Here is a 57,671-nt window from a genome sequence, read left to right as displayed (position 1 = left end):
CGGATTCGCAGATTTACATACGCATACCACGGCATCCGACGGCCTTCACGCTCCAGAAGAGAACGTGCGCATGGCGGCCCAGGCGGGGCTTTCCGCGATCGCCATCACCGACCACGACACGGTGGCTGGATTGGAGGCGGCCTTGGCTGAGGGGGAACGGCTCGGCATTCAGGTCGTGCCCGGTGTCGAAATCAGCACCGTGGCGGGCGGGCAAGACATTCATGTGCTAGGCTATTATATGGATTACAAGGATGACCGGTTCCGGAAGCGGCTGGAAGAGCTTCGCTCCGTTCGAGAGCGGCGCAATGAGATGATGATTGCCCGTTTCAACGAGCTGGGCCTTCCCATTACCCTAGGGGAAGTGGCGGAGATCAAGGCGCGGCGCGGCGGCAAGCCGGAAGAAAACATCGGACGCCCGCACTTTGCCGATTGGCTGATCGAGCATGGTCACGCGGAGTCCCTCAAGGATGCGTTTGATCGGTACCTTGGCAAAGGGGGACAAGCTTACGTCAACCCGCCGAGGATTCACCCTTCCACCGCCATCGAGTGGATCCACGAAGCAGGCGGAAGCGCCGTGCTGGCCCATCCAGGCTTGTACGGGGATGAAGCGCTCGTGGACGAGCTGATTCAAGCGGGCTTGGATGGTATCGAGGCCATGCATTCGGACCACAGCCCCGAAGAAGAGGCTTTGTACCGCCGAAAGGCGGAGGACGCACATCTCCTGATCACAGCAGGTTCCGACTTCCATGGAGAGCGCCTGGGAGAGACGTTTCACGGACCGATCGGCCACCGTCGGATCGGCATCGAAGTTCTGGAGCCATTACAGGAGAGAGGGAGAGGAAGTCGATCATGAAAATTCGCAAAGCCATTATCCCGGCTGCCGGTCTGGGAACCCGGTTCCTGCCGGCAACCAAGGCGCAGCCGAAGGAAATGCTGCCCATCGTGGACAAGCCCGCTATCCAATACATCGTGGAGGAGGCGGTAGCTTCGGGCATCGAGGACGTCATTATCGTCACCGGCCGCAACAAGCGGGCCATTGAGGATCATTTTGACAAGTCCATTGAACTGGAGCGGGTGCTGGAAGCCAAGCCTTCGTATGAGTTGCTCCGTGTGGTTCAAGAGGTCTCCAACCTGGTGGATGTCTACTATGTCCGTCAGAAGGAACCGCTTGGCCTCGGACACGCGGTCTATACGGCACGCAAGTTTATCGGCGACGAGCCTTTTGCGCTCCTGCTCGGCGATGATATCATCCAATCGGATCCCCCCTGCCTGAAGCGCATGATCGAGATCTACGAGCAAAAGGAAGCGTCCGTAATCGGGGTGCAAGAGGTTCCGTGGTCGGATGTGGACAAGTACGGGATCGTCTCGCTCGGAAGTGACGGCTACATCGAAGACCTCGTGGAAAAGCCCGAGCTCGGAACGGCTCCCTCGAACCTGGCGGTGATTGGACGGTATATCATCGAACCGCAAATCTTTGATATTTTGGAAAGGCAAGAACCGGGCCGCGGCGGCGAAATCCAGCTGACAGACGCGCTGCGCGTGTTGAACCGCGAGCGTCCGATGACCACCTACAAGCAGGAAGGACGCCGCTTCGACGTGGGAGACAAGCTCGGCTATATCGAAGCGACCATTGAAATGGCGCTGGCCCGCCCGGATCTCGGACCCGCAGTCCGCGAGTACATCCGTGACCTTGCTTCCAAGCTGTAAGCTGGAAACCATGTAACGCATAGAGTTGAAAAAAGGTGTGCCTGAAGCCATGAATGGCTTTCGGCACACCTTTTCTTTTTTAAGCTTGAACGCTCTTCAGGCTGTTCACCAGGCTTTCGTCTGTGGTGGCATAGAGGGTTTTTTGTTTGTCGTAGATCACGAAGCCGGGCTTCGCGCCGTTCGGCTTGCGGACATACCGGATGAGGGTGTAGTCCACCGGAACCGAGCTGGAGCCGCGGGCTTGGCTAAAGTAAGCAGCGAGCTGAGCCGCTTCCAGGAGCGTGTCCTCGCCATAGGAATCGCTGCGAATCACAACGTGCGAGCCAGGTATGTCCTTCGTGTGCAGCCAGGTGTCGCCAGGCTTGGCGAGGCGGTTGGTCAGATACTCGTTCTGCAGGTTGTTTTTGCCAACATAGATTGGCAGACCTTCGCTGGAGGTGTAGCAAGAGAGGGCGGGCCTGTCTTTTTTCTTCTTCTTCGCTTGTTTGCCGCGATTCCGAAGATACCCTTGCTCCACCAGCTCCTCGCGAATTTCCTCGACATCCGGGAGACTTGCGACGGCAAGCTGGGCAAGCAGGTTGTCCAGGTAGGCGATCTCTTCATGCGTCAGGGTAAGCTGCTCTTCAACGGCAAGCATGCTGTTCTTCGCCTTGTTGTATTTTTTGAAAAAGCGCTGGGCGTTCTCCGAAGGCGAAAGCAGGGGATCGAGCGGGATGAGGAGGGTTGGCTGCTCTTCCTCGTAGTAATTGATGGCCTCCACCAGCTTGTCGCCCTTCTTGATGAGATGCAGGGAACCGGTGACAAGCTCGCCTAAAATCCGGAAGCGGTCGGCATCCTTCGCCTCCTCCAGCGTATCGGCAAGCTTCTCCAGTTTCTTTTCGTTCTTGCTTTTCTCGTTGGCAAGCAGCCGCTGCAGGTCCGAGGTGCGCTGCTTGACCGTATCCCGCTCGGCCTTCTCGCTGTAGAAACGGTCCAGGCAAGCGCTCACCGAGGAGAATTCCTCCGTTTCTCCCGCGATATGGGTTAACCGGATCACCGAGAAGGCCAGCTTGCCGCTCTTTTCCGCTCGGACGATTCCAGGCCGGTATTGATGCTGCCGCATGTCCTCCATAATCTGCGAGAAGGCCTGCCATAGCTGGCCGAGCTCGGGGATCGGAGAACGGGCCTGGTGAGAATCGGCAGCCCCCTCAAGAGCCGCAACATTGCCTATCCGTGGGTCGTTCGCACCGAGCTGCGAGGCTCGGTAGACGATCTCTCGCGCCACCAGAGGGCTGACGCCGCTGAAGCGGGCGACGAGGGCTTTCTCCATCGTGGCCGCATCGGTGCCGGCCAGCAGCGCTTCCGCCTCCTGCTGAAAGACCTCTTGCGTGGTTTCCCAGGGTGTGCGTTTCTCCTGTTCCGGAGGCGGGGTATACGCGAAGCCGGGCATCACCACGCGGTAGCTGCTCAGGGCAGGCGTGACATGATGGATGCCGTCTACGATCGTGTTTGTCCTGGGATCAAGCAGGATGATGTTGCTGTGGCGGCCCATGATCTCGACAAGCAGCACCTTTGAGCTGATATCGCCCAGCTCGTCGCGCTGGCGAATGCGAATGGAGAGAACACGCTCCGCACCGGTCTGCTCGATCGCTTCGATCACGCCGCCCTCGCAGTGCTTACGAAGCAGCATGCAGAACATGGGGGGCTCCGTCGGATTCGGCATGCTCTTGTCCGTCAGGTGGACCCGGGGATAGGTTAAATTGGCTGATAGCAGCAGCCGGGCGTTGCCCGAAGCGCTTCTCAGCTGCAGGATGATATCGTGAGGCGTCGGCTGATGGATTTTACTAATTCTTCCGCCGACCAGCTTTTGCAATTCATGAACGATCGCACGTACGACCAGTCCGTCCAGTGCCATTTTTCCATACACTCCATTCTATATTGACCACCACTCGGGCTTCGTAAGCAAGCCCGCTGCAGGCGCCGTCCTTGTTGCTCTTCCTATCATGCCATAACTTTGCACCGATGTTAAAGTGCACAAACGGTTGCCAGTGATTTTCCCCGAGCGTCGATGAGCAGAGAGCAGCAGGTTTCTATGGGGCTGTCCTCTTCGTAAAGGGAAGAAACCTGCGGTGCTAAGCGAAGGCCTGTCTGAATAAAGTGATAGAGAAGCTGTCCCATCTTCGGCTCGTTCCCGTTTCTTCCGAACGTTCGCAGAATGAGGACAGACCCGGGGGAACCCACCGGGACAGGCAGCAAACTCGTGGGAGGGAATGCATGTGACGCAGAAAAATTGGTACCACCTGACGACGGAGGAAGCCCTCCGGGAGCAGGGCACCGATCCGGCAGCGGGCCTCGTACCGGAGGAGGCGGACCGCAGGGGAGGTGTATTCGGCTGGAATGTGCTGGCGGAGGGGGAGGGAATCTCTCCGATCACCCTTTTCCTTAACCAGTTCAAAGACTTCATGGTTCTCGTCCTCATGGGAGCCACCCTCATCTCGGGCCTCTTGGGGGAATACCTCGATGCCATTACGATTCTCGCGATCATCCTGCTGAACGGGGTGCTCGGCTTTTTGCAGGAGTTTCGGGCGGAGCGCTCGCTGAAAGCTTTGAAGGAGCTGTCGGCTCCTCATGCGAGAGTAGTCCGGGGAGGGACGGTGCAGTCCATCCCGGCAAAAGACCTCGTCCCCGGAGACCTCGTTCTCCTCGAAAGCGGAGATCGCATTCCGGCGGACATTCGGTTTCTGGAATCCAATGGTCTCTATGCGGAGGAATCGGCCCTCACCGGGGAATCGATTCCGGTATCCAAGCATGCCGATGAGCTGCCGCCGGGAGAACCTCCGCTTGGCGATCAGCGCAACCTGGGCTTCATGGGCACGATGATTACCCGCGGAACGGGGAAAGGACTCGTCATTCGTACGGGCATGCAGACGGAGATGGGCAAGATCGCCAGCCTGATTCAGGGGACGGAGGAGATGGACACTCCGCTTCAGCATCGGTTGGAGCAGCTGGGCAAAATCCTAATATTGCTCTCCATCGGCTTAACCGTTGCCGTCGTGCTCGCGGGCATCCTGCACGGGCAGGAAATGTACCCGATGTTCCTTGCAGGTGTAAGTCTTGCGGTTGCGGCGATTCCGGAAGGGCTTCCGGCCATCGTCACCATCGCGCTTGCCCTGGGGGTCCAACGGATGATCAAGCGCAATGCCATCGTGCGGAAGCTGCCCTCTGTGGAAACACTCGGCTGCGCCTCGGTCATCTGCTCGGATAAAACGGGGACTCTCACGCAGAACAAGATGACGGTCACCCACCTGTGGACCGGAGGCCAACTTCTCGAGGTTACGGGCGACGGATATACTCCTTACGGGGAGATTCTCGCGGACGGTCACCCGCTCGACATTCGCAAGGACCAGACGCTGCGACGCTTCGTGCAGGTGGCCGTACTCTGCAACAACGCCCATCTTCGGGAAGTCGAAGTCGAGCCGAGAGGGAAAGGAAAGGACCCCGTCAAGACGGAATGGAAGGTGGAGGGGGACCCCACTGAGGGAGCTCTGGCTGTGCTCGGGGCCAAGGTGGGGGTAACGGCCTCCTCTCAAGAGGGACTGTACCAGCGCCTGAAGGAATTCCCGTTCGACTCCACCCGCAAGCGGATGTCGGTGTTGGTGGGTCATCAAGGGGGCCGGCTTGTCCTGGCAAAGGGTGCGCCTGACGTCCTGCTGGAGCAGTGCTCTTATCTGCTCTGGGAGAACAAAATCCTCCCGCTGACCGGAACCCTGCGCCAGAAGATCGCTTCCGCCAACGAGGGGATGGCGAAATCGGCGCTCCGCGTGCTCGCTCTCGCTTACCGCGAGGTCAAGGCGGGGGACAAGTGCGAGGATGAGGAGGCGGCAGAAAGCGGGCTTGTGTTCATCGGCCTCGCTGGAATGATGGACCCACCGCGCGCAGAGGTGAGGGATGCGATCGTCCAGTGCAAACGGGCGGGGATCCGAACGGTCATGATCACCGGGGACCATCAAACCACGGCGGAGGCCATTGCTCGCCAGCTCGGCATGATCCCGAACGGCGGCATTACCCTGAATGGCATCCAACTGGAAGCCCTCACGGATGACCAATTGGATGCCAAAGTGAATGACATCTATGTGTATGCCCGCGTCTCTCCGGAGCATAAGCTTCGCATCGTCAAGTCGCTTCAGCGCAAGGGGCATACCGTCGCCATGACCGGGGACGGCGTCAATGACGCTCCCGCGATCAAGGCAGCCGATATCGGCATCTCCATGGGGATGAACGGAACCGATGTCGCGAAGGAAGCCTCGGCGCTCGTCCTGGGAGACGATAACTTCTCGACCATCGTTGCCGCCATTGAGGAAGGGCGCGGAATATACGAGAACATTCGCAAGTTTATCCGCTACCTGCTCGCCTCCAACGTGGGTGAGATTCTCACGATGTTCCTCGCGATGATGCTCGGCTTGCCGCTTCCTCTCCTGCCCATCCAGATTCTCTGGGTCAACCTGGTCACGGACGGCCTGCCCGCGATGGCGCTCGGGGTGGATCAGTCGGAGAAGGACCTCATGCAGCACAAGCCTCGCCACTCTCGGGAGAATATCTTTGCGCGGCGGCTCGGCTGGAAGATCGTCAGCCGGGGCTTGCTGATCGGGGTCTGCACGCTGGCTGCTTTCTGGCTGACTCTGTTGCCCGCTCCCGGGGATCCTGCTCAGCTGCTTCACGCACAGACCGTCGCGTTCGCTACGCTGGTCATGGCCCAACTGATTCATGTATTTGACTGCCGCAGCTCCCGCTCGATCTTCCACCGCAACCCGCTGCAAAACAAATACCTGGTTGCGGCGGTCCTCTCTTCGGTCGGGCTCATGCTGGGCGTGCTCTACCTGCCGGCCTTGCAGCCCATCTTCAAGACGGTGAGCCTGGGGCTCAGTGATTGGCTGCTCGTGACCGTAGCTGCGGCCATTCCCACGTTCCTCCTGGGCTTTGGAAGTGTCTTTTCGAAACCGAAGGCTAAGCCGCTTTCCTACGGCTTGTCGGGCAGCAAACGGATCTGATTTCCATGTGACAATAAAATGAACGGACAGGGTGCAAAACGACTTGCATTCTGTCCGGTTTCCGTTAGAATATGCAGAAAGCACCGGTTCGGAGGCGAGCCGGTCGCGACTTGGATACAAGCGGAAGATGGCCTACGGAGGGAAGACGATCATGGATTTTGTCAAAATGCACGGGTTGGGCAACGATTTTATCATTCTGTACGGCGAGCAGGAGCTTCCTCAAGATGCGGCCGAGCAAGCCATTCGATTGTGCGACCGCCACTTTGGGATTGGCGCGGACGGCCTCGTCTATCTGCTGCCCTCCGACAAAGCGGATGCCCGGATGCGCATCATCAATTCTGACGGCTCGGAACCGGAGCAGTGCGGAAACGCCATTCGCTGTGCAGCGAAATATTTGTTCGACCGCGGAATTGTTCCCCGCACCTCCCTGACGATTGAGACCATCGGAGCGGGGGTTCAACCCGTTGACATTCGCGAAGTAAACGGCCGTGCTGTTGCGATTCGCGTGGACATGGGACGTCCGATCCTCCAGGCGGACCAGATTCCCACCACGCTTGAGGGAGAATCGGTGATCGATCAGGAATTGACGGTGAATGGAGAGACGTTCCGGTTTACGGCCGTTTCGATGGGGAACCCGCACTGTGTGATTTTTACGGAAGAGGCGAAGCACATTTCCCTCGCGGAATGGGGACCGGCGCTGGAGCGCCACCCGCTGTTCCCGAACAAGACGAATGTAGAGTTCGTATCGGTTCGCTCTCCGGAGCATCTGGTCATGCGCGTCTGGGAGCGCGGTGCCGGGCCAACCCTGGCTTGCGGAACGGGAGCATGCGCCACGCTGGTTGCCGCCGTGCTGAACGGCCACTCGCCGCGCGTCGCGACGGTGTCGCTCGCGGGTGGCGATCTTCAGATCGAATGGAAGGAAGAAGACGGGCATGTTTATATGACAGGCCCTTCCATAGAAGTGTTTCAAGGCCAATTTACCGAGTAGAATGGATCAAACAACGGGCAGTCGAGAGAACAACAAGGGATCGACAGAATGAGCAGAGGAGAGCATCGAATGAAACCGGACTTGCGTACCGCTTTGCTGGAAGGAGCTCTCGTCGGCGACGGAGCAATGGGCACCTATCTCTATCAGATGGGGTTCCCGGTCGGCATTGCTTTTGAGGAATTCAATCTGATTCGCCCCGATGTCATTCGGGACATTCATCGGCAGTATTACGAAGCGGGTGCGCGGGTAATCGAGACGAACACGTTCTCAGCCAACCGTGAGAAGCTGGCGAAATTCGGATTGGAGGACGAGACGGACGCCATTAATCGAGCGGGTGTCCGATTAGCCCGCGAGGCAGTCGGAGCGGATGCCTACGTCGTTGGGGCCGTCGGCTCCCTTCGCGGGGGAAGGCGGCGTCGCATCGGCGAAGAGACCGCGAGCCGCGTGTTCACGGAGCAGATCGACGCTCTTCTCGCGGAGGGCGTTGACGGCATCCTTCTTGAGACGTTCTATGAGCTGGCCGAGCTCTTGCTCGCGACGAAAATCGTTCGCAGCCGCGGCGATGTGACGATCATCTGCCAATTCGCTACCGACGGCAGCGGCACGACCCAGGACGGGGTGACCTATGCGGAAGCCTTCCGTCAGCTGCTGGAAGCGGGGGCCGATCTGATCGGCTTTAACTGCCACAGCGGCCCCGATGGGATCGGCCGCGCCTTGGACAAGCTTGCCGGTCCGCACTCCACGCCGCTCACCGTATACCCCAATGCCGGGCTTCCCGGCATTGAAGAGGGCCGCGTGACCTACCGGGCGGAGCCGGATTACTTCGCCGAGAAGGTGCCCGGCTTCCTGGAGCGCGGCGTCCGCTTGATCGGGGGCTGCTGCGGCACGACGCCGGCCCACGTGTCGGCCATCGCGGACGCGCTGCACCGCTGCCAGGACGAGGGGCTCGGCATCGGGCCGTTTCCTGCGGAAGCGGGAGCCGCCCCTGCCGCCCCGCCATCCGCTGAGAGCAAGCCGCGCCGCGTGGTCCTGCCTCGCGCTGCGGCTCCGGTCGCCCCGCTCGAACCCTCGCTTGTCGATCTGGTCAAGCGGCGCCACACGGTCATCGTGGAGCTGGATTCGCCGCGCGACTTGTCCATCGACAAGTACATGGCCGCTTCGGCGGAGCTGCGCGCAGCCGGAGTGGACGCGCTCACCATGGCCGATAACTCGCTTGCGATGACGCGCATCAGCAACCTGTCCATCGGCCATCTGGTGAAGGAGCGGCTCGGTGTGCGGCCCTTGCTCCACGTAGCCTGCCGCGACCGGAATGCCATCGGCACGCAGTCTCATCTCATGGGCATGCATGCGATGGGCATCCGCCATGTGCTGGCGGTGACGGGCGACCCGGCGCGGGTCGGCGATCTTCCCGACGCCAGCTCGGTCTTTGACATGAACTCGCTGGACCTCATCCGCATGATGCGGCAGCTCAATGAAGGCGTCGCTTATTCGGGAAAGCCTCTGAAAGAGAAAGCCAACTTCATCATCGGTGCAGCGCTAGACCCCAATGTGAAATACTTGGAGAAGGCGGTCCAGCGGGTGGAGAAGAAGATCGAGGCGGGGGCTCACTTTTTTATGACCCAGCCGGTATACGACCCGGCGAAAATAGAAAAGCTGTATGAAGCTACCCGGCATCTGGATGCGCCGATCTTTATCGGCATCATGCCGCTCATGAGCGAACGCAACGCGGAATTCCTCCACCACGAGGTGCCGGGCATTCGCATTCCCGAAGAGACCCGCCTCCGCATGAGAGGAAAGTCCGGGGAGGAAGGCCGGCTGGAGGGAGTCGCCATTGCCAAGGAGATGGCTGAGGCAGCGGTTCGCTATTTCAAAGGAATCTATCTCATGACTCCGATGCTCTTTTCCGGCATGACAGCCGAGATCACCCGATATATCCAAGCAGAAGTGGCAAAGCTTCATTCTCGATGATCCTGGCTTTTGTCAACCTGCGATAGACGGAAAGAACAGGCGCAAATCCGCGATAATCCGGCAAATATGCGGCAAAAAGATAGAGGTTGCGGGAATCTTACCGATAATCTAAAATAGGGTATCGGAAGTGATGCTATGATTCGCAGTATGACAGGATTCGGCCAAGCCGAACACACAGCGGGCGGTTACACCGTCCGTGCAGAGATTCGCACGGTCAATCACCGGTACAGCGAGATTTCGCTGCGCTTGCCTCGAGAGCTTTCTTTTTTGGAAGAATCGCTGAAGCAAGAGATCAAGCGGCACGTCAAGAGAGGGCGGACGGATGCGTCCGTATTCCTTGAGCGAGAGGAACGAATATCCTCCGAAGTCGAGCTCAATTGGCCAGCGATTGACCGCTATTTAGCAGCCGCAAACGAGCTGAGCCGGCGATATGGGCTGGCAGCGGACCTCACGGTCCGCGAATTGCTGGAGCTTCCTGATCTCTGGCAGAGATCAGAGAGCGATGAAGCGAGCTCGGAGGGGTTGGAACAGCTCGTGCAAGAAGCCTTTGCGGACGCTGCCCAGCGGCTGATCGCCATGCGAGAGGCGGAAGGCAGCAATCTGCTTGCCGATCTGGCCGAGCGGCTGGGGACCCTTCGTGACCATCACGGGGAGTTGGTGCAGCGAGCACCCGACGTGGTGAACGGCTATCGGGATCGGCTGACACAGAGGCTGCGAGAGCTGAAAGAAGCGATTGCGCTTGATGAACAGCGCATGGCAACGGAAGCGGCGATCTTTGCCGAACGCTGCAATGTCGATGAGGAATTGACTCGACTTGCCAGTCATTTCGGCCAGTTTGCCGAGCTGCTCACGTCTGAAGAACCCTCTGGACGCCGGCTTGATTTCCTCATTCAGGAGATGAACCGTGAGGTGAACACCATCGGTTCGAAGGCGTCGGATGCCGCCATGTCGGCCATCGTGGTTGAGATGAAGGCGGAGCTTGAGAAAATCCGCGAACAGGTACAAAATATCGAGTGACGGGTAAGGCCCGCGCCCACGAACCGCCACGCGCGCCGGGGCACCTTCACAGGAGGAACCTAATGGCCATCAAACTGATTAATATCGGATTCGGCAACATCGTATCGGCAAACCGGATTATCTCCATTGTCAGTCCGGAATCAGCCCCGATCAAACGGATCATTCAGGAAGCGCGCGATCGTCACATGCTGATTGACGCGACGTATGGAAGACGGACGCGGGCCGTAATCATCACGGACAGCGACCATGTCATCCTCTCCGCCGTGCAGCCCGAGACCGTCGCACACCGACTTTCGAATAAGGACGACGACCATGACGAATAACAACACGCTTACCCAAACCAAAGAACGGGGCATCCTGATCGTGCTCTCCGGCCCTTCGGGTGTCGGCAAGGGGACGGTTTGTTCCGCTTTGCGGGGACGTACCGAGGACCTCATCTATTCCGTATCCGCGACCACCCGTACCCCACGCGAAGGGGAGCGGGAGGGCGTCAATTATTTCTACCGATCCAAAGAACAGTTTCTCTCCATGATTGAGAAGGATGAGCTGCTCGAATGGGCGGAGTACGTTGGGAATTACTACGGCACACCCAAAGAATTTGTGGTGAAGACCCTTGACGAAGGCAAGGACATCATCCTCGAGATCGATGTTCAAGGGGCGCTGACTGTGAAGCAAAAGTTTCCGGAGGGTGTCTTTCTGTTCCTGCTTCCCCCCTCGTTTGACGAGCTGGAATCCCGAATTATCGGACGGGGGACTGAATCCGAAGACGTGATTGCGGATCGGATGAAGGCGGCCCGCTATGAAATGGAGCTCGTCAAGCATTATGACTATGCGATTGTGAATGATCAGGTGGATCTGGCATGCGGCCGCATCCAGGCGATCTTGACCGCCGAGCATTGCAAGCGGGAGCGCTTCATGCCCGCAATCCAAAAATGGTTAGAAGAGGTGTATTGACTTGTTATACCCGTCGATCGACAAGCTTTTGGAAAAAGTAGACAGCAAGTATTCGCTCGTTGTTGCCGCGTCCAAACGGGCGCGCATGCTGAGAGAGGGCGCTCCTCAAGAGATCGTCGCCCCGAAGGCACACAAGATGGTTGGGGTGGCATTAGAAGAGCTGTACGGGGACCAAATCCGCTACGAGAAAGTGCAAGTCAAAGAAACGAACAAATAAGAATGCAAGCACCGAAAGATAACAACCGCAGGGTTGTTATTTTTTTCCGAAATTCGGTTCTTCGAGCTTCAGGATCCGGCTTAAGCGGCCGGTATAACGGGAGGGGACACGGATGAAAGGCAAGACGGTTATTCTCGGGGTGTGCGGAGGAATTGCCGCTTACAAGGCAGCGGCGCTATGCAGCAAGCTGACGCAGGCGGGGGTTAAGGTGCATGTGGTCATGACGGAGTCGGCGACAAAGCTTGTCGGACCGGTGACGTTTCAGGCGCTATCGCATGAAGCGGTCCGCATTGATACGTTCGATGAACTGGATCCGGGCGTCATCTCGCATATCGATCTGGCCGACCGGGCTGATGCGGTAGTGGTCGCTCCGGCTACGGCCAACATGCTCGCCAAATTGGCGCATGGGATCGCCGACGACATGCTCAGCACCATTCTGCTTGCAACGACCGCGCCAATTCTGGTTGCGCCGGCGATGAATGTCCATATGTATTCGAATCCGGCAACTCAGGCGAACATGGAACTGCTGCGCGAGCGGGGCGTTCAATTCATCGAGCCTGGCATCGGTCAGCTTGCGTGCGGGTACTTAGGCAAAGGACGGATGGAGGAGCCAGAGGCGATCGTGGAGTATGTTCGCGCTCATTTTGCTGCACAGGAAGCTCCGAAGCCGCTTGCCGGTAAAAAGGTCCTCATCACGGCCGGCGGTACGGTGGAGCGGCTGGACCCCGTCCGCTATTTCACCAACGACTCATCGGGCAAAATGGGCTTTGCTCTCGCAGAAGCCGCGAGGGACAAAGGAGCCGAGGTAACCGTGGTAGCTGCCCGTGTGTCGGAGCCGCTGCCGAGAGGCGTCACCGTTGTCCGGGCGGAGTCCGCGCTTCAGATGGAAGAGGCCGTGCTTTCTCGTTTTGCCGAAATGGACCTTGTGGTCAAAGCAGCAGCGGTCGCAGATTATCGTCCCGTGGAAGCAGCTCCGCAAAAAATCAAGAAAACGGGTGAAACCCTGCAAGTTACGCTGGTCAAGAACCCTGATATTCTCGAAGAATTAGGCAAACGGAAGGAAAAGCAATTCCTGATTGGGTTTGCTGCCGAGACGGAGCAAGTGGAGACCTATGCCATGGACAAGCTTCACCGCAAGAACTGCGACCTCCTCGTGGCCAACGATGTGTCTCGTTCGGATGCGGGGTTCGGAACGGAAACAAACGTGGTCACGATCTTCGACAAGAACGGCCCAGCCCTTTCCTTGCCCTTGCTCAGCAAACGCGAGACGGCGGAGCGCATTCTCGCTCTCGCGCTTGAACGAATGATGGGCGGAGGACAAGCGTAATGTACGCCAAGGTTGTCGTCGATGTGGCAGCGAAGCAGACGAACCGCCCCTTCGACTATCTGGTGCCGCCCGCGCTGGAGCCTTGGATTGAGGTGGGAAGCCGGGTCGGTGTACCGTTCGGTCCGCGGACCATTCTCGGCTTCGTGGTCGAGCTGACGGAGGAGACGGATGTGGCTCGCGGACGGCTAAAGCCGATCGATCATGTCATGGACATGTACCCGCCGCTAACCCCCGAGCTGGTCGATCTCGCGCGCTGGATGAGTCGAACCTATCTCTGCCATGAGCTGACGGCTTTGCAGGCGATGATCCCGGCCGCGTTGAAAGCAAAATATGAACGGCATGTAACACTGACCGACCAAGCGAGCGATAACCCCTGGCAGCTGCAAGTCACCGGACAGGAGGAGATCCTCCGTTATATCCGCGAAAAGGGCAGTGTTTCACTCGATGCGCTGCTGAATCGATTTCCCGAGGAGAGCCTCTGGATTCGAGAGCAGATTCGGACAGGAGTGCTGGAGGAAACCCAAGCCATCCGCAACCGGATGGCCAAGAAGAAGGCGTTGACGGTGTTCCCGCCCGCAGATAGCGAAAAGCTGGCAGACCTTGCCGCTTCCTTGCCCGCTCAGGCTTCCCGGCAAAAGGATGTGCTCCGCTACCTCGCAGAGCATGCCAACCCCATACGGCTCACCGAGCTCATGCTTCAGCTCAATGTGGGAGCGGGGACGGTGAAGAGCCTGGCCGACAAAGGGTGGCTTGAGCTGAAGGAGGTCGAGGTGCTGCGCGATCCATATGCCGGACGCCAGTTCACCAAGACCACTCCGCTGTCGCTTACTCCCGAGCAGCAAATGGTCTATGAGCCGATCCGGCAGGCCGTCGTCCAATCGCGCTCCGACACGTTCCTGCTGCACGGGGTAACGGGGAGCGGCAAAACCGAAGTCTACCTGCAAGCCATTCGGCAGTGTCTGGACCTGGACAAGGAAGCCATCGTGCTCGTACCGGAAATTTCACTCACCCCTCAGATGGTGGAGCGGTTCAAGGGCCGCTTCGGGGATGAGGTGGCCGTGCTGCACAGCCGCCTGTCCACCGGCGAACGCTATGACGAGTGGCGAAAGATCAGCATGAAGTTGGTTCGCGTCGTCATCGGCGCCCGCTCTGCGATCTTTGCTCCCTTCACGCGGCTTGGCCTCATCATCATCGATGAAGAGCACGAGAGTTCGTACAAGCAGGAAGAGAGCCCGAAGTATCATGCGCGGGAAGTTGCCGTGGAACGGGCTCGCGCTCATCAGGCGGCCGTTGTGCTCGGTTCGGCCACTCCGTCTCTGGAGAGCTATTACCGGGCGCTGCCGCGGGAACAGGAGAGGGCGCATGAGGAGCCTCGCTACCGGCTCCTAACCATGGCTCAGCGGGTCGAGAATCGCCCGCTTCCGCCTGTAAACATTGTGGACATGCGCCGCGAGCTGACAGAGGGCAACCGCTCCATGTTCAGCCGTCCGCTCTACCGGGCTCTTGCCGAGCGCCTAGAGAGAGGGGAGCAATCCGTGCTGCTGCTCAATCGTCGGGGATACTCGACGTTTGTCATGTGCAGGACTTGCGGCTTCACGCTCCAGTGTCCCCATTGCGAGGTGTCGCTCACCTATCACCAGACGTCCCGGCTCGTTCGGTGCCACTACTGCGGGCATACCGAGCGTCAGCCGGAGACGTGCCCGGAATGCGAAAGCCCTCATATTCGTTATTTTGGAACCGGCACCCAGAAGGTCGAGGAGGAGCTGGCGAAGCTGTTCCCGGCCATCCGCGTCATCCGCATGGATGTGGATACGACAACGGAAAAGGGCTCCCACGAAAAATGGCTGACCCTGTTTCGCAAAAAACAGGCGGACGTTCTGCTCGGGACGCAGATGGTCGCCAAGGGACTGGATTTCCCGGATGTGACGCTCGTCGGGGTCATTGCTGCAGATACGGTACTCGGCCTGCCAGACTTTCGCTCGGCGGAACGGACATTTCAGCTCCTCACGCAGGTAGCGGGCCGAGCCGGGAGGCATCACCTTCCGGGAGAAGTGTTCGTGCAGACGTACAATCCCGAGCATTACAGCATCGTCCGCTCCTCCCAGCATGATTATGCCGGATTCGTGGAGGAAGAGCTGGAGACACGCCGGACGTTGGGCTATCCTCCCTATTGCGGCCTGATCCTGGTGACGCTCACGCACACGGAGCTGCAAAAGCTTGTGCGAGCCTCGGAAGCGTTCGCCGCCAAGGTTCGAGAGCTCGCCCGCAAGGCGGGAACGCTGAAAGAGGATCTGGCGGATGCCGGGGACCTCTTTGCCTCTCTTCCCGATCGGGGAGGACTCGGGGTGAAGGGGGAACTGGAAGTGTTGGGTCCGGTCGCATCGCCCATTGCCCGCATCAAGGATAGATATCGGTTTCGCTGCATGATAAAATATCGGGGAAGCGCGCAGGCGTCGGAGATCGTCGGCCTTGCCTCGTCAGCCTTCGACGAGGAGTGCGCGAAGGACCAGCTCCAGATCAGCATCGACGTGGATCCTCTCATGCTCATGTAGTCTTTTTCCCGCGTTTCGCAGCATGAAGGAGCCTCACCCCCAATACACATTTGTAGAAACGAGAGGAAGGTGGTTGGCATGGCCATCCGCATCATTGTAAAACATCCCGATCCGGTGCTCCGCGATAAGGCGAAGCCCATTCCGAAGATTACCCCTAACATTCAGAAGCTGCTCGACGACATGGCTGATACGATGTACGACGCTCCAGGAGTGGGCTTGGCCGCTCCTCAGATCGGCATCCTGAAACGTGCGATCGTCATGGACGTCGGAGACGAGCATGGTCTTATCCAACTCGTGAATCCCGAGATCACCTACCGGGAAGGCGAACAGCTCGGGCCCGAAGGCTGCTTGAGCATTCCGGGTCTTCAAGGCGATGTGAAGCGAGCCCAGAAGGTACGGGTCAAGGGCTGGGATCGCGAAGGCAACGAGGTTGAGATTGAAGGAACCGATCTGCTCGCTCGCTGCATTCAGCACGAAGTCGATCATCTGAACGGAGTGCTCTTCACGGACGTGGCCGTGAAGGTCTACGACGAACCAAGGGATGACGAGGAGGAAGGAGGCCGTTCATGAACCGAGTGAAGATTCTGTTCATGGGGACCCCTGACTTTGCGATTCCTTCGCTTCGGGTTCTTCTGGAAGAAGGCCACGAGGTAGTCGGAGTCGTCACGCAGCCGGATCGCCCGAAGGGGCGCAAACGCGTGCTGACGCCTACGCCGGTGAAGGAGGTGGCGCTGGAGTATGGCTTGCCTGTGCTCCAGCCCGAACGCCTCCGTCGACCGGAAGGAGTGGCGGAGGTCGCGAAGCTGGAACCGGACCTCATTGTGACGGCCGCCTATGGGCAGATTTTGCCGAAGGCTGTTCTGGACCTGCCGAGACTGGGTTGCATCAATGTGCACGGCTCGCTGCTCCCCCGTTACCGGGGCGGTGCGCCTATTCAGTATGCGGTCATGAACGGCGATGCCGAGACCGGGGTTACCCTCATGTACATGGCCGAGGGGCTCGATACCGGCGACATGATCAGCAAAGTCGTCATTCCCATTCACGATGAAGATACCGCTGGGACGATTTTTGACAAGCTGAGCGTGGAAGGCGCGGAGCTCTTGCGCCGCACGCTTCCCGATCTCATCGCGGGTCGGGTGACGGCGGTTCCCCAAGATGAGGACGCCGCCACTTATTCACCTACCATCAAGCGGGAGGACGAGCTTCTTGACTGGTCTCGTTCGGCTCGCGAGCTCTTCAATCAGATCCGCGGCTTGAACCCTTGGCCGGTTGCTTACACGCACTTGAATGGCGAGGTGCTCAAGGTTTGGGCGGCTGCGCCTCCGACCGGACAAGCTTCGTTGGAGCAAGCCCCAGGAACGGTCCTCACGGTGAAGGGGAACGGCATTGAAGTGGCGACCGGCAGCGGGACGCTCTGGCTTACGCAGGTGCAGCCCTCCGGCAAGAAGGCGATGGACGCCGCTGCTTTCGGCCGCGGAGGCGGCATTCACCCGGGCGACGTGCTGGGAGCCGCAGCCCCAACGGAAGGAGCGGATGAGGCATGACGGAGCGCAGCAAGACGAAGGGGAGCGGACCGTCTCCCTCGAAGAGAGCCGCTTCCGGCTCGCCGCGTCCGAATGCAAGCCGCGGGGCGGTTACGGCACGGGAAGCCGCCCTGGACATCCTGACGCGCGTGGAGAAGGATCGCTCCTACAGCAACCTGCTGCTCGGCAGCACGCTGGAGAAGCTGTCCTTGTCGCGCGCTGACGCAGGGCTTGTTACCGAGCTCGTATACGGAACGATTCAACGAAAAAATACGCTCGATTATGAGCTGCAGCGATTCGTCAAGGGTGGGCTGGTCAAGCTTGAGCCGTGGGTGTTGAGCCTGCTTCGCATGAGCTTTTACCAGCTCCTCTTTTTGGACCGGATCCCTGAGCATGCGGTGGTTAGCGAAGCGGTTAACCTCACAAAGCGGCGAGGACATACCGGGATTTCAGGCATGGTGAATGCCGTGCTACGCAATGCGATGCGGCAAAAGGACAAGCTGTTGAAGTGGGACGGGCTGCCTCCGGTGAAGCGTCTCTCGCTGGCTGAATCTCATCCCGAATGGCTGGTCAAGCGGTATCGCGATCGACTGGGGGAAGAGGCGGCGCAAGCGGTGCTCGCCGCGAACAATGAATCGCCGCACGCAAGTGCGCGAGTGAACCGGATCAAGGCGGAGCCGGAGCTTGTCCGCGAAAGCCTGGTTTCGGCCGGGCTGGAGGTCCGGCCGTCGGTGCTTCCGGTTCCGGGACTGGTGGTCGAGAGCGGCGGAAGCCTCGCGAAGTCGGACGGGTTCCAGCAGGGGACGATCAGCATTCAGGACGAGAGCTCCATGCTTGTTGCTGAGGCGCTGGCGCCGGAACCCGGCATGCGGGTGCTCGATTGCTGCGCAGCTCCTGGTGGCAAGACGGCTCATTTGGCTGAATTGATGCTCAACCGCGGGGAAGTGGTCTCCTGTGACGTCCATCCTCATAAGGAGGCGCTCATTCAGGCGCAGGCCGATCGGCTAGGACTCGATATCGTGAAGACCGTCATCTCGGATGCACGGGAGCTTGGCCGTTTATTCCCGGCTGAGAGCTTCGATCGCATCCTGCTTGATGCCCCGTGCTCGGGCATTGGGGTCATTCGCCGCAAGCCGGAGCTGAAGTGGACCAAGCGAGAGGAAGAGATCGCGGAGCTGGCCAAGCTTCAGGAGGAGCTTCTCGAAGCCGTCCACGGGCTCTTGAAGCCGGGAGGCGTTCTCGTCTACAGCACGTGCACCACGGAGCCGGAGGAGAACATCGAGCAGGTGGAGCGCTTCGTTCAGCATCACCCGGACTTTGCGCTGCAGCCGTTTCCGGAGCTGCTTCAAGCGGGCTTTGCCCGCATCCAGCCTTCCGCAGGCGATGGTACTGGAGCGGTTTCTGGAGAGACTCGTCGCCCCGGCGAGGAGCGGCTTGCCTCTCTTCGGACGCAGGTGAAAGCCGGAGCGCTCCAGCTCTTGCCAAGTGATTTTGGCACCGACGGCTTTTTCATCGCCCGATTGGGCAAAGCCTCCAACCTATGATAAAATAAAGGGATGAACGAAGGCCCATTCTGCTTTCAACGGCAGGGAGGAGCCTTCGGCAATCTTGCAACTAGGTGGGATCCTGTGAAACCGTTCATCTATGATTTAACATATGAGGATTGGCAAGCTTGGACGAAGGAGAACGGAGAGCCCGGCTTTCGTGCGGGCCAAATCTTCGACTGGCTGTACGTCAAGCGCGTCAGCCGCTTTGAAGAGATGACCAACCTGTCCAAATCGCTTCGCGACAAGCTGGCCGATCAGTTCCAGTTTGTGGCGCTGAATGAAATCGCCAAGCAAGCCTCCCAAGACGGAACGGTAAAATTCCTGTTCGAACTGCAGGACAAGAATGCCATCGAGACCGTCATTATGAAGCACGAATACGGCAACAGCGTCTGTGTCACGACACAGGTGGGCTGCCGCGTCGGCTGCACCTTCTGTGCCTCGACCCTCGGCGGCTTGAAGCGCGACCTCTCCCCGGGCGAAATCATTGCCCAGGTGGTGAAGGCGCAGCAGATGCTGGACGAGACGGGAGAACGCGTCAGCAGCATCGTGGTGATGGGGATCGGCGAGCCGTTCGAGAACTACGATGCCACGATGAAGTTCCTCCGAGTGATGATTCACGAGAAGGGGCTTGCCATCGGGCAGCGCCACATCACCGTCTCGACAAGCGGGATCGCCCCGAACATCATTCGTTTCGCGGATGAGGATACCCAGATCAACCTGGCGCTGTCCATTCACGCGCCGAACGATGCTCTGCGCTCGAAGCTGATGCCGGTCAATCGCCGTTTTCCGCTTGCGGAGGTCATTGAAGCCTGCAAGTATTACGTGGAGAAGACCGGAAGGCGTATCACGTTTGAGTATGCGCTGATGGGCGGTGTCAACGATCAGAAGGAGCATGCGGAAGAATTGGCGGCTCTCCTGAAGGAGCATGTTCCGCTCAGCCACGTGAACCTGATTCCGGTGAATCATGTGCACGAACGCAAATACACGCGCACCTCACGAAATGACATCTTTGAATTCCAGCGCACGCTGGAGCGCGGCAAAATCAACGCGACGATCCGTCGGGAGCAAGGAAGCGACATCGCGGCAGCATGCGGACAGTTGCGTGCCAAACATATGGATTCAAGTGCCAAGAGGTGATGGGGATGAAGACAGCCAGCAGAACCGACATCGGCAACGTCCGGGTCGTGAATGAGGATCGGGCTTTGGTTGTGCCCGAGCTTCAAGGGTTTACTCTGGCCATCGTGGCGGATGGAATGGGGGGGCATCAAGCGGGAGATACGGCCAGCCAATTGGCGGTGGAGCTCATTCACCAGCAATTGCTCGACATTGGCGAGGATGAAACCCGAGTGAGCTACGAGGAGCGGCTGCACGAAGCCATTGTAGCGGCCAACTCGCGGATCTACGAGATGGCGCGTACGCAAGAGCAGTTCAACGGCATGGGCACAACAGTCGTTCTAGCCTTGGCTGATAAATCTGGCCTGCTTGTAGCGCATATCGGCGACAGCCGGGCTTATCTGTATCAGGACGGCCAGCTCTCGCAATTAACGGAGGATCACTCCCTCGTGTACGAGCTGGTTCGATCCGGTCAGCTCACCAAGGAGGAAGCCGAGAAGCACCCTCGGCGCAATGTACTCATTCGCGCGCTTGGTACCGATCGCACCGTGGATGTCGACATCCGCTATTATCCATGGAAGCCCGGTGACATCGCCCTGCTCTGCAGCGACGGCTTGAGCGGTATGGTTTCCGGACCCAAGATCGCTGAACTTCTTGCCGGAGGCCCCCGCGACTTGGAAAAGACAGCGGATGCCCTGGTGGAGCTGGCGCTCGCTGAGGGCGGAGACGACAACATTACGGTGGTGCTGCTGGAGAATGCTCCGGCAGAGCCCGCTCAGGTAGGAGGATAACGATGATCGGTCAGACACTAGCCGGACGTTACGAAATCCTTGACCGGGTAGGCGGAGGAGGCATGGCCCTCGTCTATAAAGCGCGTGACATTCTCCTCAACCGGATTGTCGCCGTCAAGGTTCTCCGCCCCCAGTTCGTCCATGACGAAGAATTCATTCAACGATTTCGAAGGGAAGCCCAATCGGCGGCTGCCCTGTCTCATCCCAACATAGTCAGCATCTACGATGTCGGACAAAGGGAAGACATCCATTACATTGTCATGGAGTACGTAGAAGGATATACCCTGAACGATCTCATCAAGGAAAGAGCCCCCTTGCAGGTAGAGGAAGCGGTCAACATTTCTTCCCAAATCTGCGACGCCCTTGACCACGCGCATGGCAATCAGATTATCCACCGCGACATCAAACCGCACAACATCCTGATCGGCCGCAACGGGCGGGTCAAGGTGACGGATTTCGGGATTGCCCGTGCCGGTTCTTCCTCCAGCATTACGCAAACCGGCTCCGTGGTGGGCTCTGTGCATTATTTCTCGCCTGAACATGCCAAGGGAACGGCTGCGGGTGCCAAGTCCGACTTGTATTCGCTCGGCATCGTTCTCTATCAGATGCTCACGGGACGGCTGCCCTTTTCCGGGGAAAGCCCGGTGAGCGTAGCGCTTAAGCACCTTCAAGAGAATGTTGAGGAACCTCGCAAGGTGAACCCCCTCATTCCCCAGAGCGTCGAGAACATCATTCTCAAGGCGATGCGCAAGAACCCCGAGGATCGGTATCGGTCCGCAAAGGAAATGCTCTCGGATTTGGAAACCTGCTTGCGGCCCGAGCGCCGGAATGAGCCGAAGCGGATCTTCCAGGAGATCGATGAGGAGGATGAGGAGAGAACCCGTGTCGTTCCTGCCATTCGGCCGGATGCGCACTACGGGGCTGCTCGCAAGGAGAAGGAAGAGTTTCGTTCCTCCTCTCCCAAGACACCGCCTCCGAAGAAAAAGGCTTGGGTGAAGCCGACGGTGTGGGGAGCGATCTTCGTCATCGTGGTCGTGGCGCTTCTGATCACGGCCAATCAGGTCAAAAAGATGGCGGCACCGGAGGACATTCTCATTCCAGACGTGACCGGAAAAGTCTATGAAGAAGCTGTTCAGATTCTGGAGGCTTCTCAACTGAAGGCAAACCGAAATGATGTGAGCGACCCCAAGGTGGAGAAGGATCACGTGATCAGCCAGACCCCGAACGGCGGTCCGGACTCCATGAAGGTCAAGCCGAACTTCGTGGTCCAGCTCAATGTGAGCACGGGTCCTGATTCCGTCCAAATTGAGGATTATACCGGGCGCAAGCTGGAGGATGTTGTTGCCGCCTTGGTCGCGCTGGGGATGGATAAGGAGAGAATTACCGAAGAACCGGAATTCTCAGATAAGGAAGAGGGGACCATCCTGGAGCAGTCCATCAAAGGGGGAGATCCCTTCAACCCGTTGAAGGACAGCATTACGTTCAAGACCAGCCAGGGCCGGGAAGTCGCCACCATGCCCAACCTGGTGGGCAAGAAGCTCGCTGTCGCCCGGGAAATGCTGGCTGCCCGCGGCCTAAAGGTCCTCGACAGCAACGTTGTCAAGCGAGCGAACTTCAACCAGCCGGAAGGCACGGTGTTTGAGCAGCATCCGTATAACGAAGGAGACGAGGTGGATGCAGGAGCAACCAACATCACCTTGTACGTCTCGACGGGACGTCCGTCGGATGCAGCGGATTGGTCGATTGACCTCCCGATTCCGCCCGCTACGGCAGGGAAGTCTTCTACCGTACGCATTGAGGTCAGCGACGCTCAATCGGATAACCGAATTGTGTTGACGAAGCAGATCAAGGAAGAGACGGTCATGAACGTGCCGTTTACCGTGACGAAGGATATCCCGGCAAAGATCATGGTGTTCCGTGACAACGGCTTGTTCTTGCAGCAAACCTTTACGTACCAGAACTACCTCGACTCCAAGGCAGTGCCCACGACGCCTCCGCCTGTGTCTACTCCGACTCCAAGTTCAGAGCCGTCGGACACGGCCTCTGCAACGCCCACGGGGGAAGCGACACCGGCATCCGGCGAAGTGAGTCCTGATCCGACCGTGAAGGGAAACTAATATGGCAAAAGGCTTGATTGTCAAGGCTCTGAGCGGGTACTACTACGTGCTTCCGGATGGCGAACAGCCGAGCAAGGATGCGTTCGTGCAGTGCCGGGCCAGAGGAATCTTCAAGAAACAAAAAGTAAGCCCCCTTGTCGGGGATCAGGTGGACTACAGCCTGACCGAGAATGGGGAGGGGATCATCGATGCGATCGGAGATCGAATGAGCGAGCTCATTCGGCCTCCGATCTCCAATGTAGAGCTGGCTGTCCTGGTCTTCTCGGTCCAGGAGCCTGCCTTCAATGTTCAGCTTCTGGACAAGTTTCTCGTCCATATCGAGAAAGAAAGACTCACCACCATCATCGTGCTGACGAAGACCGATCTTCTTCCGGAGGATACGGGATGGAGGAAGGAGATCGAGCCTTATCGGGAGATGGGCTATGAGGTCTACCTGACGAGCTCGAAGCAGCACCTCGGCGTGGAAGAAGTGCGGGAACGACTGACCGGCGCGGTCAGCGTATTTGCAGGACAATCCGGCGTCGGCAAATCCTCGCTGGTCAACGCCTTGCTCCCGGGACTCTCGCTCGCCACGGACGAAATCAGCCAGCGCCTGGGTCGCGGCAAGCACACGACCCGCCATGTGGAGCTGATTCCGCTGTCGGGCGGCTGGGTGGCGGATACGCCGGGGTTCAGCCAGCTTGATTTTACCGGCTTGGAGGCCGAGGACTTGTCCGAATGCTTCCGGGACCTACACGTCTATGCACCGGCTTGCCGCTTCCGGGGGTGCCTTCATCACAAGGAGCCGGATTGCGCGGTGCGCACGGCTGTGGAAGAGGGCAAATTGGCATCTTGGCGGTATGAGCATTATTTGCAATTTCTGACGGAAATCAAGGAACGGAAACGGAGGTACTAGCTTGCACCCTTTGCGAATTGCCCCATCGATCCTCTCCGCTGATTTTTCCAGGCTGGGGGATGAAATCCGCGAAGCTGAGCAGAGCGGAGCGGACTGGATCCACATCGACATCATGGACGGGCACTTTGTTCCCAATCTCACCTTCGGACCTGGCATCGTGAAGGCTATACGCCCGCTGACGAAGCTTCCGTTCGATGTTCATCTTATGATCGAGAATGCGGATGCGTATATCCCCGAATTCGCCAAAGCTGGCGCCGATTATATCACGGTTCATGCCGAGGCATGTACGCATCTGAACCGAACGCTGCAGTTGATCCGGGATCACGGGGTCAAGCCGGGGGTTGTCCTGAATCCGGCCACTCCGATCGAGTGGATTCAGCATGTGCTCGCAGACGTAGAGCTGGTTCTCCTCATGACCGTCAACCCGGGCTTCGGAGGACAATCCTTCCTGCCTTCTGTCGTGCCGAAGATCAAGCAGCTCCGCGAGCGGCTTGATGCACAGGGCCTTTCACACGTCCACATTGAAGTGGACGGAGGCATTACAGCAGAGACGGCAAGAATTGTCTCGGAAGCGGGAGCGGACGTTCTGGTGGCCGGCAACGCCGTCTTCGGTCAAGCGGATCGTACCGAAGCGATGCGGCTCATTCGGGAAGGAGGAGCTCGCCGTGCGTAAAACACTGGAGTTTATCGGATATGCGCTCGGCATCTCCATCGGCCTTTTCCTGTTCACGCTGATCCCCAATTTCTTTAAATATGCGTTCTCGCTCGGGGCTTTGTACCTGGGCTACCAGTTTTACAAGAGAAACGAAGGCTGGGGCATGCGCATCGCGATGATCGTCACGTCCATCGCGCTTGCCCTTCTCTTTTCCGTGGTCTACACGGCTCTGGCTTACGTGAATGGGTGGTACATCAACCCCATTTACCTGCACGGAGTAGAGGGGAAGTAATCATGGGAGTGGTGTTTGAACAAACACGCTCGCTAGGCATATCCGGCATTCGTCGGACATAAAATGGGTTGCAGGAGCGTAGAGCGCTTAGGCAGCCCGTTTTTTTATGGGGAGAAGCAGGCGGCGGTGCAGAAGCGTGAGGCGAGGGACCGGGCAAAGGGTGCAGGTACGATTCTGGCGATCGGAGGCGGTTGACTCATGAAGTTTTATACGATCAAGCTTCCCAAATTTATCGGGGGAATGGTCAAGGCGCTGCTGAACACCTTCAGCAAAAACCATTGAAGCGATGGCGGAAAAAAGGCCGTAAGAACGGCAAAAAGCACCTGGAAGCCAGGTGCTTTTAATCGTTCGGATTGGTTGTTCATCCAAAGGAAAGTTACACGCGGGTAACTTTGCCGGCCTTGAGGGCGCGGGTGCTAACATAAACGCGTTTGGGCTTGCCGTCGACGAGAATGCGCACTTTTTGCACATTGACGCCCCAGGAACGCTTCGTTTTGTTGTTCGCGTGGGAAACGTTGTTGCCGGTCTTCGGCGATTTGCCGGTTACAAAGCATTTGCGAGACATTTGTTACACCTCCTTAAGACTCATCCGGAGAAAGTCCGATCATCATCATGGGTTACATCAAGAAAAACATACTAGAACATAATAGCATAGCCAAAATCGGGTAGTCAACAGCCCGCCTGGGTTTTTCGGCCGGATTCCACTGTGTGAATTTGCATTTCCTTCTTGTATTGATTATAGTACAATGGGAGTTAATCCCGAAACTAGATGAAACAAAGGTGATGGAAATAATGCCGATCGAGCTTACTTACGAGAAAGGAAAAGTGCATGTAGCAGACCAGGTTGTAGCGGTGCTCGCCGGTTCTGCGGCACTTGATTGCTATGGGCTTGTGGGCATGGCCTCCCGCAAGCAGTTCATGGACGGTATTTCCGAACTGCTCGGGCGTGAGAACCTGAGCCGCGGCGTCGAAATCCGCTATGAATCCGACGGGCTGCACATCGACCTCTACATCATTGTGAGTTATGGAACGAAGATTTCCGAAGTCGCGCACAATGTGCAAAACCGGGTAAAATACGTATTGAATGAAGTGTTTGGCCTGAAAGTCGATTTCGTCAATATCATTGTGCAGGGCGTACGCGGTGTCTGACCCTACCGGAAGGAGATATTTACTTGAGTAAGCGCTTTACAGTCTTAAATGGAACCGACTTTGCTCAGATGGTGATCGCGGGAGCCGGTAATCTGCGAAACAACGTGAATAACGTGAACGCACTCAACGTCTTCCCCGTTCCGGATGGAGACACCGGTACCAACATGAACCTGACAATGACCTCGGGTATGGAGGAAATGAAACGGAAGCCGTCCACGGAGATCGGCAAGTCTGCCGATGCGCTGTCCAAGGGCTTGCTCATGGGCGCGCGCGGAAACTCGGGCGTGATTTTGTCCCAGCTGTTCCGCGGATTCGCCAAATCCGTCCAGCCGCATGCGGAAGTAACTCCTGCCCAATTTGCTCAAGCGCTGCAGCAGGGGGTGGATACCGCCTACAAAGCGGTTGTGAAGCCGGTTGAGGGAACGATCCTTACCGTTGCCAAAGAAACGGCCAAGCATGCGCTGTACGTTTCGCGACGTACCACGGATCTGGTTGAGCTCATGACGGAAGTCTGCACGGCCGCAAGACAATCTCTTGCCAAAACGCCGGATCTCCTTCCCGTACTGAAGCAGGTTGGCGTGGTGGATGCCGGCGGGCAAGGCCTTCTGTGTGTTTACGAAGGGTTCCTCGCAGCCCTCACCGGCGAAGCGGCTCCGGTCGTTGAGCTGCAGGAAAAGCAGTTGGAAGCGCCGAAGGCAGAAGAATTTGCTCCACATGGTGGAACGGCTCAATCGATGCTGGCTACCGAAGATATCGAGTTTGGCTATTGCACCGAATTTATCATCAAGCTGACTCCTGAGAAGATGAAGGGGCGTTCCTTCGATGAGCATGCCTTCCGGGCGAAGCTCAGCGAGATGGGAGACTCCTTGCTCGTCGTAGCCGATGACGATCTCGTCAAAATCCACGTGCATGCGGAATACCCCGGCACGGTCATGAATCACGCGATGACGTTTGGGGATTTAACCCGGATCAAGATCGAGAACATGCGGGAGCAGCACACCCACATTCTCATGAGCAGCGAATACGATCCGCATTATGCCGCACCGGGTGCACCGGCAACGGATACCATTCGTCGAGAAATCGCCGTTGAAGCTCCGATAACCGAGGAGCTGCCAGAGCCGATTCCGACGACTTCTACGGTGGAAGAGCTTCCGCAGGTTCCGTTTGGATTTGTTGCCGTCGCCATGGGGGACGGCATCTCGGAGATTTTCCAAAGCCTCGGCGTCGATGTGGTCATCTCCGGCGGACAGACGATGAATCCGAGCACGGAAGATATCGTTCATGCCATTGAACAGGTTCCGGCGGATACGGTCTACGTGTTCCCGAACAACTCGAATATTATCATGGCCGCCAAGCAGGCGAAGGATCTTCTGGAGGACCGCGAAGTGGTGGTCATTCCCACGAAGACCGTACCGCAGTGCATGGCTGCTCTCGTTGCATTCCAGGAAGGCTCCTCAGCAGAGGCGAACACGGAAACGATGAGCAAAGTAATCGAGCAAGTGATCTCCGGTCAAGTGACCCATGCTGTTCGCGATACCGCCATTGACGGAATCGCCATCACGGAAGGCGATTACCTGGGCATTCGCGACGGGAAGATTGTGGTTTCCAAGCCGGATCTGATTGAAGCTTCCTGCGCCCTTCTCGACAGCATGCTCGAGAACGGCGGAGAAATTGTCACCTTCCTGACCGGCGAAGACGCCCGTGAAGAAGAGACAGCTCGACTGGCTGAATACGTGGCGGACAAGTACCCGGATGCCGAAGTGGAAGTCCATACGGGTGGACAGCCGCTCTATCCTTACCTGTTCGCAGTGGAATAAGGGGTGACGGTATGAGCAAGGTTCGCGTGGTTACCGACAGCACGGCAGATATTCCTGAAGAGATCCGCAAACGGCTTGATATCGAAGTGGTTCCCCTGAAGGTGCATGTTGGCACTGAGACGTACCGGGATACCGGTTCCATTTCCCCGAAAGAGTTCTATGAGCGCTTCGGGGAGTCGCCGCAGCCTTGGAAGTCTTCGCAGCCGACACCGGTTGATTTTCTTGCCAAGTACCAATCGTTGACGCGCGAAGATCCGAATACAGCCATTATTTCGATTCATCTCTCTTCGGCCCTCAGCGGTACGTATCAATCGGCGCTTCTTGCTAAGTCGAGAATGGACGAGAAGAAGGACATCACGGTGATCGATTCCCGCAAAGCGTCCTTTGGCACCGGCATTCGCGTTGTGCGTGCTGCCGAAGCAGCGCAAGCGGGCAAGAGCAAAGAGGAGATTCTAGCCCTTCTACAGGAATTGGACGAAAAGAGCTCCCTCTACTTCCTCGTGAACTCGTTGCAGCATCTTCATAAGGGAGGCCGCATCGGCAAGGCTGCTGCGGTTCTCGGCTCCCTCTTGCATATCAAGCCGATCCTGTCCATCGATGATGAGGGCGTGATCACTTGGGTAGACAAAGTGCGGGGTCATCGCAAGGCGATGCATCGCATTCTTGAGCTGCTGCTTGAGAAATGGAGTCCGACGGAACCGATCGAGGTCGGGATTTCCCACGGGGATGCGCTTCACGAAGCCGAAAAGCTCAGTGCGCTGATCAATCGTCATTTTAATGTGAAACGGACAACCTTTACTTGGGTAGGCCCGGCAGTGGGCAGCCACTCGGGGCCCGGAACGGTTGCTCTGTTTGTCATCAAAGCATGAGCATGGACTTATATGTCAAACCTGTCCGTGAAGTTCACGGAATAGGCCCGCAAAAGGCGGAGGACCTCAGCGCACTGGGGATCTCCTCCGTCGGCGGGCTTCTTGATTATTTCCCGTTCCGCTACGAGGACTATCGACTTCGTGATTTAGCGGAGGTCAAGGATGGCGAGAAGGTAACTGTCGAGGGGAAGATCTACGGGGAACCCGTTATGCAAATGATGGGACGCACGAAGTCGAGAATGACCTGTCGGGTGATGGTCGATTCCTTCCTGGTGTCGACCGTCTGGTTTAACCGTCATTTTCTGAAAGACAAGCTGCGGCCGGGAACGGAGATCGTATTGACGGGCAAATGGGATTCCCGTCGGTTGCAGCTTACGGTGTCGGAATCGGAATTTCCCGGTAAGGCCGATGGGCGAACGGGAACCTTGCAACCGGTATATTCGGTCGGAGGTTCCATTACATTAAGCTGGCTTAGACGAATGATCGGGCAAGCCCTCAAGCAATTCGGGGCGATGATTGAGGAGAATCTTCCAAAGGAGCTGTGCACCCAATACGATTTTATGGCACGGCGCCAAGCGATCGCCCTGCTTCATCAGCCAGGCAGCCTGGAGGAAGGCGCCCGGGCCCGGAAGAGGATCGTCTATGAGGAATTCTTCTTTTTTCAATTGAAAATGCAAGCCTATCGCGCCTTGACCCGCAAACGGGCGGATGGGATTGCTCATCCGGTGGATCTTCCGGCGGTGCGCGCCTTTGTCAAAACCTTGCCCTTCCGGCTCACGGACTCTCAATTGAAGGTAATTGCGGAAATTTTGGAGGATCTCCAAGCTCCGGCCTGCATGAATCGTCTCCTCCAGGGGGACGTCGGCTCGGGCAAGACTGTAGTCGCAGCAGTGGCTCTGTATGCCGTGGTGAAGGCAGGGGGGCAAGGCGCTCTCATGGTTCCTACCGAAATTCTGGCCGAGCAGCATCGGCGTTCGTTGGCCAAGCTGTTCGAGCCCTACGGCATTCAGGTTTCTCTCCTGACGGGCAGCTTGACGGCTCGAGAACGGAGGGAGACGCTCGCCTCTCTGCAGATGGGGATGACCGATATCGTCGTCGGCACGCATGCGCTCATTCAGGATGATATCTTTTTCCGAAACCTTGGGCTTGTTGTCACCGATGAGCAGCACCGATTTGGGGTGAACCAACGGGCGGTATTGCGGCGCAAGGGAATGAACCCGGATATCCTCAGCATGACGGCCACGCCGATACCACGCACGCTCGCGATCACCGCTTTTGGGGATCTGGATGTTTCTACGCTTCAGGAGCTGCCCAAGGGCCGCTTGCCTATTGATACCTATTCGGTCGGGCACCATATGTTGGAACGCATCATGGCATTTATCGCGAAGGAAGTGGACAAGGGGCGGCAAGCCTATATCATCTGTCCGCTCATTGAAGAATCCGAAAAGCTGGATGTGCAGAATGCCCTCGACCTGCATGCGGAGCTCACCCATTCGTTCCCGCGATTGAAGGTAGGCCTTTTGCACGGGCGGATGGTCCCGGCCGAGAAGGATGCGGTCATGGCAGACTTTGCGGAGAACCGGGTGCAGGTGCTCGTCTCGACGACCGTGATTGAGGTTGGGGTGGACGTGCCCAATGCCACCGTCATGGTCATCTATGACGCGGATCGGTTCGGCCTCTCTCAGCTCCATCAGCTGCGGGGACGCGTGGGTCGAGGGGAGCATCAATCCTATTGCATTCTCATCGCGGAGCCGAAGAGCGAGACGGGCAAGGAACGGTTGCGTGCCATGACGGAGACAAACGATGGCTTTGAAATTGCTCGGAAGGATTTGGAGCTGCGCGGCCCGGGTGATTTCTTCGGAACGAAGCAGAGCGGGCTTCCTGAATTCAAGGTTGCGGATCTCATGGCTGATTTCGAGGTGCTGGAAAATGCCCGGGATGATGCGGCGGCTTTGGTAAGCCGCTCTGATTTTTGGACTGGAGCCGATTATCTGGAGCTGCGGCGGTTCCTGGAGCGGGAAGGCATTTTGGGTGGGGAATGGCTGGATTGATCCCGCTTCTTTTTTCCCGGACTTCCACATAAAGTGGAATGTACGGGAGGTGCATACATGAGTTACTTGAATTACGGCATTGATCAAGCACTGGTTGAACGGATTAAGCTGAAAATGAAAAATCCGCTGGTCAAGGAGAGGGTGAAGGCGGAGGTGAGCAGCCTCACGAAATTTCACCTCCAGGATTCAGCCCAAGTCGCCCGCCTGGTCAGCCGTCTCTCCGGAGTTCTCGGCGAAAGCTTGAATGAAAGACAGCGAAACGGCATCATCCGTTTCGTGCTCGATCAGAAGATCGATCCGAACAACACGTTTCATCTCTTGCGCTTATGGGGGATGTTCCGTTAACGCTTTGATTGCCCTGCTCAACGACCAGCCGCTGGCCGTTTCTCCTGTATTAACGGGGGAAACGGCTTTTTTTGTGCATCTGGACGGTCGCCTGCTCTCGTAGCAAAGCCCCTGCCCTTGACATACATAAATAGAAAACGATATCGGAGGCAGCTATGGAAAAGCGATCCGTTTTGGCGAATAACAAGCTGACGAAGACCAAGTACCTGCTCGATCATCCGCAGTTGAAAGAGTACGTGCCCGACACGATCAGTGAATCGAAGGGCAATCTCCATGCTTATTTGACGCGTTATCGTACCGTGTATGTGAAGCCCAACAATGGAACGGGCGGACGAGGGATCATTCGGGTCAAGATTGCAAGAGACGGAGCCTATGTCTTTCAGTTGAAGGATAAGAAGCTGCAATTTCGCACATATGACGGTCTCTATAAGGCTATAGAGCCCATAACAACCCGCAAGGTCCACCTCATCCAAAAAGGAATTCCTCTGTTGAAAATAAAGGGTCGCCCGTTCGATATCCGCGTCATGGTGCAGAAGGAGGAGACCGGCAGTTGGATTCATACCGGAACGATCGCTCGCATTGCTCGCCCGAAGCTCGTGGTGACGAATTATCACAGCGGAGGAACTCCGATCGAGTTGGAGAAACTGCTGATTCATTTTTTACCTCCGAAGAGAGTAAAGGTTTATATGAAGAAGCTGGAGGCCCTCGGGGTTCAGATTGCGGAGCACATGGAGGAAGGGTATCCGTTTGTGACAGCCATCGGCGTGGACATCGGGCTGGATGCAGCGCTCCGGCCGTGGATCATTGAAGTCAATACTCGGCCGGATCCCTTCATCTTCAAGACGTTAAAGGACAAACGGGTGTTCAATCGGATCTATCGATACATTCGTATGAATCGCTCGCCCCGGCCCGAACGAATCGAGCATACGGAGACGGTGGCTCCAGTGGCTGTTGATCCAGCGGAGGGGGGCGAGAACGCATGAAAAAGCCGATCATCGGAATTCTCGTTTATCGAGATGGTCTTTCCTTCAGCGAGCCGAGCTATTTTCGCGACCTTTCGCAAGCAGGGGAGAGATTGGGCGCAGAGGTTTTTCTTTTTTCGCCAACCGATATCCGGTTGCAAACCCGTGAAATTCGCGGCTTTAAGGCGGGACCGGACGGCAGTTGGAGCCATCGCCTCTACCCTTGGCCGGATGTGGTCATCGACCGGCATCGGCGCTCCGGAAGCGAGTATATGAAAATTCGCACATCCACTTTGTTCCGGTATGCTAACAATCGGTTTACGAACAAATGGAACATCACGCAAATTTTCATGCGGGAGCCCAAAATCGCGCGCTGGATGCCGGAAACGATCGAATATTCGAGTACGGACCTTCAGCAGATGATAAAAAGGCATCCTCTGCTCTATATCAAACCCGGCAACGGTACTGGGGGAAGTAGCATCGTGCGGCTTAAGCGAACTGGGAGCGGCTATGAAGTGACCGCGCGCAGCCGGACGCTTACCAAGAGCCGAAGGGTTTTTGGCCGCTTCGCGGAGCTGAAGGACTGGATGAACCGTTGGACAGTCAAGGAGAGCATTCGCGGCGGAATCTTCATGATCCAGCAAGGAATCGACCTCAGCCTGGTCGAGGGAAGGGTGACGGACGCCCGTCTTTTGATTCAGAAGACGGAAAACGGCGACTGGGACATTACCGGAATGGGCATGCGGATCGGGGCGGTCGGAAGCTCCACCTCAAACCTGCACGGAGGCGGGAAGGCGGCTACGTTTGATTCGGTGGTCGGCAGACGCTTCGGATCGGAAAAGGCGGGAATGATTCGCAAGGAATGCCATGAGCTTGCCCGGGAAGTGGTCCGGGTCATCGAATCCCGCTTCGGGTCCATGATGGAGTTCGGGATCGACATCGGCATCGACGTGAACGGGAAAGTATGGCTCATCGAGGTGAACCCCAAACCCGGACGCGACCTCTTCAAAAGCATTGGGGATCGCTCTTTATACCGAACGACGGTGGAACGGCCCATCCGGTACGCCATGCATCTGGCTCAGGAGGAAGAGAAGTAGCGGCTAAGCGGCGGAAGGAGGATACTCATGACGAACCAGAAGGTGTTGATTACGCATACCTCCGGAAGCGAGGAGGGAGTGTTCTACCTCGGCGGAACCCTTGCCAAGAAGTGGACGCTGCAAAGCGGCACGATCGTTACCGTGAAGCTCGGGAGCCGTGAGCGGTTGCTGAAGCTTGTGGTGGAACCGAAGGGGAGCACGCTCCGTCTTCATCCATCAGCAGCCGGTTTCTTTGGCCTCCCCAGCGGGATAGCGCTCGGCATTCGCTACCAGGCATCGTCGCAGACGCTGCAGCTCGGGCCGGTACTGGCCGTCTTGATGCGGAAGATTACCGCCAGCGAGGTGCGTCCGTTCGGCAATGTAACCGGCTTTGCCCAAGAGCTTACCGAGGCGGGCAAAAAGCTCGGGGTTTTTGTTTTCTTTTTGTCGGCGGAACAACTCCCGGGTCCTTCCTTGACGGTTCAGGGCTGGAGCTATGCCGGGGGCAGTTGGCGAAAAGGAAGCTTTCCTTATCCCGATGCGGTCTACAATCGGATTACTTCGCGGATCATTGAGAAATCACCAGGCGTTCAAAACTTCTTTTCCACGGTTAAGGCTCGAACGGGAAAGCCTGTTTTCAACGAACGCTATTTGAATAAAGCAGAGGTGTTTGAGGCTCTTCGGAAGGAGAAGCTCATCACGGCCTATTTGCCTCAATCGATCATGCTATTGAACACGGCCCAAGTTAAGGGAATGCTTGCGAAACATGCCGTCGTTTTTCTGAAGCCGATCATGAGCAGCCTTGGCAAGGGCATCATCCGCATCAGCAGAACGGCAAAAGGCTATGCCTGCTTAATGGCGACAGCGGATGGGAAGGTTCAGCATGCCGGATTTTCCAGTCAGGACGCACTATTCGCTTTTCTGAAAAAGAAGATGGCCGGGAACCGCTATCTGTTGCAGGAGGGCATCGATTTGATCCGGGTAGAGGGGATGACCACCGACTTCCGCTCTCTTGTACAGAAGGGTGAATCGGGCAAATGGGAGATCACCTCGATCGTGGCGCGCATTTCGGCAAAGCACACCTTTGTGTCCAATCTTGCCCGAGGCGGCAAGCTGATGAGCACAAAGGATGCCATAAAGGGATCCACGCTTCCAGCCCCCCTACACGCGAATGCCTACGAGGGCTTGCGCCAAGCATCGATTGAAATAGCGGAAGCGTTGGAACGGCAGGTCGATGGACATTTTGCCGAGTTGGGCATCGATTTAGCCCTGGATCAACGGGGACGGGTGCGGCTGATCGAGATCAATTCCAAGCCGTCCAAGGACGACAATACGCCGCTCGGGGTTGATCCGAATGCCGCGCCACCCGCAGGAGAAGTCAAAATTCGGCCGTCGGTCCGGAGGGTTCTTCAATACGTGCGCCACATGACCCAATTTTAGGAGCAAGGAGAAGAGTCGATGCTCTTCTCCTTTTCGATCAGATTTGGTATACTACCCATTGAGGCCGTATCCCATGTGAACGGCACTCTTGCTTCGCCCGCATCAAACAACAGCTTTCTCAACTGATGTTGACCGTTGGAGATGGAGGATTCTGCTCAGAGCCGATGAGGACCGAGACAGAGGTTCATGCCGACACAGCTTCTTTGTGCGCATACACCCCTCTGTCTCCACGGAGGGGTTTTTTGATGCCCGGCGAACCGTACAGGGAGGAATTTTGAAATGGCAGACCGCAAACCAATGACTACGCTTAAACTAAGAAAAATGAAGGAAGAAGGAACGCCGATCGTCATGGTGACGGCTTATGACTACCCGTCGGCCATGCTGGCAGATGAAGCGGGAGCCGACATGATACTGGTCGGGGACTCCCTCGGCAATGTCGTCCTGGGGTATGACTCGACGATTCCGGTCACCTTACAAGATATGATCCATCACAGCCGCGCCGTTAATCGAGGAACGAAGAACGCCTTCGTGGTAACCGATCTGCCGTTCATGACCTATCACGGCAGTCTGGATGTGACGCTGGCGAACGTCGCTCGCATCATGCAGGAGGGCGGCAGCAAGGCCGTCAAGCTGGAGGGCGGACGCGAGATCGCTCCTGCCGTAGACGCCATCGTCAAGGCGGGCGTTCCCGTCATCGGCCATGTTGGGCTTACGCCGCAATCGGTGCATATGCTGGGCGGCTATCGCGTACAGGGGAAGAATGATGCGCAAGTGGCGAAGCTGCGCGATGACGTCGCGGCCTTGGAGCAAGCGGGCGCTACCGCCATCGTCCTAGAGCTTGTAACGGACGAGCTGGCGGCAGAAATATCGCGCAGCCTATCCGTGCCGACGATCGGGATTGGGTCTGGAGCGGGCTGCGACGGACAGGTACTCGTGTACCATGACCTGCTGCAATACGAAGCTCATCCGATCGCGAAGCGATTTGTGAAAACCTATGCTTCGATCGGCGAGGAAGTCCGCAACGCCATCTCGGCGTATGCCCACGATGTCCGCACTCGCCAGTATCCGGGTCCTGAGCATGCCTTCAAGGCGACCAAGCCCGCCGAAGCGGAAAAGGCGTCGGGTTCGACTGCCGCGGGCGCCGAAGCCTCGTCAGGCGAGGAACCTGCGGTGCTGTACGGAGCGGGAAAGTAATTGTCGATCGACTAAAGGGGGTTCCACCATGCAAGTCTATACAACCATTCGCGAGCTGCGCGAAGCCTTGGAGGAAAAACGCAGGGAAGGAAAACGGATCGGCCTCGTACCGACCATGGGCTTCCTGCATGCCGGACATGCCAGCCTTCTGGAGCGTGCTCGCCGGGAGAGTGATACAGTCGTCCTCAGCATCTTCGTGAATCCGACCCAATTTGGTCCGAATGAAGACCTGGATCGCTATCCGCGCGACCCGGAGGGAGATCTGAGATTGGCCCGGGATAACGGAGTGGACTATGTGTTCATGCCGGAGCCAAGCGAGATGTACCCTCGCCCATCGGCCACCGGGATTGCGGTATCCGGCATCACCAGCGTGCTATGCGGAGCTTCCCGTCCCGGGCATTTTGACGGCGTGGCCCTCGTTGTGAGCAAGCTGTTTCACATCGTGAAGCCCCACCGGGCCTACTTTGGCATGAAGGACGCTCAACAGGTTGCCGTCATCACGCGCATGGTGGAAGACCTCAATCTGGATGTGGAGATCGTTCCCTGTCCCATCGTACGCGAGGACAGCGGGCTCGCTCTCTCTTCACGAAATGTGTATTTGTCCGATGAGGAGAAGCGTCAAGCACTCGTCCTGTCGGAATCCCTCAGCCGCTCGCCGATTTGGCTGCAGGAGGCTGGCGGAGATGCGTTGGCCCTTCAGAAGCAAATCGCAGAGCATATCGCTAAAACACCGCTTGCGGACATCGATTACGTGCAAGTGCTGACGTATCCGGATCTGGAACGGCCGACGACCGCGGCTGCGGCGAAGAGTGCGTGGATCATCGCCCTTGCCGTCCGCTTTGGCAAAACGCGGCTGATCGACAATCGTCTCTTGTCCCTTGAAGAGCTTGCTCTAGCTGCACCTCCCATCCCGCAAGGCACGAAAGGAGTATGAACCGTATGTTTCGAACCATGATGAAATCCAAGCTGCACCGGGCAACGGTTACGGAGGCGAACCTCCACTATGTCGGGAGCATTACCATCGATGAAGACCTGCTGGACCTCGCGGATCTGTACCCGAATGAGAAGGTGCAAATCGTGAATAACAACAACGGGGCGCGGCTTGAAACCTATATCATTCCAGGATCGAGAGGATCTGGCGTTGTTTGCTTGAACGGAGCTGCCGCCCGACTCGTTCAACCGGGAGACAAAGTGATCATCATCTCTTATGCCATGATGACGGATGAAGAAGCGAAGAAACTTACGCCGAAGGTGGTTATCCTCGATGAGCAGAATCGCCCGGTAACGGCCACCTACAAGGAAGAACCGGCTACCGTTTTGCTGTAAGCAAACCGTTAAAAAAATCGGCAAACGAGCCGTTTATGCCCGCCGTCGATCCGGTATGAAACCTTCTCCCCCGACACAAAATGAACGTACCGCTAGAGGTGATGACGGGGGGGACGGACGACATGTTCAAGGAGTTGTTCGCCAGCATGAATGAAGCGCTGGACGGCATCTTGACGGATTACGCGGATGCGAACGAATCGGAGTTTGTGGATCTGGGCCGACAGCTTCGGCAATTAAAGTCCATGAGCGACAGTTGTCTGGAGGAATGGCTGCAGTTTGAGGAACGACTCGCGAGCTGCCGCACTTTGATGGGGGAGGAAGAGGTCTTCCCGGAACCCGCTTCATGCCTTGCTGTTGGTTCCTCCGAGGAGACCGAATTCGAACAGCCTCCTGAATCGGAACATTTTGGTAAGGGGCAGGGATACTACAAGCTGTCCATGTTTTCGGAAGCAGCTCAGTCGTTTGAACGGCTGATCTCCGATTATCCCGATTTCATCCACGGCCGTGTTTACTTGGCTATGGCGTATCTTCGACTGGGGGAGCTCGAGGATGCATATCGTCATTTCAAGTGGCTGGTGCCCATGACGAACAATGCAAGGCTGAAAGCCATTTCCTACAGCGCCATGGGTTGTATCCAAATTCAACATCAAAATCTTGATCAAGCATATCGCTACTTCAAGCTGGCGGATCAAACCGACTCATCCTGCATGGAGCCCATGCTGTGGATGAAAGAATTTTGGCCTTATCGCAGGACATGATGTCCTGCTTTTTCTTTTGAATAAAGAACAATTGTTTGGTATGCTTAAAGCAGAGTGGAAAACCCGCTTTTGCATAAGGAAGGATTTGATCGGCCGGAATGAAATTCGCGGTTTTGGATTTTGAAACTACCGGAGGCCAGCCTGCCGATTCCATCATTCAGGTTGGTCTTGTTATTATAGAGAACGAACAGATTGTGGACCGGTATTCGACTTTGGTTCGGCCGGAGATGGCGATCCCCCCCTTTATTACGTCGCTTACCGGGATCGACGATGCCATGGTTGCAGAGGCACCTCCCATTGAACAAGTCATTGGGGAGATGCAGCCCTATTTGCAGGACAGTGTGCTGGTTGCCCATAACGCCGGGTTTGACTATGCGTTTCTCCAACGGGCGTTGGAGGACAGCGGCTACTTCAAGTTCAGCGGGATGGTCCTGGATACGCTGGATATGGCCCGCATTTGCTTCCCAACGGTTCCAAGCCTCGCGCTTGGAAATCTATGTGAAACGCTGTCCATCCCGCATGAGCGCCCGCACCAGGCCGATTCGGATGCGGAAGCGACCGCTCTCCTCTGGCTGAAGTGCCTGAATCGGTTTCAGGAGCTGCCCTTGCTTACGGTTCAACGGATCGCCTCCATTTTCCGGGATGATCCGTCTGACTTCGCTTGGTTTATCGATCAGGAAGCGGCCCGCAAGGAACGGTCTACGGCTCTTGATCCCGATGCTTCGGAGTACTTCCGGCAATTTGCGCTTGCCGTCAAGGATTGGGGGACAGAGCCGTTTGAGCGGGATGAAGCGGAGGCCAAGCGGCTTCTCGGATTGTCGTTTCCCGACTTCTACGAGAAGATCAAGGAGGCGCTTAAGGAACGGTTTGCGGTCTTTGAGGAGCGTCCGGCTCAGGACCAGATGACGGAAGAAGTCGCCTCCGCCTTTGAGGATAGTTCTCATTTGCTGGTGGAAGCCGGGACCGGGACAGGCAAATCACTGGGCTATCTATTGCCTGCCCTTTATTATGGCATTCGCGAAGAGAAAAAAGTCATCGTCAGCACGCACACCATCAACCTGCAGGAGCAGCTGCGGCAGAGAGACCTCCCGTTATTGCAGGATATCTTCCCCGTCGACTTCCGGGTCGCTCTTCTGAAAGGGCGGAGTCATTACCTGTGTCTGCGCAAGTATGAGCAGAAACTCACCTATGCGGAATATGAGCATGGCCGAGAAGATCGCCTCATGGCCGCGCAGATGGTTACGTGGTTGACGGACTCCGAACGGGGAGAGGACGAAGAGCTGCACTTTGGACGCAACGGCTTGGACTTCTGGCGTTCCGTCTCAAGCGATGCGGACTCTTGCTTGAACCGCAGTTGTCCCTGGTTCAAGAAATGCTTTTACCATCGGGCGCGATCCGATGCGTCGGAAGCGGACCTCATCATCACGAATCACTCGCTACTCTTTACCGATATTAAGGCGGAGCATCGGATTCTCCCGGGCTTCAAACACCTTGTGGTAGACGAAGCGCACAACTTTGAGGAAGTTGCCGTGAAGCACCTGGGTACCGAGATCTCGTGGTACTCTTATGTGAACGCCATCACGCAACTGTTTCGAGATGGACGCTCCGGGCAGCTGCCATTTGTCCGAAACCGGCTGCTTCACGCGGACGATGTGCCCCGGGAAAAGGCAGGAGCTTGGGTGGAAGCGATCGACGACCTGCAGCCTGCCCTTCTGGACATCCGCGAACGCTGGGACGAGCTGGCAGGACTGTTGTATGAAAGCCTCGCCCATTCCGGCGGGGATGCCACGGAGGGGCCGCTTACGAAGCGCATTCCCGAGAGTCCAAAGCCCATAGGCTGGGGAACACTCCTGGACCGGGAAGAGGAGCTTTATGCCCGACTGAGCTCCGTCCTCAAAACGCTCGATAAGCTGCTCCTCGAAATGAAGGAGCAAGAAGAAGTGATGGACCTTCAAGGGCTCGTCACCAACATGGGCGGAAGCGTCAAGGAGCTGTACCGGCATCGGGATGCGGTTCGTTTCTTCCTGAAGCAGGCGGACTCGAACTATGTGTACTGGATGGAAGGGGCCGCACAGCAGAAGGTAAAATCCCTCCAGCTGATGGCTGTTCCCGTCGATGTGAGCTACCTGCTCCGCGATGCTTTCTTCAGTGTGAAGGACAGTGTCATCTTGACCTCCGCTACCTTGTCAGTAGGCAAAACCTTCGACTATATCACCGATCAGCTCGGCCTTCGCAAGTCGGCTGAGGAGAACCGGCTGCGTACGGTCATGCTGCCTTCTCCCTTCCAGTACCGCAAGCAGGCGCTCATGATCATCCCGCGAAACTTTCCGGTGATGAAGGGCATTCGCGGCGAAGAAGAGTTTACCGCAGCGCTGACGGATTCACTCGCGGATGTAGCCAAGGCGATGGAAGGGCGCATGCTCGTGCTGTTCACCTCTTATCGCATGCTGCGCCAGGTGCACAGTGTGTTGAAGGAACGGTTGACCCCGGAGGGGATTCAAGTGCTCGGGCAGGGCATCGACAGCACGAGCCGAAGCAAGTTAGTTCGCCTCTTCCAAGGCTCGGGCACGAGCATTCTGCTGGGCACGAGCAGCTTCTGGGAGGGTGTCGACATCCCAGGAGACGCCCTGAGCTGCCTCGCCATCGTTCGCCTGCCCTTCCAGCCGCCGAATCATCCGGTGGTGGAGGCGAAGAGCGAGCGGATCAAGGAAGCGGGCGGGAATCCCTTTATGAAGCTGTCTGTCCCGCAAGCGGTCATCCGCTTTAAGCAGGGCTTCGGGAGGCTCGTGCGGACGACGAAGGACAAAGGCGTTGTGTTGGTATACGATACTCGCATTCTGGAAACGTATTATGGGAAGCATTTTCTGTATTCACTGCCGGGTCCGAAGATCGAGCACATGAATGTCCATCAGCTGGTTCCGCGCATACACGAATGGATGGAAGGGGAAGAAGAAGCATGAAGACGACGACAGAGAAAATATCGGAAGCGGTGGTTCGCCGGCTTCCCGTGTACTTGCGTTACTTGACCGAGCTGCTCACCAATGGCGTTCAGACCGTATCCTCCCAGGATCTCGGCCGACGTCTCGACCTCAACCCGGCTCAGATTCGCAAGGACCTCGCCTACTTTGGAGATTTCGGCAAGAAGGGCATCGGCTACGACGTCGAGTACCTGATCGAGAAGATCCGTCAGATCCTCAAGCTGGATCGCGACATCGCGGTCGCCCTTGTGGGTGCCGGGAACCTCGGGAAGGCCCTCAGCAATTACAACGTCTACCTGAACGACAACATGCGCATCGTCGCATTGTTTGACTCTCATCCTTCCACCGTTGGCACGCACATCAATAACCTGGCCGTGCAGCCAATGGAGGAAATGAGCGATTCGGTCAAGCAGCTTCACGTTCGCGTCGGGATCATCACCGTTCCGGGATCGGAAGCCCAAAAGGTGGCGGATGACCTTGTTCAAGCCGGGGTGGAAGCGATCCTGTCGTTTGCACCTGCCATCATCAAGGTGAAGGAAGGCGTTCGCGTTCATTACGCAGACTTCACCACCGAGCTGCAGAGCTTGGCCTTCTATCTGGAATAGACCCACCCACAGCATGCAAAAAAGGCTATCTCGTCCGGAGTTGTTTCCGGGAGGTAGCCTTTCTTTTGCAAAAGATGGGTTAAGCGATTAAGCGTAACGAAGAATGATGCTGTCAAGAATGTTAGCCACACGCTCGCAAGCGTCGGTTGCTTCTTCGAGCCGCTCGTACACTTCCTTGATCTTGAAGTCGCTGTACGGATCGGTTGGCGAGATGAAGATGTGGCGGATGCCTTCGCGAAGCAGGCGGTCGCCTTCATTTTCCAGGCTGTTGATGATGACCGTGTGCTCGCTGATCTGATTGTACTTCTTCTTAGACAGAAGCTTCAGCGCTTCAACGATGTGCTCGCAGGCGCTGACGATTACTTCGGAGAATTTCAACATATACTCGTCAGATTTCTCGATGTTCAAGTAATCAAAACGAGCCGATGTTTCTTCAATGTAGTCGATGACATCGTCCATCTTGTTGGCCAGGTCCATGATATCTTCACGGTCGAGCGGAGTGATGAACACCTTGTTCAAGCCGCGGTAGATGATATGCGAGATGTTATCGCCTTTGTGTTCCAGGTCCTTGAGCTGATCGATGTAGGTTACGGGAGGCTTGGCCCCGCTCATCGCTTCGCGGAACAGCTTGGCCGCTACCAGGGTGTTTTCAGCGGCTTCCTGAAGCAACCCGAAAAAGTCCGTATCGCTTTTCTTTTGAAACATGTGCCTTTGCTCCTTTTTTGACTAGAAAATGGAACCCTTGTGCCAGGATGGACGAGCTTGAGATTCCTAATTGTAAAGGTAACATAAACGTTCGGCCCTGCGCAATGCATCCCGTTTACAATTGCATGGACAATCCCTCGGCTTGCCTTGCTTTTGACGGGTTCGCGTTGTACATTGGGAAGGAAGCCTCATGGAAAGGATTCGGTGGAATGAAACGGATACTCGTGAAAAATGGACTTTTTCTAACGGGGAGCGAACAAGCTCCTGTTCTTCATGGCTCCATGATCGTCGAAGGCGATCGCATTGCTTATTTGGGAGAATCAGTGCCCGCCGAGGAGCTGGCGAAGGGCTTTGATGAGACGGTGGATGGTAAGCATCGTCTGTATATGCCGGGCCTAGTCAATACTCATGGGCACGCTGCCATGTCTCTCCTGCGAGGAGTAGGCGATGATCTGGCCTTGCAGGTTTGGCTGGAGGAGAAAATGTGGCCGAACGAAGCTCGTTTTACAGCAGAGGATATTCGCGTCGGCTCGCTTTTGTCGATCGTGGAGATGCTCAAGTTCGGCACGACCGCGTTCGTCGATATGTACGACCATATGGATGAGGTCGCAAGAGCGGTGGAGCAGTCGGGAATGCGCGGCTGCCTGGCTCGCGGCGTCATCGGGCTATGCCCGCCGGATGTTCAGGACGCCAAGCTGCAGGAGGCCATTCGCTTCGCCAGGGAATGGAACGGAGCGGCAAACGGCCGGATCACCACCATGATCTCGCCGCATGCTCCGTATACCTGCCCGCCGGATTACATTCTGCGCTTTGTCGAAGCCTCGCATGAGCTCGGCCTTCCGATTCATACGCACATGTCGGAGACGGCCCGCGAGGTTGCCCAAAATGAACAGGAATACGGGCTCCGGCCGGTGGAACACCTGGAGAAGCTCGGCGTGTTTGACCGCCCCAGCCTGGTGGCGCACGGCGTTCACCTGAATGAGCGGGAAATTGAGATTCTCGCTCGCCATGATGTGCGCGTCTCGCACAATCCGGGAAGCAACCTGAAGCTGGCAAGCGGCATCGCCCCCGTGCCGGAGCTGCTTCGAGCCGGCGTCAAGGTATCGCTTGGCACGGACGGTCCGGCCAGCAACAACAACCTTGACCTGTTCGAGGAAATGCGGCTTGCTGCGCTCCTTCACAAAGGAACAAGCGGAGACCCGACGGCTGTGCCTGCCGTGACGGCGTTCCACATGGCAACCTCCATGGGAGCGGAGTCCATCTGGCTGAAAGACACGGGCGTCTTGGAAGCAGGCCGGAAGGCGGACTTCATCGCCCTGGACATCGACCAGCCTCACTTTGAACCGGCCTCGAACTACCTTTCGCACGTCGTCTATTCCGCATCCGCCAAAGATGTGACGGACGTGTGGGTGGACGGGGTGCAGCTCGTTTGCGGCGGAGAATGCTTGACCCTGGATGAAGAGAAGATCAAAGCCGAGTTCCGTCTTCGCTATGCGAAGCTGATGCAGGGCTGATGGAGCTTCGGATATCGAGAAGGAGTCGTTCGGGAAGGCGGACCGGATTGAAAATCTCCTTGATCGTGATCGCGGCTGTCCTGCTTCTGTTGGTTCTCGCTTATCGATTTTATCTTTCGATCCAATCCGATATCTGGGATGAAGAAAAGGTCGCCATTGCAACAGCCAAGAGCCAAACCTCACTCCAGAGCGTGACGCAGGTGGATCCCTTTGTCGGGGATGTGCCGATGATGGTCGTCCAAGGAACCGATTCAGAGGGGCGGAACATCTTCGTCTGGGTTTCGGGTGACCAAACCCATACCGAGTATGCGGACAACGGGATTACCAAGGAGAGCGTCCGCACTCAAACCCTGGAGCAGAATCCCGGAGCTGAGCTCATGCGGATTGTCCCAGGCGTCTACAATGACGAGTATGCCTGGCAGTCTTTCTATCGGGTAAAAGGAGAAGATGGGAAGAAGCGGCTTTATTACAGCTTTTATCGATTTACCGACGGCAAGCTGCTGGATCGCTGGCTCTTGTCCCTGCAATAACTAGTTGTTCAGAGAATCCCTGGAGAGGTTTCCGGGGATTTTTTCTGTTTTCTACGTGAAAAAGCCAGCAATCAGTATATACATGTGATATACTATTATCTATCATCATAATATATACAAGAGAGGCGGACGTGAATGAAGCTCAAAGTGTTGCCAATTCTGATCGCATTGCTAACTTCCGGCACCCTTCTCTTCGGCGGATGGTTTATGTATCGCAGCTATGCGATGGAGAATCCCTTGAAGGAGATTATCCAGCAGAATGCCGGAGTGGAGCAGGCACAAGTCGCCATTACCAATCAACAGGTTGTTGTCTCCCTGCAGTTGACCAACGGGGCAAGTCTCCGAGCCATAGATGAATCCATTCGCAAGGATGGAGAGGCCTATTTGAAAGGAAAAGAACTCAAGCTGCAGATTACCAGCAACAGCACGAGCGAGCTCGAAGATTGGTGGTCAAATTCCCTTTTCGGGGTAGCTCAAGCCATGGATACGAAGCAATATGCGGAGATTCCGCAGCTACTGAAGAATGAAGCCAAGACGCTTCCCGGTTTGGATGTTCAAACCGAGATGGATTCCACCTCGGTCTACGTTCGACTGAGTGACGGGACTCACAGCAAGTATGTCATTCTGCCGCGAACGCCGGCGACGGTGGGGGTGTGGCCAAATGAGTAAGCTTTGGAAAGAGCTCGTCGTTGGAACCTTGATCTCTGTTCTTGTCTTCCTGGCTTTTATCGGAGTAAACATCGTTCCGTTTCTGACGCTGGCGGTACTTGTCTCGGCATTCTTCCTATTTGCAAGACCGAAGGGCGGGGCCATTGCAGCCACCGTAGAACGTAAATCGAAGCCTCGCACGCCGTCTTACTTGACGTTTGACGACATCGGCGGACAGGATCGTGCCAAGAACGAGCTCAAGGAAGCACTCGACTTCCTCATTCGTCATGACGAGATTAAGAAGTTCGGGATTCGGCCTTTGAAGGGAATTTTGCTTGAAGGACCTCCCGGAACCGGGAAAACGCTCATGGCCAAGGCAGCGGCTCATTATACGAATTCCGTCTTTGTGTCGGCTTCGGGGAGCGAGTTTGTGGAGATGTATGTTGGAGTCGGCGCGAGCCGCGTGCGCGACTTGTTTAAGGATGCCCGAACCCGCGCACAGAAGGAAAACAAGGACAGCGCCATCGTCTTCATCGACGAAATTGACGTCATTGGCGGCAAGCGGGACGGCGGACAGCATCGCGAATACGATCAGACGCTGAACCAGCTGCTGACCGAGATGGATGGGATTCATACTTCCGAGACGCCGCGGGTTTTCATCATGGCGGCAACTAACCGCAAGGAGATGCTGGACAGCGCTTTGCTTCGCCCTGGCCGGTTCGACCGTCAGATTCAGGTCGACCTGCCGGACAAGAAGGGACGCTTGCACATTCTGAGCATTCATGCGAAGAATAAACCGCTTGCGCTTAATGTCGATCTGGAAAAGGTAGCAGAGGAGTCGTATCATTTTTCGGGTGCCCAATTGGAGAGCCTGATGAATGAGGCGGCGGTCTATGCCATGCGGGAAGACAGCGATGTGATTGAGCATCGCCATCTGTCGGCAGCCGTCGATAAGGTTCTGATGGGGGAACGCTCCGACCGGGAAAGCACCAAGCAGGAGCGGGAACGGGTAGCCTTGCACGAATTGGGCCATGCCATCATGGCGGAAGCCGTGAAGCCCGGATCCGTGTCCCAGGTTGCGCTCAGCCCGCGCGGACAAGCGCTCGGCTATGTACGTCACAACCCGCAGGACGATCAATATCTCTACACCAAGCAGGAGCTGGAGCACCGGATCATGGTTGCACTTGGCGGTGCCGTAGCCGAGGAGATGTTCTATGGCGGCCGCAGCACCGGCTCTCGAAATGACTTCGAGCAAGTGTTGAACCTGGTCAAGATGATGATGGATTCCGGATTGACAGATCTTGGCATCGTAGATCGCGCGATGGTAACCCAGGAAGAGTTGATGAAGGAGAATGACCATATCATCCGTGAGCTTACGGCCACAACCCGTGAGCTTCTGGAGCGCAATCGTCCGGTGTTCCTTCAGTCGCTGGACATTCTGGTCAAGGAAGAAGTACTGTCGGGCGACCAGTTCCGCAGCCTTCTCGAACGAATTACCCAAAAGACGACAGCTTGAAGCAGCTGTCGTCTTTTTTTATTCCTTTCGACCAGGGAGGACGCAGAAGGTGCATACTACCCATTGAATGATAAGGGAACGTGAAGGGCCAAACTGGGGAGAGAAACGGTGGCTTTTTTGTGAAGCGAGGCGAAAAGCGTGGAAAAAGGGTGAAAATTTTGCGAAAACCATGTATCATTTAAGATGTTGTGTTTTGCATGCTTGGCGTGCAAGACTGATCGGCATTTCCTTTTCAAGATTATAATAAAGCGGGTGGGAGATCCTATGAAGTTTAGCAAAATCGGTTTAGTCGGCGTCGGCACGGTCGGACAAGGCATCGCGGAGATGCTGGCGAAGAGCGGCCTCGACGTCTACATGCTTGAGCATTCAGATGAAAAACTCGATAACGCCATCGCAGCCATCAGCAATGGCTTGGACAAGCAAATTGAGAAATGGGGCATCACCAATTCCGAGAAGAAATTGATCCTCGGCCATCTGCGCAAGGCGGAATCGCTGGAGAGCCTCGCATCGTGTCAACTCGTCATTGAGAGCACCACGGAAGATCTCGATAACAAGAAGGCCATCATTCGCAAGCTTGACGAGGCGTGTGCTCCCGATGTAGTCATCGCCAGCACGACCTCGACGCTCAGCTTGTCGGAGCTGGCTACGGTGTGTACCCATCCGGAACGCGTCATCGGCATGCACTTCCTGATTCCGATGACGGAGATCGACGTAGTGGAGGTCGTTCGCGGCATCCGCACCTCGGATGAAACGATCAACGCTGCCCGCATCTTCCTGGAAGAAACGCTCCACAAGAAGGGAATTCAAGTGCAAGAATCCCCGGGTCTCGTGACCACGCGCCTGATCTGCACGCTGATTAACGAAGCCGTAGCTGTTTTGGCCGAAGGCATCGCAACGGCCGAAGACATTGATGCTTCCATGCGGGACGGCTACGACTTGAAATACGGACCGCTCGAAATGTGCGACCGGTTTGGCCTGGATTCGACTCATGCGGCACTGAACCGGATGTTCAAGGAATATGGCGAACTGAAATATCGCCCCAATTACCTGCTGAAGAAGATGGTTCGCGCCGGACAACTCGGCGTGAAGACCGGTGAAGGGTTCTTCCGCTATAACAAGGATGGTGTTCGTCAATGAAGGTACTTGTAATTAACTCGGGAAGCTCTTCCCTCAAATACCAGCTGTATGATATGACCACGGAAGCCGTTCTCGCCAAGGGTCTTGTCGAACGGATCGGGATGGATTCGTCCATCCTCACCCATAAGCCGACCGGCAAGGAATCCGTCACGGAAGTGAGCGAAATCCTCGAACATAACATGGCGATCCGCAAGGTGCTGGACAAGCTGACGGACAAGGTATGCGGCGTGTTGGAGTCGATCGAAGAGATCGACGCGATCGGCCACCGTGTCGTTCACGGAGGCGAAACCTTCAAGCAGTCGGCTCTGGTGGATGGCGATGCCAAGCACGAGATCCGCAAGCTCATCGACCTGGCTCCTCTGCACAACCCGGCAGCCATGATGGGGATTAACGCTTCGGAAGCCAACATGCCAGGTGTTCCGCAAGTGGTGGTTTTCGATACGGCTTTCCACCAAACGATGCCGGAAAAATCGTACCTCTACCCGATTCCGCGCGTGCTCTATAACAAATACAAGGTTCGCCGCTATGGCGCACACGGTACTTCTCATGCTTACGTGAGTGAGAAAGCAGCTGAGTATTTGGGCAAGCCGATCGAATCCCTGAAGATCATCACCTGTCACATCGGCAACGGTGCAAGCCTCACGGCAGTTGACGGCGGGATCTCGGTGGATACTTCCATGGGCATGACCCCGCTGGAAGGCCTCATGATGGGGACCCGCAGCGGCGACCTGGATCCGGCTATCGTTCCGTTCGTCATGAACAAGGAAGACCTGACGGTGAACGAAGTCAATTCCATGTTGAACAAGCACAGCGGACTGCTCGCCATCTCCGGCACTTCGAGCGACATGCGTGATATTACCGATGGCATGCAAGCGGGCGAACCGAATGCCACCCTTGCATTCGAAATGTATGAATATCGTCTGCGCAAATACGTCGGTGCTTATGCAGCGGCTATGAACGGCGTGGACGTCATCGTGTTCACGGCGGGTATTGGGGAAAACTCCATCATCGTTCGCGAGAAGGTTTGTGAAAACCTGACCTACCTCGGTGTTGAGCTCGACAAATCGTTGAACGCCATTCGTTCGGATGATCCGCGCCGCATCTCCACGGAGAATTCCAAGGTGGAAGTCCTCGTCATTCCGACGAACGAAGAGCTCATGATCGCTCGGGATACCTTCCGAATCGTCAGCGAGCAATAGGCTGAATGTTCGGGTCAAGCGACTGCATCTTCGCTCGACAGACCGAGACGAGACGTCCAGACCGATTCCTCCGGAATCGGTCTTTCTTTGGCGCGAAGGGATTGAATAAGCATTCATCAGTGCGTGGAAGCGTCGAAGCAGTAGCAGAATAGTGGCCCGGCGTGCAAACCGAGCTTCGATTCGGTACAATGAAGCCATCTGTGCCCATGGATAGGAACGGGGAAAGAAGAAGGAGGACATTATGGCAGCAAAAAGCACGATCAGCGAAGTAAAGCATCATGTCGGACAAGAAGTCCGAATCGGCTGCTGGCTGAACAACAAGCGGTCCAGCGGTAAAATTCAATTCCTTCAACTGCGCGATGGATCCGGCTACATTCAAGCCGTCGTCGTGAAGAGCGAAGTGTCGGAGGACGTGTGGAATGACGCCAAGTCCTTGACGCAAGAGAGCTCGCTCTATGTAACGGGTATCGTACGAGAAGACGAACGAAGCCAAAGCGGCTTCGAGCTCAGCGTCACCGGAGTTGAAATCATTCAGGTCACGACGGATTACCCCATCACGCCAAAGGAGCACGGTGTTGATTTCCTTATGGATCACCGTCATCTTTGGCTGCGCAGCACTCGTCAACGCGCCGTGCTGATTATCCGTGCCCAAATCATTCGTTCAGTTCAACAGTTCTTTGACGAGCGCGGCTTTAAACTCGTGGACCCGCCGATCTTGACGCCTTCCTCCTGTGAGGGCACGACGGAGCTCTTCCATACGAAGTATTTTGAAGAAGATGCTTTCCTTACCCAAAGCGGGCAGTTGTATATGGAAGCCGCTGCCATGGCTCTTGGCAAAGTATACTCCTTCGGCCCAACCTTCCGCGCTGAGAAGTCCAAGACTCGCCGCCACTTGATCGAGTTCTGGATGATCGAGCCGGAGATGGCGTTCACGGATCTCTTCGAAAGCCTGGAGGTTCAAGAGCAATTCGTTTCTTATGTGGTTCAATCTGTCGTAGCCAACTGCCGCCGCGAGCTGGAAACGCTCGAACGCGACATCTCCAAGCTGGAGAAGATTCAAGCCCCGTTCCCGCGCATCACGTATGATGAGGCGATTGAATACTTGAATGCCAACGGCTTTGAGGTTCCGTGGGGTGAAGATTTCGGTGCTCCGCACGAAACGGCCATCGCAGAACGTTACGAACAGCCGGTCTTCATTACCCATTACCCGACTGGCATCAAAGCCTTCTACATGAAGCCGGATCCGAATCGTCCGGAAGTGGTGCTTTGCGCCGATATGATTGCCCCGGAAGGCTATGGGGAAATCATCGGCGGAAGCCAGCGGATTGATGATCCGGAACTGATGGAGCAGCGCTTCAAAGAGCATGAGCTGTCCGATGAAGCTTATCAATGGTACATGGACCTGCGCAAATACGGAACGGTTCCCCACTCGGGCTTCGGTCTTGGCCTGGAGCGCACCGTCGCCTGGATTTGCGGACTCGATCACGTTCGGGAAACGATTCCGTTCCCGCGCCTGCTTTATCGCCTCTATCCCTGATCTAAGGGAGATGATTGCATGAAAGGAACCAAAGCCTCCTCGGGGAAAGCCTTCGAGGAAGGACTGAAGGCGGGCCTCTCCATCACACGATTAGAGGTGCCAACCCTGTTTCTGACCGGTTATCGCGAGTTGGGCTTAAGCGACACGGAAGCGATGCTGCTCCTCCAACTCATGACGTATTTGGACAAGGAAGCCAACGACTTTCCAACACCTGATGAGTTGGGTATGCGGATGTCTGCGACGCCGGAATCGATTATCGGCGGACTGGCTCGCTTGATTAAGAATGACTGGCTGACCATCGAAGAAGGAATCGAGCGTCCGTCTGGAATTCGCTTTGAGCGGTATAGCCTGGACCCGCTCTACGCCAAGCTGGCTGCATGGTGGCGCAAGCGAATAGAGGAAGAAGAGGCGTCCACCTCTGCTGCCTCTCCTCCAGAGACGGGCCAAAACCTCTTCCTCATCTTCGAGAAGGAGTTTGCCCGACCGCTGACACCGATGGAACTGGAGATGATCTCCGGATGGCTTGATCAGGATCGATTCCCGGAGGATTTGATTCTTGCGGCGCTCAAGGAAGCGGTGTTCGCCGGAAAGGTTCATTTCCGATATATCGATCGTATCCTGCTGGAGTGGCAGCGAAATCGAGTGCTGACCGTCGAGCAGGCGAAGGAGCATCGCCAGAAATTCCGCGGACGTTCTTGAAGCCGATGAGTGAACAACAGTCCGCTTTACGGATAGCGAAGAGGCACGATGATTCGCATCAGAAAGCATAAAAAAGCACCCCATGGGGTGCTTTTTTATTTTGAACAATGCCTTCCTATGGGTCTTACCAATGGGGAAGAGGGGGCTACAGGAAAAAATGAAGGCTGCATACTCAAAACTGCCGCTCCTTCAGGGCAAGAGTTCTGCAGCGGAAGAGTTGATGGTCTCTCCAATTTCACGGGAACGTTCCGCGCAGCGAAGAACGGCTTGCTCAATTCCTTCCTGAAAGGAATGACGGGCCAGCGTTTCAAGAGCGGCCTGTGTTGTTCCATTTGGGGATGTCACCTTTCGACGCAGCACCTCAGGAGCTTCACCCGTCTGACGGAGCATGGAGGCTGCGCCCAGCAAGGTGCTGATCGCAAGCTCTTTGGCAGATTCCGAACGGAGTCCGCCCTTTACCCCGCCGGAGACGAGTGCTTCCGCGAAGGCATAGACGTAGGCTGGCCCGCTTCCGGATATGCCGGTGAGAATATGAAGCTGATCTTCTTCGGTAAGCACCGTGTCTCCAATTGCCTGGAAGATGTCGAGCGTCGTTTGCTGGAGCAGGCTTGGCATATCGTGACTGAAGCTGATGCCCGTCATGCCGAGGCCGATGGAAGAGGAAGTATTGGGCATCGTTCTTGCGACGGGAAGGGCTTCACTGCCCACCAGGTGGCGAATGACCTTGATGGACAGCCCGGCAATAACGGAGACGAGCAATTGATCTTCGTGGAAGACACCGCGGTAAGCAGCGAGTGCCTTCGGAGCATCAACGGGCTTCATGGCTACGACGACAACATCAGCTTTTGCCGCCAGCTCGCGTATACGATCGGGATCCTGCTCGGTCGCTACTCCATAAGCGTTATGAAGGTGCTCCAGTTTTTCCTTGTTGGAGCGATTCGTCACCGTGATTGTAGCAGACAGCGCAGGGTATGTGCTCACAAGACCTCGAATAATGGCTTCTGCCATCGATCCGGCGCCAAGAAATAAAATGCGTTGGGTGGTGAGTGCAGCGCTCATGGTTCGTCCTCCTAGGAAAAGGACCCTCGCGATGGAGGGTCCGGCGTGGTTGGGTTTCTTACTCGCGAATTTGCCCGCTTCCATATACGTAATACTTGGTCGTGGTCAGAGCGGGCAAGCCCATCGGACCGCGAGCATGGAGCTTTTGGGTGCTGATGCCGATTTCGGCACCAAAACCGAATTCAAAGCCGTCTGTGAAGCGAGTTGAGGCGTTTTGATAGACCGCCGCTGCATCCACCTCCAGCATGAATTTGCGGGCGTGCTCGGCATTTTCGGTCACGATGCATTCGGAGTGCTGGGTTCCGTATTGATTGATGTGCGCAATCGCGGTCTCCAGATCGGGAACAATGCGAATGTTTAAGATGTAGTCATTGTACTCTGTGGCAAAATCCTGTTCCGAGACCGGCTTGGTGTTAGCCAAGTCTCCGATCAGATCAAGCGTCTCCGGGCACCCGCGCAGCTCCACATTGGCGCTGAGCAGCTTTTCGGCTACTACTCGTAAGTGAGAGGAGGCGAACTCCCGGTGAACGAGCAACGTTTCCATCGAATTGCAGACGGAAGGACGCTGAACCTTTGCATTAAAGGACAGGTTGACCGCCTTTTGCGGATCAGCACTGTCATCCAAGTACGTATGGCAGATGCCCGCTCCGGTTTCGATAACGGGAACGGTGGCATTTTCCACCACATGACGGATAAGTGAGGCCCCACCTCGTGGAATCAGAACATCCAAAATACCCTTGAGCTTCAGCATCTCGGTGACGGAGGCACGATCTGGGTTTTCAATCAGTTGGATGGCATCCTCCGGTACCTTGGTGGTAGATAGGGCATCACGAAGAACTTCCACGAGCTTGCGGTTGGAGGAGAGAGCGTCCGATCCACCGCGTAAAAGGACCGCATTGCCCGATTTTAGGCAGAGTCCGGCTGCATCGACGGTTACATTGGGGCGGGATTCATAGATGATGCCGATCAGACCGAGGGGGACTCGAACCTTACGAATTAATAGGCCGTTGGGCCGTTCGATCTCTTCAAGCAAATCGCCGATTGGATCTTCCAATTGGGTGACCTGGCGAAGTCCTTCAGCCATGGCTTCAATCCGTTTGTCCGTGAGCGTCAAGCGCTCGATGAAAGAGGTGAGGAGGCCGGAAGCTTTCGCCTTTTCGATGTCGATCCGGTTGGCATCCATCAATTCTTCCTTACGGGCGATCAACTCGTCCGCCATGCGCGTGAGCGCTTCGTCTTTCTGGGCGCGCGTGAGCGCGTTCAGTGCGACGGTCGTCCGCTTGGCGGCTTGCGCTTTGGCCAGCACTTCACTCATGGAGAGCCCTCCTTCTTCGATTTAGTAGTGTTAACCAAATGGCATCCATTCATCCCGATGAATGACTTCCATTCGAGAGACTTCTACGCGCTTTGCCACTTCTTCCGTGGACAACCCTGCTGTGACATGCAACTGCCACGAGGCGTAATTGACGATCCCGCGTCCGATAATCCGTTGGGCCGCATTCTGGACCTCCACGACATCGCCTGGTTCGAACTGGCCGGCCACTTCAACAATGCCGGCGGGGAGCAAGCTCTTGCCTCCCGTTAAGAGGGCCGCTTCGGCTCCTCCATCTACTACAATATAACCTTGAGGGAGCGAATGGAAGCCAACCCATTGTTTTTTTGATGAAACTGTATGGCTAGCCGTATCGAAATAGGTGCCCTTGCCGATGCCTTCCTTGGCAAGCAACAAGTCCCCCGGCTCCCGCACGCGTCCTACGAAGACCGGAACGCCACCTCGGGTAGCGACCTGAGCAGCGTCAATCTTCGAGCGCATCCCCCCGGTGCCCACGGAGGAGCCGGAACCGCCAGCCATCCCCAGGAGCTCGGCTGAAATGTGCTCAATCCGTTCAAAGCGTTTCGCGTCCGGATCTTTTCGCGGGTCTGCCGTGTACAGGCCGTCGGTGTCGGTTAAGATGATGAGCTGCTGCGCTTTGGTCAGGTTGGCGACGAGCGCGGACAGCATGTCGTTGTCACCGAATTTCAGCTCATTAACGGAGACGGTATCGTTTTCATTGATGATTGGAATGATCCGATGCTTCAACAGCTCATCAATGGTCATCAGCGCATTATGATGGCGGAGACGGTTGGAGAAGTCCGAGCGGGTCAGCAGAATCTGCGCAACCCCGATACTGTATTCCGCAAAGGCTTCCTGATAGGCTTGCATGAGAAGCGCTTGGCCGACAGCGGCTGCTGCTTGCTTCTCGTGCAGGTGTTTGGGGCGTTTGCGATAGCCAATTTCGGTAAAGCCCGCAGCCACCGCTCCGGAAGTGACGAGCAAGGGCTGAACACCGGTTTGGTGCAGGGCAGCCAGTTCCGACGCGAAAAAGTGAATTTTGTTCCGATTCAGCCCGCCTTCATCCGAGGTGAGCGAGCTGCTGCCGATTTTGACGACATAGCGATGCATGAGTGTATCCCTTCTTATCCAGTTCGGAATGATGAACAGCAGTGCTCCAGCAATCAATATGAAAAAAACTTCCGCCGCAATGACGAAAGTCCGGAGCTTCTCTGGCTGCTCGAGGAGGTAAACTCCAGGTCTTCTTGCACGGCTCCTTCCGTACACGATATGACTCTCTTGCGCATGGCGGAGTTTCATTAAGGATAGCATGTGGCAAAAGGCTTTGTAAAGAAATTCGGCTATTCACCAGTTCGGTCTTTGCGGTGGATGCTGAATAGAAAAAGACTGCCCAGAAGTAGCTTCTGGACAGTCTTTAAAGGTGCCGTGATTATTGAAGGCTGAAGTAGATGAAGCGATCGTTGTACTCCAGGTCGGAGTCAGCGCGTTGAAGGATGAAGTAGTTCGTCTCATTTTTGTAAACCGTGATGAGAATTTTGCCGGTCGCTTCATAAGACTTGCTATCACCCGGCACGACTTTCGAAGTAGGCAGCTTGTACACAAGGTCTGAAATTACACGGGACAAAGAGCCGTCGAAGCCGTAATCAGTTGCGCCAATGATCGACTTGGAAGTAGGCGTTTTTACGCCCCAGGCATAAGGCTTGTACGAGGATAGGTAAGATACGCCGGTTGCAGAAGAAGATGTACCTTTCTTTACCGTAGCATTAGCGACCTTGAGGTTGACCGTCAGCATGCGGTACTCGACATCATTATCGGAAGTCGGCTTTTTGAAACCGAGCTTCACGATATCATCAACGGAGATCGGCTCCACTTTATTGATCGTAAACGTGTAGTCAGCGGTCGTCGAGTCGGAGTCTTTGTAATGGTAATAATCGTTGAAGGTAAAAGAGCGGCCCAGGCCAATCGGGTCCTTGATAGTACCATTGTTGCTGCTGGCAGGACCTGGATTGGACGTTTCGGCAGGCTTCGGCGTCGACGTCGGTTGTACAGGCTCCGGTGTGCTTGCAGGTGCCGGGGTATTAGCAGGTGCTGGTGTGTTTGCAGGAGCCGGCGTGTTCGCCGGGGTACCCGGGTCTTCAAAGCTGTTGTCTTGTGTTCCTTGACCCGAAGAGATGATAACCGATTGGGTTGCTCCATCCCACGTTACCGCACCGCCCAACGCTTCCGCAAGCGGCTTCGCTGGAACATATGTATGACCGTTGTACATGATGGGATCCATCGATCCCGTGCTGTCCGCCAGCACCAGTGTCTTGCCGTCTACCTTGATCTTGACGGCTGGATTTTGAATGGCGCTGATCTTTTTCGCAACGCTTGCGCCGTAAGCTCCTGTTGCGGCTCCAATACTCAAAGCCCCAACCATTAAACCGATAAGCAATTTCTTCGACTTCATGAAAACCCCTCCTATTGCAATAAATGTGACACTTCCATATTTCAACATAAGTCTATATGACAAAATATGATAGAACAATTCAAAAATCGCGGAGTTCGGGAAGTTATCACATTTTCAAACTAAGATTTACGGTAAAATACCATATATGCCCAAGGAATAAAGGGAGCCGCATTGAAAAATATCAATGGATATCGTACGTGAAGCCATTATTGCAACCCTACCAATGTCATGTGATTGTGATTGAAGGAATTTTAACGAAACTACGAAGTTTTTCGATGATTATGTGATGTTTTTTATTGAACAATCTCAAAAAATATGAACTCTGATCATAAATCCTGTAGTTTCGTCTATCAAAGTGTGTTTGTTGTAGCTTTTTTACTATACAAGATGTAGGCCTCTGGAAACAGAACGCAAGGGAATCTGTAACATTTGGAGGATTGCCAGCGTCTGGTAAATGAATATGGTTGCTTCTATATAAAAAGGGGGACTCAAGAAATGGCATGGAAACGGGTGAGATTGCTTTTGGCAGTTGGGTGTTTGATTGCCGTTTTGGTCGGCTGCAGTGCGAACAAATCCGATTCAGCCGCAGGATCGTATGAAGCGGAGACCGCTGCCGCAAAACCTCAGGCAGTAGGAAGCACAACGGGGAATGAGTCTGCTCCTATTACGGGAGCATTGACAGAAGGGGCTCAGTTCAGTTCGTCTGCCGACAAGAAGGTCGGCGGCTTACAGGCGGAGATTGAACCAACTGCAGCCATGAATCGGAAGCTGATCTACCGTGCCAACCTCTCGCTGGTTGTGAAGGAATATACGGAAGCTCAGGCGGAGATTCGATCGATCGTAGCCGGCTCTGGAGGGTACATCCTTACATTCACAGAAGAAGAGCGCTCCGGGGTGTGGTCTGGACAATTTACGGCAAAGGTTCCCTCGAAGGGATTGAACGACCTGTTAGCCAAGCTCGATCAAATTCCCACGATCAAGAAAAACAGAAGCGTCGAAGGGACAGATGTTTCGGAGGAGTATGTAGACCTGGAAGCTCGATTAAAGGTAAAGGAAGCGACGGAAGCGCGATTGCTGGAATTCCTGGCAAAAGCAAATCAGACAGACGACCTCGTCAAATTTGTTGATCAACTGGATCAGGTACAAGCAGAAATTGAGCAAGCAAAGGGAAAAATGAAGTACATCGATCAGAATGTAGCCCTTTCAACTGTTGATATCGATCTATCCGAAAAGAAAGCGGCTGTTACTTCACAAGTGGAGAAAAAGACGCTTGGGGCTAGCATCAAGCGAGCGTTCGGGCTCTCCATTGGATGGGTTGGCGCTTTCCTGCGCGGACTGCTCATCTTCATCGTAGCAGCTATTCCAATCGTCACCATCCTTGCTGTAGCTGCTTCACCCGGCTACTTTATATGGAGAAAGATAAAGAAAACGGGCTCGAAGAGAGATCAAACTCCCTGATTTGCTTGCTCAGCAGGCCTGCGCTTTCCGCGCAGGCCTGCTTTGTTTATAGATTTCAAAAAAGGCTTGCAAATGATAGTTGTCCGTGATATAGTATAAATCCGGTCAGCGAAATCGACAAGATTTTGAAGGATTCGACAGAATTCGATAAAAAGTTGTTGACAACCTGATAGGAAAGCAGTAAGATATAAGAGTTGCTTTGCAAGAGGCGACAAAATAAAGGTTGACATCGCATGAATCGATATGGTATGATAAATACCCAGTCGAAAGAAAGTCGATGCCGACTGACAATGGTCCTTTGAAAACTGAACAACGAGTGGTAAGGACGCAGAATTCGGACTTCGGTTCGAAAGACGCACAAACAAACACGCAAGTGTTAAGTAATGAGCTTAATGAAACGATCTATAAACTTTTATGGAGAGTTTGATCCTGGCTCAGGACGAACGCTGGCGGCGTGCCTAATACATGCAAGTCGAGCGGAGTTTGTCTGATTCTTCGGATGAAGATAAGCTTAGCGGCGGACGGGTGAGTAACACGTAGGCAACCTGCCCTCAAGACCGGGATAACCTTCGGAAACGAAAGCTAAGACCGGATACGTTCTTTCTGCCGCATGGTGGGAAGAAGAAA

At 56.0% G+C, this 57,671-nt stretch carries 51 protein-coding genes and 1 rRNA gene (1 of these 52 running past the window's edge); 45 read left to right on the top strand and 7 right to left on the bottom strand.

Features of this window, described 5'->3' with window-relative positions; genetic code table 11:
- Positions 1–853, top strand: partial view of a PHP domain-containing protein gene (locus AAFN83_RS19170; RefSeq protein WP_481810526.1) — the 3' portion only. The gene continues 11 nt to the left of window position 1, outside the view; only the last 853 of its 864 coding nucleotides appear in the window; its start codon lies beyond the left edge, outside the window; it ends in the stop codon at positions 851–853.
- Positions 850–1,707: a UTP--glucose-1-phosphate uridylyltransferase GalU gene (gene galU / locus AAFN83_RS19165; RefSeq protein WP_347772347.1), complete on the top strand. Its 858-nt coding sequence runs from the start codon at positions 850–852 to the stop codon at positions 1,705–1,707. Before AAFN83_RS19170 ends, galU begins: the two co-directional genes overlap by 4 nt.
- Before the next feature lie 79 nt (positions 1,708–1,786).
- On the opposite strand, the gene AAFN83_RS19160 is transcribed toward galU, so the two are convergent.
- A complete protein-coding gene (locus AAFN83_RS19160) occupies positions 1,787–3,601 on the bottom strand; it encodes an Rqc2 family fibronectin-binding protein (protein ID WP_347772345.1) in 1,815 nt (604 codons plus the stop codon).
- 361 nt (positions 3,602–3,962) lie between these two features.
- Between AAFN83_RS19160 and AAFN83_RS19155 the strand changes: the two genes are divergently transcribed.
- The 19 genes from AAFN83_RS19155 to spoVM all read left to right on the top strand — a co-directional run bounded on the left by AAFN83_RS19155 (position 3,963) and on the right by spoVM (position 24,972).
- Entirely contained in the window at positions 3,963–6,734 is a 2,772-nt protein-coding gene (locus AAFN83_RS19155; protein WP_347772343.1) for a calcium-translocating P-type ATPase, SERCA-type, read from the top strand.
- A 151-nt stretch (positions 6,735–6,885) separates the two neighbouring features.
- Complete coding sequence (dapF, locus tag AAFN83_RS19150) at positions 6,886–7,722, top strand: diaminopimelate epimerase (RefSeq protein ID WP_347772341.1); 837 nt, start codon at positions 6,886–6,888, stop codon at positions 7,720–7,722.
- Between the two features lie 69 nt (positions 7,723–7,791).
- Entirely contained in the window at positions 7,792–9,690 is a 1,899-nt protein-coding gene (locus AAFN83_RS19145) for a bifunctional homocysteine S-methyltransferase/methylenetetrahydrofolate reductase (protein ID WP_347772339.1), read from the top strand.
- A 135-nt stretch (positions 9,691–9,825) separates the two neighbouring features.
- Positions 9,826–10,707 (top strand): YicC/YloC family endoribonuclease, encoded by an 882-nt coding sequence (locus AAFN83_RS19140; RefSeq protein WP_347772338.1) that lies wholly within the window; start codon positions 9,826–9,828, stop codon positions 10,705–10,707.
- A gap of 62 nt (positions 10,708–10,769) precedes the next feature.
- A complete protein-coding gene (gene remA / locus AAFN83_RS19135; protein WP_009672664.1) occupies positions 10,770–11,030 on the top strand; it encodes an extracellular matrix/biofilm regulator RemA in 261 nt (86 codons plus the stop codon).
- Positions 11,020–11,661 carry a guanylate kinase gene (gmk, locus tag AAFN83_RS19130; protein WP_347772334.1) on the top strand — a complete coding sequence of 214 codons (642 nt, stop codon included), beginning with the start codon at positions 11,020–11,022 and terminating at the stop codon, positions 11,659–11,661. The genes remA and gmk overlap by 11 nt, the downstream gene beginning before the upstream one ends.
- A 1-nt stretch (position 11,662) precedes the next feature.
- Positions 11,663–11,878 (top strand): DNA-directed RNA polymerase subunit omega, encoded by a 216-nt coding sequence (rpoZ, locus tag AAFN83_RS19125; protein WP_347772332.1) that lies wholly within the window; start codon positions 11,663–11,665, stop codon positions 11,876–11,878.
- Positions 11,879–11,990: 112 nt separating this feature from the next.
- A complete protein-coding gene (gene coaBC / locus AAFN83_RS19120; RefSeq protein ID WP_347772330.1) occupies positions 11,991–13,205 on the top strand; it encodes a bifunctional phosphopantothenoylcysteine decarboxylase/phosphopantothenate--cysteine ligase CoaBC in 1,215 nt (404 codons plus the stop codon).
- Positions 13,205–15,757 carry a primosomal protein N' gene (gene priA, locus AAFN83_RS19115; protein WP_347772328.1) on the top strand — a complete coding sequence of 851 codons (2,553 nt, stop codon included), beginning with the start codon at positions 13,205–13,207 and terminating at the stop codon, positions 15,755–15,757. The genes coaBC and priA overlap by 1 nt, the downstream gene beginning before the upstream one ends.
- 78 nt (positions 15,758–15,835) lie before the next feature.
- Positions 15,836–16,327, top strand: a complete 492-nt coding sequence (gene def / locus AAFN83_RS19110) for a peptide deformylase (protein ID WP_347772326.1) — start codon at positions 15,836–15,838, stop codon at positions 16,325–16,327.
- Positions 16,324–17,301 (top strand): methionyl-tRNA formyltransferase, encoded by a 978-nt coding sequence (fmt, locus tag AAFN83_RS19105; protein ID WP_347772324.1) that lies wholly within the window; start codon positions 16,324–16,326, stop codon positions 17,299–17,301. The genes def and fmt overlap by 4 nt, the downstream gene beginning before the upstream one ends.
- Positions 17,298–18,824, top strand: a complete 1,527-nt coding sequence (gene rsmB, locus AAFN83_RS19100) for a 16S rRNA (cytosine(967)-C(5))-methyltransferase RsmB (RefSeq protein WP_347772323.1) — start codon at positions 17,298–17,300, stop codon at positions 18,822–18,824. Before fmt ends, rsmB begins: the two co-directional genes overlap by 4 nt.
- Positions 18,825–18,908: 84 nt before the next feature.
- Positions 18,909–19,964: a dual-specificity RNA methyltransferase RlmN gene (rlmN, locus tag AAFN83_RS19095; protein ID WP_347772321.1), complete on the top strand. Its 1,056-nt coding sequence runs from the start codon at positions 18,909–18,911 to the stop codon at positions 19,962–19,964.
- A gap of 5 nt (positions 19,965–19,969) precedes the next feature.
- Positions 19,970–20,731, top strand: coding sequence for a Stp1/IreP family PP2C-type Ser/Thr phosphatase (locus AAFN83_RS19090; RefSeq protein ID WP_347772319.1), 762 nt, complete (start codon positions 19,970–19,972; stop codon positions 20,729–20,731).
- Positions 20,732–20,733: 2 nt separating this feature from the next.
- Positions 20,734–22,848 carry a Stk1 family PASTA domain-containing Ser/Thr kinase gene (pknB, locus tag AAFN83_RS19085; protein ID WP_347772318.1) on the top strand — a complete coding sequence of 705 codons (2,115 nt, stop codon included), beginning with the start codon at positions 20,734–20,736 and terminating at the stop codon, positions 22,846–22,848.
- Position 22,849: 1 nt separating this feature from the next.
- A complete protein-coding gene (rsgA, locus tag AAFN83_RS19080) occupies positions 22,850–23,743 on the top strand; it encodes a ribosome small subunit-dependent GTPase A (protein ID WP_347772316.1) in 894 nt (297 codons plus the stop codon).
- Positions 23,744–23,753: 10 nt separating this feature from the next.
- Positions 23,754–24,416, top strand: coding sequence for a ribulose-phosphate 3-epimerase (gene rpe / locus AAFN83_RS19075; protein ID WP_347772463.1), 663 nt, complete (start codon positions 23,754–23,756; stop codon positions 24,414–24,416).
- Positions 24,409–24,690 (top strand): hypothetical protein, encoded by a 282-nt coding sequence (locus tag AAFN83_RS19070; protein WP_347772314.1) that lies wholly within the window; start codon positions 24,409–24,411, stop codon positions 24,688–24,690. The genes rpe and AAFN83_RS19070 overlap by 8 nt, the downstream gene beginning before the upstream one ends.
- A 198-nt stretch (positions 24,691–24,888) precedes the next feature.
- On the top strand, positions 24,889–24,972 hold the full coding sequence (gene spoVM, locus AAFN83_RS19065) for a stage V sporulation protein SpoVM (RefSeq protein ID WP_347772461.1): 84 nt from the start codon (positions 24,889–24,891) through the stop codon (positions 24,970–24,972).
- A gap of 94 nt (positions 24,973–25,066) precedes the next feature.
- On the opposite strand, the gene rpmB is transcribed toward spoVM, so the two are convergent.
- The gene (gene rpmB, locus AAFN83_RS19060) at positions 25,067–25,255 is read right to left on the bottom strand and encodes a 50S ribosomal protein L28 (protein WP_347772312.1); all 189 of its coding nucleotides are present in this window, start codon (positions 25,253–25,255) and stop codon (positions 25,067–25,069) included.
- Between the two features lie 227 nt (positions 25,256–25,482).
- Here rpmB and AAFN83_RS19055 point away from each other — a divergent pair, with 227 nt between their 5' ends.
- The 14 genes from AAFN83_RS19055 to AAFN83_RS18990 all read left to right on the top strand — a co-directional run bounded on the left by AAFN83_RS19055 (position 25,483) and on the right by AAFN83_RS18990 (position 41,260).
- Positions 25,483–25,839: an Asp23/Gls24 family envelope stress response protein gene (locus AAFN83_RS19055; protein ID WP_347772310.1), complete on the top strand. Its 357-nt coding sequence runs from the start codon at positions 25,483–25,485 to the stop codon at positions 25,837–25,839.
- Between the two features lie 68 nt (positions 25,840–25,907).
- Entirely contained in the window at positions 25,908–27,656 is a 1,749-nt protein-coding gene (locus tag AAFN83_RS19050) for a DAK2 domain-containing protein (RefSeq protein WP_481810527.1), read from the top strand.
- An 11-nt stretch (positions 27,657–27,667) separates the two neighbouring features.
- Entirely contained in the window at positions 27,668–28,525 is an 858-nt protein-coding gene (locus AAFN83_RS19045) for a DegV family protein (RefSeq protein ID WP_347772306.1), read from the top strand.
- Positions 28,522–30,576, top strand: coding sequence for an ATP-dependent DNA helicase RecG (gene recG, locus AAFN83_RS19040; RefSeq protein WP_347772304.1), 2,055 nt, complete (start codon positions 28,522–28,524; stop codon positions 30,574–30,576). Before AAFN83_RS19045 ends, recG begins: the two co-directional genes overlap by 4 nt.
- 57 nt (positions 30,577–30,633) lie before the next feature.
- Positions 30,634–30,921, top strand: coding sequence for a stage VI sporulation protein F (locus tag AAFN83_RS19035; protein ID WP_347772302.1), 288 nt, complete (start codon positions 30,634–30,636; stop codon positions 30,919–30,921).
- A gap of 155 nt (positions 30,922–31,076) precedes the next feature.
- Positions 31,077–31,904 (top strand): YheC/YheD family protein, encoded by an 828-nt coding sequence (locus AAFN83_RS19030; protein WP_347772300.1) that lies wholly within the window; start codon positions 31,077–31,079, stop codon positions 31,902–31,904.
- Positions 31,901–32,980 carry a YheC/YheD family endospore coat-associated protein gene (locus AAFN83_RS19025; protein WP_347772298.1) on the top strand — a complete coding sequence of 360 codons (1,080 nt, stop codon included), beginning with the start codon at positions 31,901–31,903 and terminating at the stop codon, positions 32,978–32,980. The genes AAFN83_RS19030 and AAFN83_RS19025 overlap by 4 nt, the downstream gene beginning before the upstream one ends.
- Before the next feature lie 27 nt (positions 32,981–33,007).
- Positions 33,008–34,399, top strand: coding sequence for a YheC/YheD family endospore coat-associated protein (locus AAFN83_RS19020; protein WP_347772296.1), 1,392 nt, complete (start codon positions 33,008–33,010; stop codon positions 34,397–34,399).
- A gap of 279 nt (positions 34,400–34,678) precedes the next feature.
- Complete coding sequence (gene panB / locus AAFN83_RS19015; protein ID WP_347772294.1) at positions 34,679–35,593, top strand: 3-methyl-2-oxobutanoate hydroxymethyltransferase; 915 nt, start codon at positions 34,679–34,681, stop codon at positions 35,591–35,593.
- Between the two features lie 28 nt (positions 35,594–35,621).
- On the top strand, positions 35,622–36,527 hold the full coding sequence (gene panC, locus AAFN83_RS19010; RefSeq protein WP_347772292.1) for a pantoate--beta-alanine ligase: 906 nt from the start codon (positions 35,622–35,624) through the stop codon (positions 36,525–36,527).
- A gap of 5 nt (positions 36,528–36,532) precedes the next feature.
- On the top strand, positions 36,533–36,919 hold the full coding sequence (gene panD, locus AAFN83_RS19005; RefSeq protein WP_347772290.1) for an aspartate 1-decarboxylase: 387 nt from the start codon (positions 36,533–36,535) through the stop codon (positions 36,917–36,919).
- A 122-nt stretch (positions 36,920–37,041) separates the two neighbouring features.
- On the top strand, positions 37,042–37,677 hold the full coding sequence (locus AAFN83_RS19000; protein WP_347772288.1) for a tetratricopeptide repeat protein: 636 nt from the start codon (positions 37,042–37,044) through the stop codon (positions 37,675–37,677).
- Positions 37,678–37,775: 98 nt separating this feature from the next.
- Positions 37,776–40,637 (top strand): ATP-dependent DNA helicase DinG, encoded by a 2,862-nt coding sequence (gene dinG / locus AAFN83_RS18995; protein ID WP_347772286.1) that lies wholly within the window; start codon positions 37,776–37,778, stop codon positions 40,635–40,637.
- A complete protein-coding gene (locus AAFN83_RS18990; RefSeq protein WP_347772284.1) occupies positions 40,634–41,260 on the top strand; it encodes a redox-sensing transcriptional repressor Rex in 627 nt (208 codons plus the stop codon). Before dinG ends, AAFN83_RS18990 begins: the two co-directional genes overlap by 4 nt.
- 87 nt (positions 41,261–41,347) lie before the next feature.
- Here the strand turns inward: AAFN83_RS18990 and AAFN83_RS18985 are convergent, their stop codons facing one another.
- Positions 41,348–41,965, bottom strand: a complete 618-nt coding sequence (locus AAFN83_RS18985) for a DUF47 domain-containing protein (RefSeq protein WP_347772282.1) — start codon at positions 41,963–41,965, stop codon at positions 41,348–41,350.
- Positions 41,966–42,174: 209 nt separating this feature from the next.
- Here AAFN83_RS18985 and AAFN83_RS18980 point away from each other — a divergent pair, with 209 nt between their 5' ends.
- From AAFN83_RS18980 to AAFN83_RS18945, 8 genes are all read left to right on the top strand, one after another.
- Complete coding sequence (locus tag AAFN83_RS18980; RefSeq protein WP_347772280.1) at positions 42,175–43,479, top strand: amidohydrolase; 1,305 nt, start codon at positions 42,175–42,177, stop codon at positions 43,477–43,479.
- 47 nt (positions 43,480–43,526) lie between these two features.
- The gene (locus AAFN83_RS18975) at positions 43,527–44,009 is read left to right on the top strand and encodes a cell wall elongation regulator TseB-like domain-containing protein (RefSeq protein WP_347772278.1); all 483 of its coding nucleotides are present in this window, start codon (positions 43,527–43,529) and stop codon (positions 44,007–44,009) included.
- 135 nt (positions 44,010–44,144) lie between these two features.
- Complete coding sequence (locus tag AAFN83_RS18970; RefSeq protein ID WP_347772276.1) at positions 44,145–44,678, top strand: hypothetical protein; 534 nt, start codon at positions 44,145–44,147, stop codon at positions 44,676–44,678.
- Positions 44,671–46,173, top strand: a complete 1,503-nt coding sequence (locus AAFN83_RS18965) for an AAA family ATPase (protein WP_347772274.1) — start codon at positions 44,671–44,673, stop codon at positions 46,171–46,173. Before AAFN83_RS18970 ends, AAFN83_RS18965 begins: the two co-directional genes overlap by 8 nt.
- A gap of 264 nt (positions 46,174–46,437) precedes the next feature.
- The gene (locus AAFN83_RS18960) at positions 46,438–47,310 is read left to right on the top strand and encodes a 3-hydroxyacyl-CoA dehydrogenase family protein (RefSeq protein WP_347772272.1); all 873 of its coding nucleotides are present in this window, start codon (positions 46,438–46,440) and stop codon (positions 47,308–47,310) included.
- Positions 47,307–48,509, top strand: coding sequence for an acetate/propionate family kinase (locus tag AAFN83_RS18955; protein ID WP_347772270.1), 1,203 nt, complete (start codon positions 47,307–47,309; stop codon positions 48,507–48,509). The genes AAFN83_RS18960 and AAFN83_RS18955 overlap by 4 nt, the downstream gene beginning before the upstream one ends.
- Positions 48,510–48,750: 241 nt before the next feature.
- Positions 48,751–50,046 (top strand): asparagine--tRNA ligase, encoded by a 1,296-nt coding sequence (gene asnS / locus AAFN83_RS18950; protein ID WP_347772268.1) that lies wholly within the window; start codon positions 48,751–48,753, stop codon positions 50,044–50,046.
- An 18-nt stretch (positions 50,047–50,064) separates the two neighbouring features.
- Positions 50,065–50,745, top strand: coding sequence for a DnaD domain protein (locus AAFN83_RS18945; protein ID WP_347772266.1), 681 nt, complete (start codon positions 50,065–50,067; stop codon positions 50,743–50,745).
- 189 nt (positions 50,746–50,934) lie between these two features.
- Here AAFN83_RS18945 and proC read toward each other — a convergent pair whose 3' ends face one another.
- The 4 genes from proC to AAFN83_RS18925 all read right to left on the bottom strand — a co-directional run bounded on the left by proC (position 50,935) and on the right by AAFN83_RS18925 (position 55,586).
- Positions 50,935–51,804, bottom strand: coding sequence for a pyrroline-5-carboxylate reductase (gene proC, locus AAFN83_RS18940; RefSeq protein WP_347772264.1), 870 nt, complete (start codon positions 51,802–51,804; stop codon positions 50,935–50,937).
- A gap of 58 nt (positions 51,805–51,862) precedes the next feature.
- Positions 51,863–53,119: a glutamate-5-semialdehyde dehydrogenase gene (locus AAFN83_RS18935; RefSeq protein ID WP_347772262.1), complete on the bottom strand. Its 1,257-nt coding sequence runs from the start codon at positions 53,117–53,119 to the stop codon at positions 51,863–51,865.
- A gap of 30 nt (positions 53,120–53,149) precedes the next feature.
- Positions 53,150–54,247 (bottom strand): glutamate 5-kinase, encoded by a 1,098-nt coding sequence (gene proB, locus AAFN83_RS18930; RefSeq protein ID WP_347772260.1) that lies wholly within the window; start codon positions 54,245–54,247, stop codon positions 53,150–53,152.
- A 319-nt stretch (positions 54,248–54,566) separates the two neighbouring features.
- Complete coding sequence (locus AAFN83_RS18925) at positions 54,567–55,586, bottom strand: stalk domain-containing protein (RefSeq protein WP_347772258.1); 1,020 nt, start codon at positions 55,584–55,586, stop codon at positions 54,567–54,569.
- Positions 55,587–56,081: 495 nt separating this feature from the next.
- Between AAFN83_RS18925 and AAFN83_RS18920 the strand changes: the two genes are divergently transcribed.
- Positions 56,082–57,044 carry a DUF4349 domain-containing protein gene (locus AAFN83_RS18920; RefSeq protein WP_347772256.1) on the top strand — a complete coding sequence of 321 codons (963 nt, stop codon included), beginning with the start codon at positions 56,082–56,084 and terminating at the stop codon, positions 57,042–57,044.
- 411 nt (positions 57,045–57,455) lie between these two features.
- Positions 57,456–57,671 (top strand): 16S ribosomal RNA (locus AAFN83_RS18915); the annotation flags it as partial.

Source organism: Gorillibacterium sp. CAU 1737 (assembly GCF_039888655.1).
In the GTDB taxonomy this organism is placed as follows: Bacteria; Bacillota; Bacilli; order Paenibacillales; family NBRC-103111; genus Gorillibacterium.
This window is presented reverse-complemented; position numbering and strand designations above follow the sequence as displayed.

Coding starts and splice junctions, on each gene's coding strand:
- AAFN83_RS18985 (WP_347772282.1), bottom strand. CDS start 41,965: ATGTTTCAAAAGAAAAGCGATACGGACTTTTTCGGGTTGCTTCAGGAA.
- AAFN83_RS19145 (WP_347772339.1), top strand. CDS start 7,792: ATGAAACCGGACTTGCGTACCGCTTTGCTGGAAGGAGCTCTCGTCGGC.
- AAFN83_RS19030 (WP_347772300.1), top strand. CDS start 31,077: ATGGAAAAGCGATCCGTTTTGGCGAATAACAAGCTGACGAAGACCAAG.
- AAFN83_RS19160 (WP_347772345.1), bottom strand. CDS start 3,601: ATGGCACTGGACGGACTGGTCGTACGTGCGATCGTTCATGAATTGCAA.
- panB (WP_347772294.1), top strand. CDS start 34,679: ATGGCAGACCGCAAACCAATGACTACGCTTAAACTAAGAAAAATGAAG.
- gmk (WP_347772334.1), top strand. CDS start 11,020: ATGACGAATAACAACACGCTTACCCAAACCAAAGAACGGGGCATCCTG.
- dinG (WP_347772286.1), top strand. CDS start 37,776: ATGAAATTCGCGGTTTTGGATTTTGAAACTACCGGAGGCCAGCCTGCC.
- AAFN83_RS18920 (WP_347772256.1), top strand. CDS start 56,082: ATGGCATGGAAACGGGTGAGATTGCTTTTGGCAGTTGGGTGTTTGATT.
- coaBC (WP_347772330.1), top strand. CDS start 11,991: ATGAAAGGCAAGACGGTTATTCTCGGGGTGTGCGGAGGAATTGCCGCT.
- priA (WP_347772328.1), top strand. CDS start 13,205: ATGTACGCCAAGGTTGTCGTCGATGTGGCAGCGAAGCAGACGAACCGC.
- dapF (WP_347772341.1), top strand. CDS start 6,886: ATGGATTTTGTCAAAATGCACGGGTTGGGCAACGATTTTATCATTCTG.
- AAFN83_RS18955 (WP_347772270.1), top strand. CDS start 47,307: ATGAAGGTACTTGTAATTAACTCGGGAAGCTCTTCCCTCAAATACCAG.
- AAFN83_RS19025 (WP_347772298.1), top strand. CDS start 31,901: ATGAAAAAGCCGATCATCGGAATTCTCGTTTATCGAGATGGTCTTTCC.
- asnS (WP_347772268.1), top strand. CDS start 48,751: ATGGCAGCAAAAAGCACGATCAGCGAAGTAAAGCATCATGTCGGACAA.
- remA (WP_009672664.1), top strand. CDS start 10,770: ATGGCCATCAAACTGATTAATATCGGATTCGGCAACATCGTATCGGCA.
- AAFN83_RS18965 (WP_347772274.1), top strand. CDS start 44,671: ATGAGTAAGCTTTGGAAAGAGCTCGTCGTTGGAACCTTGATCTCTGTT.
- AAFN83_RS18990 (WP_347772284.1), top strand. CDS start 40,634: ATGAAGACGACGACAGAGAAAATATCGGAAGCGGTGGTTCGCCGGCTT.
- AAFN83_RS19055 (WP_347772310.1), top strand. CDS start 25,483: ATGCCGATCGAGCTTACTTACGAGAAAGGAAAAGTGCATGTAGCAGAC.
- AAFN83_RS19090 (WP_347772319.1), top strand. CDS start 19,970: ATGAAGACAGCCAGCAGAACCGACATCGGCAACGTCCGGGTCGTGAAT.
- AAFN83_RS18945 (WP_347772266.1), top strand. CDS start 50,065: ATGAAAGGAACCAAAGCCTCCTCGGGGAAAGCCTTCGAGGAAGGACTG.
- panD (WP_347772290.1), top strand. CDS start 36,533: ATGTTTCGAACCATGATGAAATCCAAGCTGCACCGGGCAACGGTTACG.
- AAFN83_RS18980 (WP_347772280.1), top strand. CDS start 42,175: ATGAAACGGATACTCGTGAAAAATGGACTTTTTCTAACGGGGAGCGAA.
- fmt (WP_347772324.1), top strand. CDS start 16,324: ATGAACCGAGTGAAGATTCTGTTCATGGGGACCCCTGACTTTGCGATT.
- recG (WP_347772304.1), top strand. CDS start 28,522: ATGAGCATGGACTTATATGTCAAACCTGTCCGTGAAGTTCACGGAATA.
- panC (WP_347772292.1), top strand. CDS start 35,622: ATGCAAGTCTATACAACCATTCGCGAGCTGCGCGAAGCCTTGGAGGAA.
- proB (WP_347772260.1), bottom strand. CDS start 54,247: ATGCATCGCTATGTCGTCAAAATCGGCAGCAGCTCGCTCACCTCGGAT.
- rpmB (WP_347772312.1), bottom strand. CDS start 25,255: ATGTCTCGCAAATGCTTTGTAACCGGCAAATCGCCGAAGACCGGCAAC.
- def (WP_347772326.1), top strand. CDS start 15,836: ATGGCCATCCGCATCATTGTAAAACATCCCGATCCGGTGCTCCGCGAT.
- AAFN83_RS18960 (WP_347772272.1), top strand. CDS start 46,438: ATGAAGTTTAGCAAAATCGGTTTAGTCGGCGTCGGCACGGTCGGACAA.
- rsmB (WP_347772323.1), top strand. CDS start 17,298: ATGACGGAGCGCAGCAAGACGAAGGGGAGCGGACCGTCTCCCTCGAAG.
- pknB (WP_347772318.1), top strand. CDS start 20,734: ATGATCGGTCAGACACTAGCCGGACGTTACGAAATCCTTGACCGGGTA.
- AAFN83_RS19050 (WP_481810527.1), top strand. CDS start 25,908: ATGGTGATCGCGGGAGCCGGTAATCTGCGAAACAACGTGAATAACGTG.
- rsgA (WP_347772316.1), top strand. CDS start 22,850: ATGGCAAAAGGCTTGATTGTCAAGGCTCTGAGCGGGTACTACTACGTG.
- AAFN83_RS19020 (WP_347772296.1), top strand. CDS start 33,008: ATGACGAACCAGAAGGTGTTGATTACGCATACCTCCGGAAGCGAGGAG.
- AAFN83_RS18925 (WP_347772258.1), bottom strand. CDS start 55,586: ATGAAGTCGAAGAAATTGCTTATCGGTTTAATGGTTGGGGCTTTGAGT.
- AAFN83_RS18970 (WP_347772276.1), top strand. CDS start 44,145: ATGAAGCTCAAAGTGTTGCCAATTCTGATCGCATTGCTAACTTCCGGC.
- AAFN83_RS18935 (WP_347772262.1), bottom strand. CDS start 53,119: ATGAGTGAAGTGCTGGCCAAAGCGCAAGCCGCCAAGCGGACGACCGTC.
- galU (WP_347772347.1), top strand. CDS start 850: ATGAAAATTCGCAAAGCCATTATCCCGGCTGCCGGTCTGGGAACCCGG.
- AAFN83_RS19140 (WP_347772338.1), top strand. CDS start 9,826: ATGATTCGCAGTATGACAGGATTCGGCCAAGCCGAACACACAGCGGGC.
- AAFN83_RS19035 (WP_347772302.1), top strand. CDS start 30,634: ATGAGTTACTTGAATTACGGCATTGATCAAGCACTGGTTGAACGGATT.
- spoVM (WP_347772461.1), top strand. CDS start 24,889: ATGAAGTTTTATACGATCAAGCTTCCCAAATTTATCGGGGGAATGGTC.
- AAFN83_RS19000 (WP_347772288.1), top strand. CDS start 37,042: ATGTTCAAGGAGTTGTTCGCCAGCATGAATGAAGCGCTGGACGGCATC.
- proC (WP_347772264.1), bottom strand. CDS start 51,804: ATGAGCGCTGCACTCACCACCCAACGCATTTTATTTCTTGGCGCCGGA.
- AAFN83_RS19045 (WP_347772306.1), top strand. CDS start 27,668: ATGAGCAAGGTTCGCGTGGTTACCGACAGCACGGCAGATATTCCTGAA.